Genomic DNA, 49,512 nt, shown 5'->3' with positions numbered 1-49,512 from the left:
CTTTCTTCAGCGCCTGCAGATCTTGTTTTTCAAACCGCTCTTTATACACATGCAAACATGCCTGCCTGATCTTGGCTGGGGTAGATTGAGCCAATAACAACGAGAGTTCGTTGTCTGCACGCCTCTTATAATAAGTTCGTTTCAGCAGTTTGGTATAATCGGCAAAATCCAGGGGCATAAGTAAAGTTGCTTCAGACTAAATATACAATTATTGGAATTATTGGAATTGTTTCCCTGTAAAAATACTTCAAGCCGGAATTTCAGGATACGGAAAACCGGAATCTTCGGAATGATAGGAATCTTCGGAATAACATGCTACCCAGGCTGTTAGCCGATGGTATGTTTACATTGTGATCGATCGGTAACAAAATAAAAAAACTGATTGATCTGCTGAGTGTGAAGGTAGCGGCAAAGTTAGCCAGCAAGGGAAGTTGTTAACCCACCCCGCTACCGACACTCTTTCTTCCCGCCAAAATGTAAGGAGCGCTACTTACAAAAACTGCCGCACCAGGCCCGCGAACCTGGCAGGCCAAACTATTTCCTTAACAATTAAAATCACGAAAAATGATAGAGATCATTATATGGTTGGCAGGACTCTTATGCCCTAACCCGACCCACACATTGCAAAATCACGGCAACTGTAACCTGATACATGTTGGCGGCACAGTAACCACCAACGGGGATACCGGAGGAGAGCTAGGTGGCACTCCAAAACCACCTGTTCCACCACCCCCACCCCCTCCTCCAGGAGGTGGCGGGAATTAATTCCTCCAAAGAAAGGCAGAGTAATCTCTGCCTTTCTTTTTATATTTAAGGAAAATCAAATTTCATGAAATCATCCTGCCCATTCTTGTTTATTATAATCCTCTCAATCTTTATGAGCTCTAGCTGCTTTTCACAAAGAAAGGCGGATAAGTACACAGATTACGACCGCGGTTATAACTATTGGTATTATGATAATTTTGATTCTGCCTTCTATTATTTCAACCGCTATGTTAATAATGCCGACGATACATTAAAAAAAGGCTCAGCATACAAATTTATGGGTGAGATACAATGGCAATTTGGAGATCTATATGGTGCTGAAGAAAACCTTGTAAATGCACTTAGAACATTAGATACAAATAATGAAAATCATCGTGTCGAATTGGGCTATACCTACACGTTATTAGGTAATGTTAAGTATAATTCCATCGAATATGACAAAGCAATTGAGTATTATGACAAGGCAATACCATACTTCAAAGGAAAGGATTACATAATGGAAATTATGAACGGAAAAGCCACTTCGTTCCAGAAAAAGAAAGTTTATAATACGGCTATTTCCATTTATGATTCAATACTTTCCCTTAAGCCTGCAGATGCGGGCCTCTTGGCAAGAACAATTGATAACAAGGCTAAAACTAAATGGTTGCGGGATACTGGCTATTATGCGCTGCCGGAGTTTTGGCAGGCTCTGAAAATTCGACGTGATGATAAAAATATTTTAGGATTAAATGCCAGCTACGCTCACCTTTCTGAATATTATACAAAATCAAATCGCGATTCCGCTTTATGGTATGCTGAAAAACTCTACTCTCAGGCAACCACCACCAAAAGCTTTGACGACCTCCTGGATGCGGTTGATAAGCTTGTAAGTTTCAATAACTCTTCCGAAGCTAAAGATCATTGGCACAAACGTTATAAAAAACTCAATGACAGTTTTCAGTTATCAAGAGATACATCAAAAATTCGATTTGCTTTAAGAAGATACGATCTTGAAAAAAGCACAGCTGAGAACAAAGAGTTAAAAAGATCCGTTTCCAATCAATGGGTTTGGATATATTCATTAATAATCGGTGCAGTGATCGTGATTGCAGGAATTATGTTCTGGAACGATAAACGCAAAAAGAGGATCAAACAAGACTCTGAGAATGCCATCCGCAACTCCAAACTAAAAACCTCCCAAAAAGTGCACGACGTAGTCGCCAACGGCCTTTACGGCATCATGAACGAGCTCGAGCATAAAACTACCATCGACAAAGAACCCCTCATCAACAAGATCGAAGACCTGTATGAAAAGTCGCGCAACATCTCTCATGAAGATACATCCTCTCACAACAACGATAAATCCTATGATGCGCAGATCCATGAACTGCTCAACGCTTTTTCCAATGACGATACCAGTATATTCATCGTAGGTAACCAACCGGAATTCTGGAGCAATATCTCCCCGGTTCAAAAGCAGGAGCTGCAGCTGGTGCTCAAAGAATTGATGGTAAACATGAAAAAACACAGCGGTGCAAAAAATGTGGTGGTACAGTTTAAAAAGCAGGATGGCACCGCCTATATTCATTATAAAGATGATGGAGTTGGTTTTCCTGCTACCGAAACCGGTTGGGGAAAAGGGTTGAAAAATACGGTTAGCCGTATTAATTCCCTGAACGGGAAAGTTACTTTTGGAAAAAATGACAAAGGCGGCGCATCCGTTGCCATCGATTTTCCTACCCAATCTTAAAAAATCATGATTGAAAAAGTTATTATCGCCGAAGACCACGAAAGCTCCAACCTATCCGTACAAAAAGTGATGGAAGACCTCCGCATCCTGCAAAGCGATTATTTTTATTATTGCGATGACGCACTCAACAGGATCAAAGTAGCCAAAAATGCCGACAAGCCGTATGAAGTGCTCATCACCGACCTCTACTTCGATGACGACGGAACATCTCAAACAATCAAAGATGGTTTTGAACTGATAAAGGCCGCCAGGGAAGTGCAGCCGGATATCAGGGTCATCGTATTTTCTTCGGAAAACAAACCGGCGAAAATAAAATCACTGTATGATGAAATGCACATCGATGGCTTTGTACGCAAAGCCCGCCATGATGTGAAAGAACTTAAACTTGCTTTTGAAGCGATCACCAAAGGCGACCGTTATTACTCCCGTGAAACTTCCCTGCTCCTGAAGCAAACCAAAGCCTACGAATTTACCGACTTTGATATCAGCATCATCCGGCTACTCGCCGAAGGGCATCGCCAGAAAGAAATTTCAGACCAACTCGAATGCAGTGCCAGCACTATTGAAAAAACACTGAAGAAGCTTCGGGATGAATTTGGTTTTTTGAAGAATGAGCAGCTGGTGCTGAAGTTGAAGGATGCAGGGTTGTTGTAGGATGCCTATTGTTAATAATTAAGTTTTTGCATGTTTTAAGAATTCTGAACTGTTTACGGTTTCCCGTAAGAATTCGGTTGAACTGGTTGTTAGTTTTGAATGAAAGCAAATACAATTCAAAACTTCAAAACTATGGATCTAAATTTCTTAAATGCAAACGGCAGGCCGAAAGAGGACACCGATGCTACAGCTTCAAATGAAATACCGACAGTTGATGGTGAATCGTCTAAAACTGCCTCTGCGGAAGGATCCAGATATGAAGGGCAATATACCTATAAAAAATACGGGTTTTTTCAGTCCAAAAATCATGGAGCAAATCCCATCTCACTTGAAATAGAACTAAATAAAATTTTCGAAACTTTTAAAGATAAATTAAGAAGAGATGAGGTTGAACAGGAAAGATTAAAAGTACCATTTCGAAAAAAAATCGATTCCTTAAAAATAGACATCGAAAGTTTCAAAATTAAAATTGATCAGATTAAGAATGACACCATTCCAACATTCACCAACAGAATTAAAGATCTTAAGGCTGAAATAGGTAGCATTCGGAGGGACCCTTCATTATATCAAAAGGAAAAACCAAATAAAATTTCTTTTGGATTCGGCATTCTCATAGGAATTCTTCTTACCGTCTATTTATGGATATTTTATACATCAGCTTCATATTCCGCATTTTTCAGAGAATTTAAACCAGATGATATAAATGTCGCAAATTCCATTTTTGATGCTACAGCCCTCACAAAGGCTTTTTACGCAGGTATTCCAGCTTTTGTATTAGTTGTTTCCATGCCATTTATTTTTCTGGCTCTCGGATATTTGATACATAAGTTCAACGAGCAAAAGACAAGATGGAAATATCTTTCACTTGCATGTCTTATAATTATCACCTTCGGTCTGGATTATATAATTGCTTACGAAATAGTAAAAAAAGTATATGACCTGGAAACAATTATGATTATAGATAATAATCGTCTGCCATATAGTTTTAGCCAGGCTGTCCACGACATAAATTTCTGGTTGATAATTTTTGCCGGATTCGTGACCTATTTAATCTGGGGTCTTCTTTTTGATAAATTAATGGCAGAATATGAAAAATTTGATGTCGTAAAGGTTCAAATTAAAATCCGTGAGGGTGAAATAAAAGAAATTGAAAAAGAATTGAAAGTGCATCAGGGTAAAGTTGATGAGCTTAATTCTAAAATGTCTGAAGCTGAAAAGGAAATTAAAGCGACCGAAAAAGATCTGGAAGCTACTTTTTTCAGAGCGAAAGACTTTGAACACATTGTCTATCAATTTTCGAGCGGTTGGTTCCAATATGTTGAAGGAGGCTTACTTACCACAGAAGAAAAAAAGAATCTGTTGCGCAGCGAACTAAGTAATGTTACTAAAAACTTCGTTCAAGTTAATAATAACCAAATCCAAAGTGTTTAATATGAAACTATTTATATTATTAACTTATAGCTTTCTGGCCTTTCTCACAAGTTGCAATCATGTTGATAAAATAAGGGACTCTGATGGGATGTCAGCAATACCTGATACCTCTCTTCAAATTTCAACATTAGAAGATGAAAGCAACCAATTGGCGAGCGAAAAAAAGAAGCAATTAAACATCAATATTTTACTTGATTTATCAGACAGAATTGATCTAAAAGTAAATCCGAAACAACCCGCTCAAAAGCAAAGAGACATTTCCGCCATTATGGTTTTATGCCAGGCATTTAAAAATAATGTGGCTGCCTTTAATGTCTTTAAAACTCAAGCTAAAATAAAAGTATTCTTTTATCCGGAGCCTAACGATGCTGAGATTGCCAGGATAGCAAAGGACCTGAATGTTTCGTGCCAGGCAGGCAACTCTGGCGAGGCGGCAAAAAAAAACAAAGTCCTTTATCAAAATCTGGACGTCGGGTTCTCAAGCGGTCTAAATAAAATTTATGACCTGGCAACTAAAAATGGTAAATACCCCGGTTCAAATATCTTTCGCTTTATGAAAGATGAAGTAAATAATTGTATGGAAGATACTTCTGTATTCCGAAATATCCTGGTTATTTTAACCGATGGTTATGTTTATGATGAGAATGAAAAATACAATAAAGGAAACCGGTATTCCTATATTGAGAAGTCATTTGAACACTTTAAAAGATTCCGAAACCGAAACTTATTGGAAAACGAATTTGATCAAAAAAACTATGGTCTGATTAAAGTGAATGATAACCTTAAAAACATTGAGATATTGGTACTGGAATTATCCCCTCCATTAGAAAGTCCGGTTGATGTAGATATCCTGAAAAAATACTGGACGAAATGGTTAAATGAAATGGGCGTTGGGAAATTTGCTTTATGGCCAACCGGACAGCCCGTTTATACTGAAAAACATATTGCAGACTTTTTGTCCTATTAAAAGAATAAAGAATTTTTTAGAATAAAAATTTATTGATTCTAATGAAGAAATTCCTTTTCATGATTGTCCTGGGTTTTTTCGGTTGTTCAAATAATAGCACCGTTTACCTCTGCAATGGCCCTCAATCCAAAGTCTACCACCGCACCAACCATTGCCAGGGCTTGAAAAGATGCACTACTGATATTGAAGCCGTAGATATTTCGACAGTAGCGGAAAAGCACAGAAGAGCATGCCGGTATTGTTATTAAAATTAATTAGATTACTAGATTGTAACAGTTTCAGAGGAAAAAGTAGGTTTTCGGAAAGCTTGCTTTTATGAAATGAAATTGGTAGTATTGCTGTACCGTAGCCTTATGTCCTTCACTGAGAATTATTTCATTTTCAACAAAGACAAATTTAGTATTTGAGAGGCAGCATTTCAGTTTTTGGATATTTATATGATTGAACTGACCATCAGGTTGATACAAAATATGAATAGGGTTTGCGACCTTTGTCATCGTAAATATCTAAGTCGTCTGCAATCCTCTAATAACTTAAAAATATAAAAATGGACAGACATCAAAATTATTATGAAGTTAGATGGAAAAACTTCAAAGGCTTCAAAGATTCGAAATGGATTAAAATAAAACCATTGACAATTCTCTTAGGCTCAAATAATACAGGAAAAACGAGTTTCTTAGCTCCATTTTTATTAATGAATCAAACCCTTGCATCAAGAGATTCAAATTCAGCATTAATTACAAAAGGTGGTGTATATGACGGTGGAAACATTCAAGAACTTGTAAACGATTATAATTTAGGAAAGAATATAAGTTTTGGTTTTAAATATCATATACATGAGACGGATGAAAAAATTGAGAAAGTAGGGAATTATCCTCCTGGTGGAATTGAAGTAACATTAGGTGTCTATGGAAAAAAAGAAGACGGTGAAATTCGAGTTAAAAAAGAATCAATTTACGATACTTATTTTCAAGAGTTTTTCAGTTTTACATTGAAGGAGAAAAAGAAATACGAATTTTCGGGTCCACTTGCAAGTAGTAAAATGAATGCTGAAGAAATTGATGCGATTGCAAATTGTAGCCCTCTAAATTTTGTTTTCAGTCCTGATTCTATTCTTTCCAATTTCTTTAGGAAGAAGTCAAAAGAAACACCCGATGAAACACCTGTAAAAAGAAAAAAAAGATTTACAGTTGAATTTGAGGAAGTAATTGATGCTCTTTCGTACAATTATTCCAGAGTGATGCGCTATATCGGCGAATTAAGTTATATAGGTCCGGTTAGAGAACATCCTCATAGAATTTACGAAATCAGTAACGAAAGCTTAAACACAGTTGGGCCAAAAGGGGAAAACATGGCTAATTTGATGAAACGTTATTTCGGAAATAAAGGACGTCATCCGAAAGTTGATGAGTGGATTAAAAGATTTGAATTCGGCGATTGGTTAGAATTGAAGCATCTATATGGTAATACATATTCGATTCGGTTTCGTAATGACGGGAGTGACATATATACAAGTATCGCAAATGCAGGTTTTGGTGCTTCTCAATTATTACCATTAATTATACAAGCTTTAGTCTCACCTAAAGGAAGTCTGACAATTGCGGAGCAACCAGAAATTCATTTAAATCCACGATTACAATGTGAGCTTGCTGACTTATTTGCTTTTATGGTAAATCAAAAACAACGGGCTATAATTGAAACACATAGTGAATATTTGTTATTAAGACTAAGAAAATTAATTGCCCAAAAAGTTATTTCTAATAACGATGTTGCCTTGTACTTTGTAGAAAAGAAAAATGGTCAATCTGCCATAAAAGAAATTCCTATAGAAAGCGATGGGCATATCGATTTTAAAGATTGGCCTTCAGATTTTTTTGAAGATACTTTAAGAGAGTCCATATCATTAGCAAACCAACAAGCTAAACTAAAAAATTAAGCCAGTATGCCATTAATAGACATTGTTGTTGACACTAATGTCTTGATGCATGCTAGTGATAGGAAGGAAGCAATGCACCAAGACTCAATTAATTTATTAAACTATTTAAGCAACTCAACAGAATTGCTTTGTGTTGATAAAGGGTTTACGTGGGATGATTCAAACAAAAGTCTTATTGGTGCAGAGTACCGAAAGCACATTAAGAACGGAATGCTTGCATATTCTCTTCTGGTCAAACTTTTTTCATCAAGGAGAACGAAAGAACTTACTTTGTCAACAGTTCCAGCATTAATTACAAGACGAGTGAATCAATGTATATCGCATAAAAAACCGAGAGACAAAACATTTTTAAAGGTTGCATATTTATCAGATTCAAAAACTCTGGTAACACATGACCAAGAAGATTTCAATTATAAAAAGCGAAAACATCTATTAGAAACCTTCGGTGTTAAAACTATCGATGCAGATGAAATATAAAAATAAAAAATAAAGTCAACATTTTTTTATAGAAGCCGCCTAGACCTTGTAACATCAGCCAATTTAATAATCCTATCTCACTCAATCAGGCCAATTGTTATCAGACTATGAGAGGTTAATTGGTAAAAATAATTCGTGCTTAGCATGGGGTTGCCTAAAATTCCTTCCAAACATTAGTACTTCTGAGAAATATCAGCACCAGCGTATTTTCAATTTTCCGCCCTAATAAACTGAAGAAACTTATATCCCAGTTCAGTTACTACCATGAGGTCAAATGGGGTGACGTTTAAATTACCCAAACCTTCATCATGGAATAATCCTCGGGAAAATAAGATTTGTTTGTAGTACAAGAATTGATTTTGCGTTAGTCCGTAATAATCGGCTTTTCGATATTGAGTGAGTCCGTAGTTCTGTCTTTCAAGAGCGGCTATAATCCTATTGGTTTCCATATCAATTCCATAAATATTTTTTTGAAAAACTTTGTCCGATTCAAGTTGATCAATTTTGCGTCTTCGTTCATAATATGCTTTATCAAACTTTTGATGACAAGTAAGAATAAAAATTGCTTTCTCATCAAGTGCGTTGACCAAATCCAGAAATAAGTCAGGGTTTTCAATATTTGGGTCAGCAGTTGATATATAGTTAATAACAATATCTCTGAATCAGTGCTGGACTTAGCCCGCTTTGCCGAACTATCCATCACCGCCGACCGCAAGCAATTAAATAAAGTGTTGAAACCAGGAACGATACAATTAATGGAACAACCTGTACTGCCCTCTTCCAGCGAGGGAGAAAGTGGCCTGGGATATCGGTTCATGAATTACGACGGGTTTCGAACGATGGGGCATACCGGAGAAAATATCGGATGGAGTGCTGCCCTCTTTTTGCACTTACCCACAAACAGTGGTTTGGTAGTGCTTTGCAATGGCTCAAATGGCGACCGTGTGTGGTATCCTGTTTATGAGCGTTGGGTGAATGCTGTAAAAGCACAACAGGCGATGGCGAATTCATCCACTCCTTAAATTTCCGCCCCCTGCAACCGCTTCAAAATAACCTCCCTCAACCGCCCCTCATTCTCATCCGCCCAATTTCCCAATGTAGCAATCACAGGGATCAGCGTTTTGCCAAACTTCGTTAAACTATACAGCGAAGCCTATTCCAATTGTTTTACCGACACCGCCATAGTGTTCGACTAAGGAAAAACGCACACCGGAAAAACAGCCATAAAAAACTGGATAGACGAAGCCAACAAAAAATACCGGGCGTTAATGAAACCCCTCGCCTGGTCAGAAATTGAACATACCTTAAAAACTGACGTATCAGGTACGTTTCCCGGAAGCCCGTTGGTAATGACTAATCATTATGAATTTAAAGATGGGTTGATCCAATATTTGAAGATCGTGTAAAACCAATATGACTGCCGATAGCAGGTGTCGGCAAAGGGCTGAAGTATAATGCTTCGGCTTTTTGCTTTGATGATGAGCATTCCTTTTCGAATTTATTTCAATTGTAGCTTTTTTGAAACGAAATAGCCGCATTGCTGTAACATTTAACCTTACATCTCGTAAATACTTTGAGTAGTACGTGATTTTACACCAACACTTGTCATAAAATTCAAAAAATAGTACATGAAAAATATAATTGCCATCTTTCTTTTTCTTTTCTCAACAAATGTATTTTCTCAAGAGCAAAATATCCAGTTTGCTACGGAAGCAAAAAGAGGTAAACCGAAATTAGGATCAGTGTATGTCGATGAAATTGATTCTTTAATGACAAAAGCTTATGAAAGAAGTTTATTCAATGGAAATGTGCTGATAGCTAAGAATAATAGAATTATTTATCAAAGATCATTTGGGTTTACAGATGAAACGAGACAAACTGCTTTAAACAAAAGATCAATATTCAACATTGGCTCCATAGCAAAGGAATTTAATGCTGTTGCCATCATGATCTTAGTTGAACGTGGCCGCCTTCATCTTGATGATACGATATCCAGGTTTAATTTAGGATTACCCAAATGGTCGGAAAAAGTTACCATAAGGCAGCTTATTAATTATGCGAGTGGTATTCCGCGAATCGACCCGTCAACACCCAAAAATGACGAGGAGGCCTGGAAGATCTTGAGAAACACTGATACCTTACTTTTTGAACCAGGCACCGGTTACAGGTATGATAATAGTAATGTCTTTTTGCAAAGACGAATAATTGAAAAGGTAACTGGTGAATCATACCAGGAATTTGTCACTAAAAATATAACGAAGCCTTTGAAAATGACAAATTCAGTATTTGATCCAAAATTTGGCACTAAAAATCGTACGTCGTGTTATGATCTTGACAATACCCGCTGCCCGGAAATGCAGTTTATTAGTGGATGGCTTTGGGTAGACATAAATGATCTATATAAATGGATTGAAGCGATGAATTCTAATCGATTAATTTCCAAAGAATCTTTTCAAACTATTTTAAAAAATCCATATGCAATTGACGAAGGCGGATCACTTGGCAGATATTTTGAAAAAGATGAACTCCAGAGGCATAATGGAGTATCGTATAAATTTGAATCCATTTTTTTGAACGATTTTAAAAATGATATTACGATAATTCTATTATCCAATAATCTGAATAGGGTTTGGGATCTGGGATATGCCATTCACAACTTAATGTCGGGAAAAAATTATGAAATTCCGAAAAAATCCATTTACCAGGAACTAAGAAAAGAAGCGCTCAACAACGTAAATAAAGCTATTGAGAGCTATTATTTACTCAAAGAAAATTATGAAAAAGAATACAGCTTCGGCAACCCAAACGAGCTGAATAAATTGGGATATGAATTATTAAGACTTGGAAAAATCAATGAATCAATAACAATATTCAAATTGGCTACAAAAGAGTTTCCTAAAGATGCAAATCTATTCGATAGTTTAGGAGAGGCCTATTTTACAGCTAAACAATATGACTTAGCATTAGATAGTTATAAAACAGCAATAGATCTTGGTGGAAGCAAGGGTAATGCAGAAGCGATGATAGATAAAATCGGGAAAATAATAGGTAAATAATAATTTTTTATTTTCCTGCCCTCGCGATGCGGATTACTTCTATACCAGCCTTCGACAAAATCAGGCTGACAGAGTAACTCTATGTGGTGTTTCCACTTTAAATAACAAATTTCTCTTAGAGCTATCCGTCAGCCGCGGCCTAAATGCCCCTTATCGCTTTTTATCAAACTCATCCTATTGCCTTGGTTCGTGGCACACGAACCATTCTGATTTCAGTTCATGTGCCACGAACCAAGGCGTGAGGTTTTACGCTACCCTCCTTTTCTCCAGGCCTGCGGGGTAAAGCATTCATCCTGCCCGTTTAACCACCACCTCCTCCTTTTCTTTAGGTCCATATTAATCACTTCTGTCCTTCCTGACCGGGGCCTCAAACCAACCTGCAAAACAGTCTTTTTTCCGCCCCAAAAAATATTTTCAAATTATTTTCCCTCCTAACCCCCTCACCCTCAACACCAATGGGGGTTGGCCAACCGGTTGGTCAACTGGTCTGGCATTCCGCGATTTTGTTCCTTTGTTCTCAGAAAGGAAATAACGGTTCGCAACAACTCATCGAACACATCAAAAGGATTAAAATAAAAAGCGAAAAAACTGTGACAGGCGGGGGAACCCATGATGAACCACTCACAATTTGTGAGTGATTGAAAAAGGCTTTTGAAGTTGCCACAAATTGTGAGTGGTTTGAAAATGGAAATAGAAACTGTCACACAAAAAAGCAGCAAATGAATAGCATAGCAGCCAGCAGAAAATTTATGGAGGATTACGACCTCAGCCATTCCGAGCTTGCTACCCTGCTCAATATAAGCCGCAGCATGGCTTCGATGGTAGTGAGTGGCAGACGGAGCCTGCCGATAGATGCCGAGATAAGGATCTTCGAACTGATCCACCTGACCAAGGGGAATGGTGCACCAACTGCACGAAAAATGGTACCGGTACAGAACAAGTCTGACGAGGAAATGCAAAAACTGAAAAAACGATTGCACCGGCAGTATGTAGATACCACCTTGAAGCTGATCAAAATGGATGAAACGATCCGGAATTATGAAGAAACCTACCGGCATGCCAGCAGCATACTGATGAATATTGAAGCACTATCGCCGGTACTGGCTCCCGGAAGTGCAGAAGCCTACCTGCTGGAAGCGAAACGAAAAGACAAACTGAACAAAATGAACCGGAGCAACGAGGCAGTACGTCTTGAGCTCCGGATAAAAAAAGAGTTGCTTTTGGCCGAAGCAAAAGTGATATCACAATACCTGGCAACCAACACATGACGATGCGAAGGTTGCCAAACCGGAAACGACGGTTTCCACGGCAGGTGGGGCGACGGCCCTGCACGCCAGACGGAATTTTATTTTTTAATTTTTAAATCTACAACCATGTTATATCAAGTAGAACTGCTAACCACAATAGCAGACTGTGACCAAAAACTGGCGGAAACCGCCAAGGAAAAACAAGATCTGGAAGTAAAAAAGATCCAGACGGAAAGAAAATACGAAACGGCAGGAGAAAACACGCCAAAGATAGAAACCGACATCATCGGCACCGAAGCCGAGATAAACGCTATCGCCCCGGCGATTGCCTCCCTGCCCGAAGGTGACCTTAAAAAGTCGTATGAAAACAAGCTGCGTACGCTGCAGAGCAAATTGTACACGCTCAACCTGCGCCTTGCCAACTATAGCACCATGGCATTGCTCGAGCAGGCCTTCCAGATCAACTGCCTCGAAAGGAGCATAGTGGAGGCAGATGCGTTGATAGCTGCTGTAACGGCACGGAAAGCGCAATTGTAGCTGTCTGCCGGCCGTCGTACTGGTATTTCGGCCAACTACGATTCAAAGGTCAACAAATGCCATCTTCTTATGCAGCACCAGGGTAATACCTGTAACAAAAGTGCTGTGAAGGGGTAAACATTTAGTAAATAGAAAGCTCCCGTTTGTTCGATCGTTGTATCGGGCGGCGGGGGCTTTTTATTTGGGGCTGGTGTGGATGGTACTGTTTGAAAAATGTTTCAGTATATAGTTCAGTTTAGTAAAATAACGCCCTAAAAATTGATGCGATCAGAATGTGGGATGGAAATGGCGATGCCCGTGTAGGGGGCCATGGGAGGGTAATGAAAGGGTCGTGAGGAAGAGGGGGATTATTATATGATGAAATAGTTTTGTTATTTGGAAATGCACTTATTCAAAAACAAAAAGTTATTTCGAAATATCTATCCAAAAATGTCTAACCTGAATTGTATCTCCAAATATTCTGGAAGATGAAGATAAATACTCGGAAATATTACCTTTTAGAGTACTGCGGATCAGGTTGTCGTGATTCATCCATTTTAACCTTGTATCACTTGGGCTTTTAACTTGTTCTTTTATCCATTCATTTACTTTTGCAAGCCAGTGCGTTGGAGAATCTGTTTGAACATAGCCTATAATTCCCGCATTTATCACATCTTTGCCGTGCCTCCCATTTTTAAACCGTTCAATACCACCGGAATTTTTCACACATTTGCCGCCTATATACTGCCCGCAAACATATTCCTTTTCTCTTATTGCCGGTAAAGAAGAATTCAATCGCTTTGCTTCAAACTTAATAAGTGAGGGCGAATCTTCATTATCATTTTCCTGCGCATAAGCGTAAGTGCCAAAGACAGCAAAGTCTGTAGAGGTGTTTTCTTTTTCGTTTTCTATATTCTGGTGATGAAAATAGAATGGATATTCTGATGGCTTTTTAAAACTTAATGTTTTACATAAACGATTAGTTATAGCATTTTCATTTTCATCATTCTTAGCGCTAAAGCCAGATAAAATGAAGGAGATATAGCCGTAAATAGTGTTGACTATAGCATTGTCGGGGGCACTGCTAAGCGTTCCAAAGATGTTATTCGTTTTTTCTCCCATTACTTGCCTTGTTTATATAAGTCAACAAATGTTTCGTCCGCATCTCTAACAGCAATGGAAGGAAGCCAGTATCTTTTTTGATTAGGTTTATATAAAAAAATGATATTCTTGTGGTAAACCTTTATAATTCGTTTAACCCAAAGGTTGTATCCTTGTTTTGTATTAATTAAGCCTCCTAATTGAGCCTCAACACCTTCAATCGAAGCCGGAATATCTAGTTCGGAAATATCACCTAGTACGAATGGATAGGCAATAAATTCATTGCTAATTATTGGCGCAAGTGGTTTGAAGTCTTTATACACGGAGTTGAGCACTCTGCAATATAGTTTTCCAAACGTTTCAAGATCCGTTGCATTTATAGGTTTAAAAACGACACTTTTTTCGCCAACTTTTCGAAAATCTGAATAGTAATTAAGGATATCGGCAAGTAGTTTTTTCTCAATTTCGTCAAAATTAGTTTGAGGATACGGTAAGTTTAGAATATCTCCTTTTAGTGGCACCCCCTCTCTGGATGTTAGCACTTGTCCGCTAAGCAGCCACATTAGCGGTACACAGGTATCACTTTTTAAGCATTTTTCCAGTTTCAGTAACAGTTCTAAGTCTTTTTTAGGTCCATGAATGCCCAGTACTTTGTCTTTAAAAGTTAGGTATTCTTTACTTAAAACAATTGGAATTTTTTTACCTGTTACGCTTTCCTTTATCAAAAGATGAGGTGGCTGAAAGATTTCTTTATTCTTCTTGGCTGATCTATAAAAATATTCTTTGTCACATTTCTTTATGGATCCAATACCACTTTCCGTGAACTTTTCAGTTTCAATGTAATTATGACCTGTAATCCAAGGAGCTTTATGTTTTTTTTGTAAGAAAGCCAACTCATTATTTTCTTTGACTGATCGAACCTCTTTTTTTAGCAAGTTTTGTATTCGAGCTATCGGTTTTGCTTCTAATGATTCAATCCACCCTTCCCCCACTTTCCATCCATTATTTTCAACCATGTCGTCTAAATATAGCCCTAAGGTTTTTTCTTCAGAAACCTTACTCATTAGTTGATGCAATCGCCCACCACCCATAAAATTTGCCTGCCAAACGTTAGCTTTGGCAATAGCCGTCTTATGCGTTACATTATGAATATCGTAGTGATCAATTTCAAAATCAATCTTTTCACCCGAGGCCTTTGTTCTTCTAAAAATGTAATGATGAATAACTCTATTTTCCGGCTTGGCTTTTTCAGCGAATACTGAAACTACTGCTGGCTTAGCGCTTGAACTACTACCAATAAAGAGCTTTGCCCTTAATGGGGTAAAGTCATATAACCCTTTAAAATAGTAAGTTTCAAAAAGGTGCTTTCTAAAGTTGTGTGCATTTGTATTATATAAAACAGGGCCTGATGGTAGCACCAGGCAACATTTACCACCTGTACTTAATAATTTGAATGATTGTTCTAAGAATAACAAAGCAATTTGATTATCTGGTATATCTGGACGCAGAAGGTTGCTTTCTTTTTCTTTTCTGTTTACAATATCCGCCCATTCTGTAAACACCGAATTAAAAGGTGGATTTCCGATAACAAGATCAAAGTCAATACTTAGCTTGTTTTCATCCAAAGTTTTGAAGAAATCACCTTGAAAAAGATTGGTGCCAACCAAATTGTCAAAATGTACATTTCGCCAAATCTCCTTTGGCGACAATGCATCTAATAATGCAAGGCCAAGGCTAAAATAGGATAAAGTAACCGCTTCATCTTCTAAATCGCATCCATAAATATTATTTTGTAGTAATTGCTTTAATGCTTCAATATTTTCTTTCTTAGGCTTTTGCCAGTTGTTTTTAACTCTCCACCATTGAATCATTCTTTTGAAAGCTCCGACGAGAAAGATCCCGGAACCACAAGCAGGATCTATAACTTTAAAGTTTTCCTTGGCTTTTTTTAAGGGCATACATTGGTCAATAAGAAACTGAACCAAGTAAGGGGGTGTATATACTACACCCTTCTTTTTTTGTCCATTTTCATCCGCCAAAAAATCTTCGTAGATATGGCTTATTAGTTCTATCGGAAGATAATTAAACTGATATAGGCGCCACAAACTCATTTGACCAATACCTTGGTTGACTTTTGAAAAAATAGATACATCTCCTTTTACGAAGTGTTGGAATAAAGTAAGGTCGATTTTTTTCAGTGTAACACACTCTTCTTTACTCAAAGAAAAAATTTGTCCGTTAAAATGTTCTTTACTTGAAAGTTCATTTAATACTTTAATAAAAATATCAGCATTAGTAAGAACCCCCTCAAGAGAAGGATTTTTAGGGCTAAACGCTTTGTAAAAATCATTAGGATTCAATGCGCCATTACCATCTTCATCTTTACGCTCTTCCAGATACTTAATTAGTATAAGCATCATTAAGACTCTCTTTACAAGTGCAGCTTTATCTTTACCCACACAAGAGATGATATTTTCCTTGACTTTTTTTAGTTGAGTTAATAACTGTTCGTAAGCTCCATCTTCATACTTAAAATCTTTAGCAGGAATTGAATCCCAAAATAAGCCGGAATCAAATTGACGAACATTGTATTCTGTTAATTTATTATTTACCTCGCTGAGCAGACCAATTACATCGTGGGGTAGTGTCGTAAACTCTTCGCCATCATCACCCCACTTTGGCTTTTTTGCGCAATTATAAACCAGTATTTCCCTAATATTGAAAATGAAGCAAAATGGAACTATTCCTGCATTCCAAAGTTTGTGATGAATGTCTGCACTGGTAATATTATCTGCTATAAAGTCGGAATTATCGTAAATATAAATTTGAGGTCGCGGTGGACGATCGTCATTGTAAAACCTAAAATAAACGGCTTTGGCCCCAAAGGCATTTGCCGATTCTAAAGCAAGGTATAAATCAGGATCTTTTTCTTTAATTCTATCAGTAACAAACCGAATACCAGAGGATGATTTATCACTCATCCCCAACTTTTCCAATGCCCCCTTAAAAATTATATCTTTAGTTTCCGCCATTCTATTTATTTAATCCATAAAACATTATTATTTCATATTTCATAAAATAATGGATTGAAAATTTAATCGCTAATATTTTTAGCACAAAGTAATGAAATAAAAGAGAATTGGTAGATATGAATTTCTTGTTTTTTGCACGATTAAAAAAGTATATTTAACTCTCCTACTGGCCCCTCCCTTGGGTATAAGCGCAAGATATGTAAATCATAGGACCGCCTGATAAGCAATAGTAGAACATACACAGCGCTCGCCTTCTAAAAAATTATTTCTTTTCGATAAGTTTCTCAAGTTTATCTATCATCTCCCTTTGCTGCTGTAACATTCGCTCATACAATTCAACCATCTTATCAATGGGATTGAATGTACAATGAAAGTTCGCTTGTGCGCCTTCGGTAAAATTATTAGCAACGGCACTATCGTGAAAAGTGCTTGCAATAATATTCACCGCCTGCTCCTCATCAAAATTCTGAAACGCCTCCACCGGTATCTTCAGCACGGCAGATATTTCCTGCAGCAGCCTGGCATCGATGCTTTCCTTCTGCTCCAGCAGCGATATCCTTTTCTGGGTCCAATCATCACCCAGCTCCAGTGCAAGGGCTTCCTGCTTGATGCCGAGCATTTCTCTGAAGCGTTTTACATTGCGGCCTTCGTGTATGGTGCGATGAGTATTGGTACCGGACATGGGGAAGTTTTAAGTTAACCCGAAAGTTACTAAAAATTATTTCTCAAAGTACGTGTAAAATACCCGTTGGCAGAAAACGGTTTCCCGTAAAGTTTAATGTTCTCAACTCATTACTTTCAGGAATCAATAAACTCAATAAAATGAAAATAGAAGTTCACACGGTAGTGACTACCACGCCTGAAAAGCTTTGGCTTAAGATAAAAAAACTTATACACGAAGAGAAAATAAAAACCTGGTTAGTAGTTAAAGAAGCTGAGGGCGAATTTCTAACTCATACTCCGGCTGGCGGACAATGGTACAAGAAAGCTTTATTAGAGCCCTCTGTTTCAACTTCTCCGGCACGTTTGGTTTTTACAGTTAATTGGTATAACACATCTGTTCCCAATGAGTATACAAAAGGCTTATACATAGGCAGGTTTACCGAAGAACTGTTGGAACATTTTAGAACGGATTTTAGTAAACTTGAAACCTTTGCGTGATAGCCATAAGTCAACTAACCAGCGATTTTAGAAACTTGTATAATATTTTATAAATAGGTGCATTTGATTAACAATGAGTTAGCCCGAAGGTTTCTAAAAAGTTATAAAAGTTTCTAAAAAGTTGTACATTTGTATCAAATATTTGGATTGGGGTGTCCCCGGTCGGTAAAAGGTCAAGAGTCAAATCTTGACTTTTTGCTTTTAAGGGTATATCCTCACTCCTTCAACCTCACCACCCGCTTTGAAAATCTTACTTTCAAACACCTCAAATGCAGGGTTTGCCCTGTTTGGCTCTATAATATATCTCGCAATAGGATAAGCTACCAGGTCTGCCAGTTGTAAGCCGTTAATATTCTCTTTCTTGTTCCTGAATGTAAAAGACAGATTGAACGGTTTTATCTGTTCAGCTGAAAGAATCCCTGTACCTGCGCCCTGAATTTTTTGAAAATGATCGTCCAATTGTTTGTCCTCTTTTTTGCCTCTTCGTTCTATAATAATTGCCAATTCAGATTGAGGGTTGATCTTTTGTAAAGCAACGATTGCCTGTTCAATAACAAACGATAAAGCAATTTCATAAATATCATCTTGCAGTTTCCCGAATTTTTGTACAAATTTTTCTTTTTGGATAGCTGATGCTATGATATTGTAATTTGAAGTAGCAACGATTGTATTTATTTCTTCGTAGAAAATTTTCTTTAACTCAAGGTTAAATAATTTTTGAAACTCCTTTTCGCATTTCCGGATATCCCTTGAATGAATAATAACTTCTTTATTGTCCCAAATGGAATGCTTTAGATTATTAATATTTTGCCGGATAATTTCATATTCATCTTCTTTTATGAGTACACCGCAAAGCAAAAAAACCGGAAAATCCGGGTCAAATTTTGCAAGGCCGTGATCGCCACTTTCGTCAAGGAATAAAAAATATTTCATTTGCTTTTTACTTCGCTATCTGGGAGTGGAATTGTATTTGGTGAATTCTGATTACCTATATCCTGCAAAGGTTTAAGTATAGCGATCATTCCTTTTGAAAGTGCTTCATATTGGTTTGCTTCAGCTTCTCCCGCACGGACTTTATGATTAATACTGAAATTCATTTTTTGAACGGCTTCGCCTTTTGTATTTGCTCCGGCGGAAAAGAGTTTAATATCAAGCTTTCCTTCGGTCGATTCTGTTGTAGTTACTGTTATTTCAAATTGTATGTTATGTTCCAATTCCCATCCTTACGGCATAGACTGGTTTAACTCTTCAATAGCTTGTTTCACGAATGAGCCAATAGTATTTGACATTTTATAATATTTAATTTTAAAAAGCTATTGGGCTAGCTTAGAGATAATGCCTCTTAATTTCGTCCTTCGTGTATGGTACGGGAGGTGTTGGTATCGGGAGACATACGGAAATTTTTAAGTTTAATGGACGGGGAAGGTACAAAAAATTATTGCGCAAAATACGGGAGAAATGCCCGTTATAGAAAACGGTTTTCCGTAAGGTAAATCAGGTGAAGCTTCCAAAAAACCAGCGTACATACCTCACCGCAGTACCTTTATATAAAAGGACTGATTGGGGGCAGAAGGTCTGGGAGCGGGTACTTCCTTTTTGCTTTTAAGGAAGCTGCTACTTCAGCTTTTTCATTGCTTTATTTTCCACCAGCGATCTCATTTGAGTAATGGCCACCTGATTGAGCTGGGTCAACCTTTCTTGTTGCGACAATCCATGTTTTATAAGTAATGCATTAATGCTTTCTATATTGCTTAATACTACCAGCTGCTCCAAAGTTGCATAGTCCCTTATATTTCCGGTTTTTCCGGGATTAACGTCCCGCCATTCTTTTGCTGTAATTCCAAAAAGGGCAACGTTTAGCAGATCAGCTTCGTTGGCATATACATAACCTGCCTGCTGCTTCGTAATTGCCTGTGGTACCAGGTTTTCTTTAATGGCATCAGTGTGTATCTGATAATTGATTTTTGAAATTGTCCTTTGCAGGTTCCACTCCAACTGCAGCCGGTTGCTTTCATCATTTTTCAGTCGTTGAAACTCTTTTATGAGATAAATCTTAAACTGGGGGCTTATCCACATTCCAAATTCAAAGGCAATGTCGGGATGGGCGTAAGTGCCGCCATATCGTCCTGCCGTAGCTTTCAGCCCGATTGCGTTAGTTTTTTCAACCCACTCCTTTACACTTAATTTGTAATTGTTCAACCCTGCCTGACTTTTAATTATGGCAAATTCGCCATAATTAAAAGCGGGGTTATAAACCGTTTCCCATATCCCAAGATATTCAACAGTGTTTCTGTTTCGCAGCCAATCGGAAATAAAAACTCTCCGTCTTTGGCTTTAAGCATATCAGTAAGTGATATATACTCTTTTCATTGTCAAAAAGTATAGTTATCTCCTTGCCATCAACCTGTATTTTCTTATTTTTTGCCATATAGTCTCATTTACTTTGCTCAATAAACTTCTCCATTTCTTTAATCATTTCCTGTTTTTTTCACAAACAGGAAATTACAAAAATTATCCATCAATATAAATGTAAGTTACCATGTGCTGCCGGTTAAATACAGGTTTACTTTGTTGGATACAAAACCACCTTGCCGTCAATTTATGTTGGGTTATAAACCCCTATTTAACCCCCACGCATTAACCATATAACCCCTTACGGTTTGCCGTAAGAAAACAAAATATCTACGTATTAGTTTTGAATGCAAATTATTCCCCTCATCCAAAACTATAAAAAATGGAACCCTCACAAACATCGAAAAAGAAAATGTCGACCGGAAAAAAGATCCTTATTGGAGTGGTTGTTTTATTTGTACTCGGACTTATCGGTTCGCAATTAGACAAAGACAAAAACAGCAACACCAATAACACATCTTCTGCAGGCAATTCATCTTCAGAAACTGCTACAGCCACTACTCCCGCTATCGGCATTGGACAGCCTTTAAAAACAGAATATTTTGAAGTAACTATTTCCAAAGCCGATCTCACAAAAAAAGTTAATACAGGAAACGAATACTCGGATGTAGCAGCAGAACCGGGAAATCAATTTTTAATCATGACTGCTACTTTCAAAAACATCGACAACGAAAGCCGGATGTTAATGGACGGTTCTGTCTTTATAAATTATAATGGAAAAGACTACGAGTTTGACAAATCGGAAGTAGTAGCGGCAGAAGGATTTGGATTGTTCTTAGACCAGATCAATCCGCTCACATCAAAAACTACCAAACTTGTTTACAAATTACCGGCAGAAATTAAGGGGCCTGCCTATTACAAGCCAGGCAGGGCAAGCGATGATGAAAAAATATTTTTGGGCGACCTTAAATAGAACTTTCAATTTAACCGATTTTAACCCGCACCCTATCCCCAAAAGGTTTTCCTTCCGAAAACCTTTTATCTTTTTAATATTACAGCATGGAAACAATCATCTACCTCATTATCGGCCTGGCAGCAGGCGCACTCCTCGGCTGGCTGCTCGGCAAATCAACCGGCCGCAGCGAACATGAAAAGAAAACAGCGCTGCTGCAACAGCAATACGCAGAGCTCGATAAAGAATTCAGCAGCTACCGGGCCACGCACACCCAGCAGCTGAGCAACGCAGAGCAACAACTACAGGCAAAGGCAAATGAGTTGACCACCCTGCAACAGTCGCTCAAAGAAAACCAGCTTCAGCTATCCGAAACCAGCACATTACTGGCCGGTGCAAAAGCCGAACTACGTGCCGCCAACCAAATGGCCCAGGATAAAAATAAAGACGCCGATATCCTCAGAGAAGAACTGCAAACATTAAAACAAGACCTCTCCACCTCTCATCGGCAACTGGCCACCCAAACCGCCAACAACGAAGCACTTCAGCAGAGGCTGAACACGCAGAAAGAAGAAATGGAAGCGCTCAATAAAAAATTCAACACCGAATTTGAAAACATTGCCAACCGCATCCTCGATACCAAAACCGAAAAATTTACCGAACTCAACAAAGCCAACCTCCACCTCATACTGGAACCACTGGGTAAAAACATTGCCGAGTTTAAAACCAAAGTGGAAGAAACCTACGATAAAGAATCAAAAGAGCGGTTCTCCCTCGGCGAACGCGTAAAAGAACTGGCCGAGCTCAACAAAAAGATCAGCGAAGAAGCGCACAACCTTACCCGTGCCTTAAAGTCGGAATCGAAAACCCAGGGCGGCTGGGGCGAAATGATCCTCGAAAATATACTTGAGCGCTCGGGCCTTGCCAGGGGCCGTGAATACTTTATGGAAGAGCAGCTGCTCGATGAGCAGGGCAACCCGCTGCGCTCCCACTCCGAAGATAAAAAGATGCGCCCCGATGCCATCATCAAATACCCCGACAACCGACACGTGATCATCGACTCCAAAGTATCGCTCAACGCTTTTGCCCGCTGCGTGGATGCTCCCGACGAAGCTACCCGCCTGAGCGAACTGGCCGAGCACGTGGGCTCCATCAAAAGGCATATCTGCACGCTCAGCGCCAAAGGCTACGACGACTACAACAAAAGCCTCGATTTTGTGATGCTGTTTGTGCCCAGCGAGCCGGCCTACATTGCCGCCCTGCAGGCAGACCCGGACCTGTGGAACTATGCCTACGACAAACGCATCCTGCTCTTGAGCCCCACCAACCTCATCACTTCGCTGAAGCTGATAGCCGACCTCTGGAAACGCGAATATCAAAACCTCAACGCCAACGAGATTGCAGAACGTGGCGCTAAACTGTACGATAAGTTTGTAGGCTTTGTAGCCAACCTGGAAGATGTAGGCGCCCATTTGGATAAAGCCCAAAGCAAATACGGCGATGCTTACAAGCAGCTGACCAGCGGAAATGATAACCTGGTGTTGCAGGCTACCAAGCTGAAGGACCTGGGCCTGAAAACGAAGAAGCACCTGCCGGAGGAATTGATCAACGGATCGGGCCAATGATCGATCGCACAACGCGGCCAGATCGCGCAACGCCACGCCGCGGCGTTCGAAGCGGAAAGTTCGGTGGACCGGTCAGTTCTTAATATTGTTATTTATTCGCTGTGGTTGATACACTACGCTCCTCCATCACAACGCCACGCCGCGGCGTTCGAAGCGGAAAGTTCGGTGGACCGGTCAGTTCTTAATATTGTTATTTATTCGCCGCGGTTGATGCACTACGCTCCTCCATCACAACGCCCCGGCGTGGCGTCCCCGCCAGCCGGTGAGCATTAAAAAAGCCGCCGAAATTTAAAAACAGAGGATCGTGGCAGGCGGGGACGCCACGCCACGGCGTTCGAAGTATTTTAGTTGAGTTAGATGATGACGTATGTTTTAGTAAGACACCGGCGCCCATAGATTATCGCGGCAGGCGGGGACGCCACGCCACGGCGTTCGAAGTATTTTAGTTGAGTTAGATGATGACGTATGTTTTAGTAAGACACCGGCGCCCATAGATTATCGCGGCAGGCGGGGACGCCACGCCGCGGCTTTCGAAGCGGGAAGTTCGGTGGACCGGTCAGTTCTTAATATTGTTATTTATTCGCCGTGGTTGATGCACTACGCTCCTCCATCACAACGCCCCGGCGTGGCGTCCCGCCAGCCGGTCCGCATTAAAAAAGCCACCCAGATTAAAAAAAGATCATCGGGGTACCCAACGATTACTGCAATGACAGACCCTGCTAAAAAATGCCCATATGAAATTTTTACCCATTTTACTTTTCGCCCTGCAGGCTGCCTGCCTTACTAACCCTCCGCCCACTTCCGGCGAGGTGTATTTATGTATGGGATCGTGGTCGTACAAATATCATCTTTATAAAGATTGCCAGGGCTTCAACAAGTGTACCACCCGTGTGTATTCCGTCACTTTAAAAGAAGCCATCAAGGGTAACAAAAGAACACTCTGCAGCTGGTGCAAAAAAAGAAGCAATAAATAATATATCTCAATCCTATATATCATGTACCGCAAATACAAACGCCAGATCTATCTATTACTCGACCCCGCCGATGGCGGCACCACCGCCGACAAAGCCATCAATAGTTTTATCGTAGGGCTTATTTTACTCAACACCATCGCCGTTATCCTCGAAACGGTACAAAGCATTTACACGCCGTACCGGCAGGTGTTTTATATCATCGAATTATTTTCTGTCGGCTTTTTTTCTATTGAATATCTCTTACGCATATGGTGCTGCACTTGTATAGAAAAATATAAACATCCGGTAAAAGGCCGGTTAAAATACATGCTGTCACCGGGCGCCATCATCGACCTGCTGGCTATCCTGCCCTTTTATCTTCCATTAATGGGCCCGGGCGATCTGCGGTTTGTAAGAAGCCTGCGGCTGCTTCGTTTTTTCAGGTTCTTTAAGCTGGGCCGTTACCTCAATGCTTCGCGGGTGATCAGCAATGTGTTTAAATCAAAAAAAGAAGAGCTGGTACTGAGTTTTGTGATCACGCTGTTCCTTATAGTGATTGCCTCCTGCGTGATGTATTACGCCGAGCACGATGCACAACCCGAAAAATTTTCGAGCATCCCCGAAACGATGTGGTGGAGCGTGGCCACCCTCACTACCGTGGGTTACGGCGACGAATACCCGATCACCGGGTTAGGCAAATTTTTAACCGCGTGCATCTCTATACTGGGCATCGGCATGTTTGCGTTGCCGGCGGGCATATTGGCCTCCGGCTTCTCCGATGAGTTTAAAAAACTGCGAAAAGAAAAGAACTGCTGTCCGCATTGCGGGAAGGAAATTTAACAGGAAGGATCGTTGCTGTGGCGCATGTATACGTAAAGAAAATTGCCAAAGGCAAATATCCCGCTTTATACATTTGCTATTTAAATCAATAACCTTTAGGTTTGACAAACCCTTCGCTCACATGCACCGGCGGCGGGCACTCAATAGCAGGTATGGAAACAACGGGCATAGCCATAGTAGACGATCAGCAGTTATTCCGCGAGGGGCTGGCAGCCCTCATTGGTACTGTGCCGGGTTTTCGATTGTTGCAGAATGCCGAAACCGGCCGGCAGCTCCTGGAGCAACTGGCAGCAGGCCCTGCATTGCCCGACATACTGCTGATGGATATGAAACTGCCCGATACCAACGGCATGGAATTGAATGCGCTTCTTCAAAAAACATATCCGGCCATCAGGGTCATCGTGGTATCGATGTATGAGCAGGAACGGCTGGTATACCGTATGATAGAAGCCGGAGCCTGCGGCTACCTGGCCAAGAACTGCGACAAACAGGAACTGATCGCCGCCATCAACACCACTATGCGATCGGGCTTTTATTTTAATTTCAATACCATGCAGGCCATGCGCAAAGCGGCCACCTATAAAAATCAAACCCTTCGTACCGTTAATAATATCCCCTTTGAGCTAACGGAAAGAGAAGAAGAGGTATTACAACTCATTTGCAAAGAATTTACCAATGCAGAAATTGCGGCGCAATTGTTTATCAGCGTACGCACGGTAGATGGCCACCGCAATAATTTATTGATGAAAACGGGCTGCAAGAATACCGCCGGGCTGGTAGTATTTGCCATACGGTATGGGTTATTTGAAGTGGATATATGATGTTTTTTCTCCCGCAGATGATCGCAGATAAATACACGCAGGGTTATCAGCGGATATGTGCGTGTTATCCATCTGCAATCATCTGCGGGAAACCTTCCAGGTAAAAAAGCCTGTTTTCACAACCAGTATAATAGCGCTGTTGTAAAATTTTGGGTTGTTGTTGTTTTGATCTGTCAAAAACAATATTTAAACTTTAAAACTTACAACAATGGGACAGTCAGCCTCTATCAAAGATCTTAAAGCGCAAAACACCGAATTCAGCGCCTACCTCGATCAGTGCACCGCCAACCTGATGACATCGGCAGCCAACGACCTTGCGGCCTTTACCGCAGGTACTGATAGCTTTTACACCAAAAACAACTGGGACCAGCAGGAACTGGGCAATGGCCTCAATAAGAACTACCAGCAGGTAGATGAATTTTCGCTGGACAACGTGGCCAAAATGGTGAACGCCATTGCCGTGGGTATCCTCGGTCAATCTGCAGATCCGTCTACACCGGCAGGATCGGATGTACCGGCCGGTACCAATATGACGCCCCTCCCCGACGTAGCAACGGCCATGCTGGGTTTTGAAGGCCTGGCAGCCAAAGCCGCGGTATCAATCATTACCGATATCCTGAGCCTCTTTACCACCAAAACAACTTCCTCTTACAGCAACAACATCGTGCGCCAGTCGCTGGCCCCGGGCCTTACGCTGCACCTGTTTGCCTTCGACGCCAGCTTTCAGCAAAAAGGTTTCTTCAACAACAACTCTATCATCGAATCGTTTTTTTCGTACAAACTCATCTATTCCTTCCAGGAAGGAAAAACCCAGGGGGATGTAAAATATATGCAGCAGCACGAACAGCTGATAGCCAAGCTTTCTGCTACCCAGCTTTCTGTGCAGGATAAATACGATACGGCCCTTGCAGACAGTGATGGCTCCACTGCCGCCACACTGAAGATCAACAACCTGAAATCTACGCTCGACCAGATCACTTCCGGTATTGAAGAATACCGGACGGAAATAGATACGGTTACTGCAAAATACCCGGCTAAAAGCTAAACCCATCCATGCTACGCGGCTTCGCTGCTGCACAACCCGGTGCTGCCTGTGCGGGCCGCGTAGCTTTTTTTTGCTGGTTTATTTATTCATCCTTAAAAAATTTATGTCATGGGACAAACAGCTTCTGTAGCACAGCTGCTCCGCCAGAACGGGCAGTTCAACACATTTCTTACACAGGCAAAAACCGCCCTGCTTGCCAAAGCAGGCACCGACCTGGCCACATTTGACGCAGGCACCGATAACTTTTACAGCTCCAACGGGTGGGACAGGCAGCCGATGAGTGTGGGACAGTTTACCAACCTGCAGTTTTCAAACGAATCTGCCGCCGATATCATTACCGCTATGGTGAAAGCCATTGCGGCCGGTATTTTTGGAGATGGTAACGTGCCGCAGGGCGCTACCGTGGATGCAAAGGGCCGGGCGGCAGCAGCACCCGCTTTTGCCGGGCTTGAAGAGCTTGCCACACAGGCTGCCCTCGCCAGCGTGGCCGGCATACTTAGTATGTTTGCCAGCAACGACGACACCGGCTATAAAACCGCTACCGTTCGCCAATCGCTGACGCCTGGCCTTACCCTCCATATTTTTGCCTGCACCCAAAGAGTGGATGTGCAAACTTTTGGCAAAAGCGAAGCGCTTATGCTTATCTATTTTAATTATGAGCTGATCTATTCCTTTAAAGAAGCGCAGGAGCAGCAGGATATGGAATTTATAGCACAGCACCAGCAGCTTATCGGCCAGCTGAAAACAACGCAGGCTACCCTTCAGCAAAAATATAATGCCGCTATTGCCGGCGGAAGCTTTGCGCAGAACGCGGCTATCCTGCTTGGAATGATAAATATGATCACTGCCAATATAGCCGCTTACCAGACCGAAATAGATGCCGTAAAAGCAAAGTATGCCGGCAGCAAATGAACTAATGCAAACAATTATTGACCTGGAACACTTGCGACAATTACCTCCACAATGAAGTGACTAACTGCACTTTTGGGTAGCTGCTTTAGTATGGATCCGGGCACCGGAAATTTTTAACTGCTCATTATTCACCTTAATTAAAAAAAACAGCCATGAATATTTTATATATGAACCAAGGCGGCGGCGGCAACTGGGGCGCCATCCCGTACAAAAATTTTGACATCATCTGCCTGGCGGAAGGTTCGGTAGAAAAAGAAGGTTTTATTACCAATTACCAGAGCCATACCAAACCCGCCATGACCGTGAGCACCCGCGAAAACGAAGGCCGGCTCATCACCGCTGCCAGGGACCTGGATGAAGCGGTACAGGAAGTGCGGCCGTTTGTAACCTTCCAGGTACCGCAGGTGAACATACGGGTGGTGTTCTTTCATTTGAAATCGGGCAACAAAAAATATGCTACAGAGGCGCTCGCACATGCGGTGGAAAGGTTCCTGGTATTAACGGGCAATAATGCCGATGTGCCAACACTGTGGATCGGCGATTTCAACCGATCAACTTATGAGCCACTGTTGAAGCTGGAAATAAACTTTAAAAATGACATCCTGTTCATGGGCGGGGGTGTTTCCAAATGGGACCTCGACTGGGCGGTAAAAACGGGCGACTGGACAAACCTGGACGTAAAAGCCCGGGAAGCATCGAGGTCAGGCGATAACCAGCACGTTGCCATCGGTGTCAGTATCAACAGAAGGGACTGATAAGCTGATGGCAAACCCCCTGGCATTTCCCGGGGGGATGGCCCAGCTGGCGCCAATCATGTTGAGCCGGCTTTCGATATTCTTGATGCCCATGCCGCTGGCAGAGGTGCCGTATTCAAACCCGGTACCATCATCGCGATAGCTGATCTGCATGCCCTCACCGGCAGCCACCACGCCGATGTGGATGCTGCCGGCTCTGGCATGCCTGATGGTATTGTTAATGAGTTCGGCCAGCACACGGTACAGCGCCATAGCCGTGTTGTTACCCATGCGGTGCGGTATATTTTTTTCTGAAAAATCAAGCGAAACGCTGATAGCGCCGGTACGGTTCACTGTATCACACAGTTCATGCACGGCATCGTGAAACCCGAAATTGCCGCTGATATGCGGCGAAAGGTTGTGTGCTATCTGCCGTACATTTTTTATCACCTGGTCGATCATATTTTTAGATTGCCGGGTAAAAATCCCTGCTGCTTCGGAAGTTTCCGCAGCTGCATGTTTTTCAATGAGCATACGCAGTGATGATAAAACGGCCCCTACTTCATCATGCAGGTCGCTGCCAATACGGTTGCGTTCCGTTTCCTGCGAAGTGATGACTGCCTGCAACAATGTTTTCTGATGCAGTATTTCCGCAGCGGCTAGCTGTTTTTGCTTTTGCAGCAACTTATTCTGGTGGCGTACCTGCAGCAATATGAAACCGGTGATGATCATACCGATACCGGCTACGCTGATAACGATGAGGAGATAAAAGCTGTCGTTCATTTTTTATATTTACTGAAACCGATGCTGATAAAAATAAACATCAGTATGCTTAATGCCGCATGAATGTTCCAGATGAGGATGAAGTTTTTTACAGACACATATTCGAGCGCCATATTGGAAAATGTGAACAATAAAAACGAACTGGAGAAATACAACAGCAGCCCGCTCACGAACCAGTTGAGCGGTATTTCCGGCCAGGTATGCTGTATATCCTCGTCCTTATGCCACCAGTATAAAAAGCAACAAAGTATGATCAGCAACGATTGCAGCGAAAGTGTATAGGAATTAAAGGTGAGTATGGGCTGAAAAAACAGGCTGTTGATCAGCCCTGCAACCGGGAACAATATGATACCCCACAGGATATATGTTGCAAAAATCTTCTGCCGGAAGAGCTCATAAAAAAAATACAGCATGAGCATCGTTTCTACTACCGTGCCGGCGTGGTACAGCGGCGTGTTGGGAAGATGATAAAAGGCCAGCGCCGATGATGCGATGCTGATGACCGCATTTGCCAGCAGGTACCACAGCAGTACCCTGGCTTCTTTTGGAAGGGCCGGGTACCGCACTGCCCCCATCGCCACCGGCAATAAGATACATGCGGGAGCGGCCACATTCATGAAAATGTATTCAGGTTTCATAGCCTTGCGGTATCAGTAAAGTGTTTTATCCGTATCGCATAGTTTGGGGCAGGGCTGGGTGATATCGTAGATGGAAGATTTCTCGTCAACGATTTCGGTGGATTTTGTTTTAGCTGTAACGGGTGCCACCAGGTCGTAGGTAAGTTCGTTCTTATCCCATACGCCGGGTACGCTGGTGTCTTTCTGATGCTGGTATACCGGCACGAGTATCAGGTCTACCGGGTAATCTTCCGCGTCAATTTTATTGCCGGGGCCCAGCACTTCCAGTTCGGGAAGCGGAAAGGTAAAATAAGCCCGTACACCCACGATGTTGATCGGCTGTACCAGGGTTGTACCCGCCTCGGTAATGCTGGTGATGGTTTTGGCCATGCTCACGATCTGCGACAGATCGTCCAGCGGGATAAACGTTCCCCGGGGTATCTTACCGCTTTCATCTTTATAAAAATTGAGCATCAGTTTTTTAAAGTTGACCATGCGTTGCTTTGCATCGGCAGTGGTGAGTACACCGGTTTGGGGAGGGAGTTTTAACGGATCTAATTTTGGAATTGACATGGGCAGGGTTTGAGTTGTTATAAAATCATATTGATACTAGTGATGATAGCGCCGGAAACCATCAGAGTTTTATTAATATACTTGCAAATTTTTGCTCAATAAGTTTTTTTCGTTCTTCAACAAATAACTCAAAGTTCTCAACCTTCCATAACTCTTTATTTTTGGGTATCAGATGTAAATCAAGATAAGTGTTTGATTTATCAGAAAACCAAACTTCGGGCAAGATATCTGTCTTTCCGCTTGCTCCATTTTCTTGAGCAGTTAACAACATACAATTCCCGATCTGATCTCTATCCCACCATTTATATTTAAGTAAATCAAATCTTCCTGTACTTGGATTCTCATCTTTGATTTTTTTTAACTGGCTTTGAGGAAAAATGTGATCGACTTGAGGTTTGTTTTGTGAATAGGAAGGTTGATAATTAAAATTATACCACAAATTAAAAAGAAGATGAATTTCCTTTGACCCATAATAAGTCTGGAAAATGGTGTTTTTTGAAATCTCAAGATTTCTTCCGGCTTCCCTTATAACCCCAAAAATTTCATTTAGGTCAAACCCATTGATCTCGTTAATTTTATTTGTGCATTTATCAATTAATACATCAGGGCTACCACTAAAGGCACTGGCTAAAAGTGTCCTTAATAAATAGTGTTGAATATTTATCGCTTTGTTCCATTTATCTTTATAATGATATCTAAAGTATATTAAAGGAATCAAAACTAAATAAGATGGTAATGTTGCATCGGTCTTTATGAATGTCTTTCCATAAATAAAATCTTTTACGTCTCGAATTGCATCTGCAATATTTGTCCAATTATCAATTATACTTTGTCGGGTTTTAATATCTCTAAATTTTTCTACTTTATAAGCAGCCCCTTTACCAAAAACAGATAGGCAAGTTTTTAGAACAAAATCCCGATTGAACGAATATCCTGTTTTGTTGAGATCTTCCAACAAATCCTCCATTTTTTCGTCAGCCTCTTCCCACGATGAAGTTAGTAGTGAGAATAACAAGTCGGATTTTCCCAGTGGAGTTCCCCCAGAATTTGCCCTAATAAAAATTTCAACGATATCCTCTTCGGTATAAAGATCTGAATTGTCAACGCTATCTACTACCTGGTAAACTAAATTTTCCTCTGTACCAAAAATGCGAGTCAATTTTGCGACAATCCTAATTATTTTTTTGTTTTCTAATTCTGTGAGAGGGGTGTCAAATTTTGACTTTAGTAATTCAGCGGTCTCATCATATTCTTTATTGCTAAATACAATGTCTTTTAGTTTAAACCAGGGAGCTTTAATATCTTGATCGGCAATAAATTTAAATTTATACCGAATATCTTCTGGGGCAACTAATTCACCACTTAAAATGTTTAAACAAAGTTCCTTTTTTTCGTAGCTTCCAAGTAGCCCAATATACAATGATTGAAGTCTTTGCTGCCCATCAAGTACAAGCATTTTTTGTTTTTCATCCTCCGGTATATAGAAATCAGTTAATTTAATATCAAGCTTATAATTATCTATAAATTTTCTACGCCTGATTTTGCTTTTTGTTTTCCAAACTAAAAGTGTTCCGATCGGATATTCTCTCAAAATACTATCGAAAAGTCTCTCGATTTGATCTTCTTTCCAAACAAAAGGACGTTGTATATTAGGTAGCCAATACCCCCCATCTTGATCTGTATTGTTTAAATAACTAACAAATTTTCTAAAACTTTCTTTTGAATTTTTCATTTTACGTATCGTTTATCAAAATGTTTAGAATAGGCTTCAGTCAAATTTCCTATTTACAAAATTTACATCTTTACCAACTTGCGTGTATTTTTTCTGAAAGCTGTGTCAAGGAGGCATACTCAAAAAATACAGCAAAACCATCAATAGTTTCGCAAATACCAACCATGTGTTATTGAAAATAAATTGCAGCTAAGTGGAAGACATAAGGTTACGGTATAACAATACTAACAATTCCTCTTGATACCTGCAAATATTAACCCTCTAACTTAAAAAAGTAGCACGGCTGTGTTTTGGGTTACCGTAAGTAGGAAGGATATTGGAATAGGAAATTACCATCCTCATAATCACTAACTTTATACTGCAGTTAACCTAATTACCCCACACGTGGATATCATTACCTACTTTCCGCAAAGCAAATTATTGCAGCCGTTCATCGACCGCTATTATTTTTTAAAAACTACGGATGCAGCTTTCAGCAGCCGCTATTACGTATTCCCTTCCATGATAACGCCGCTGAACATTCACAAAAATGTAGATGTTCACATGGGCGATCATCATATTGCCGTAAAAGGATCTGCAGCCCATAACTACCCGCTGATACTACAGGGCATGCGCAAAAAGCCCCTGGCTGTGGAACTTGCAGGTGAGCTGGATAAGATCACCATCCTTTTTAAACCGCTCGGGCTGAATCATTTTATTAAAAAACCGTTTAGTGATGTATCCACCAAAAGCTCCCAACTATTTACCGAATGGGAAGATGAGGAAGGCTTCGAAGAATTCATCACCTCTTTTTATGCTACTGATGATAACAACAACAGGATAGATATTTTAGAGAACTTCCTACTTGGCATCTTTGCACCGGTAAAAAACTTTGCGGCCTTCAGCAAAGCCGTGCAGCAACTGGCCGATTTCAATGAAGAGAAACCCATTACCGATATTACCGCGGGGCTTGGCTGGAGCGGCCGCACATTCGACCGGCATTTCAAATCGCTGATAGGCATTACGCCCGCAGGCTTCCGGAAGATCGCCCGATTTCGCCACTCGATGAATAATAAAGTGTTGAACGAACGCTTCACTTCATTGACCGCCCTGGGGTATGAAAGCAATTTTTACGACCAGGCGTATTTTATCAATGTGTACAAGGAGATCACCGGCCTCAACCCGGGAACCTTCTTCAAAAAAATAACCACACACCCGGAAGCCGGACTTTTTTTCCAGTATTATTAAATTTGGCTGAAATTTACAATTTCAGGATCTTCCATAGCTTTTACTTTGTAAAAAAAGTAACGTATGTTCAGATTATTATTGGCACTCCTCTTTGTTTCCAACCTGGCAACCGGCCAGCGGGTAGATACCATCTCCATTGCCTCGAAAGTATTTAATGAAGAAAGGAAAATAAAGATAGCCTTGCCGGATGAGTATTACGATAAGCCGGATAACCGGTACATGGTGGCCTATTTATTCGATGCACAGTCGGAAGATTTTTTTAATTTTTATACGGCTACGGTGCGGTACCTTTCGGCACAGGGATATATTCAACCGCTCATAGTGGTGGGCATTGCCTCTACCAACCGGCAGTACGAATTTACGCCCGCGCCGCAGACTGCCGCAGGCGTGAAATATTTTCAAAAGAGTGGCGGCGCTCCATTACTGGCGCAGCACCTGGGCAGCGAAGTGATGCCGCTCATCGCGAAAAAATACCGTACCATTCCGTATAACATCGGGCTGGGCCATTCGCTGGGGGGTACTTTTGTTACTTTCTGTATGCTCAACGATCCAAAATTGTTCAATGCCGCGATATCCATCAGCCCCAATTACCAGTTTGATAATTTGCAGCTCGTGCATAAATTCGACAGCCTGGCCACAAAAGAAAAAATGGACCATAAGTTCTTTTACCTGGCGCATGGCAACGGCGATAATTACGAAGACAATTTTAAAATCGGCGCAGGTAAAATAGACAGCCTGCTCGTACAAAAAAATATACCAGGACTGCGTTGGGAATACAAAAACATGGATAATCATAGCCATGGCACTACACCCATGGAAGGTTTTTTTAAAGGCCTCGTAGCGCTCGACAGCCAGCTCAACCTGCCTTACGAAACAATGATGTCATTTTTTAAAGATACACAGGCTGTATTTATCGAACAGGTAAAGGCGTATTATAAACCTGTAACCGCGTGGGCGGGCATCGCCCTGCCGCTGGCAGACCAGGTGAACACGATGGCTTATAACTGTTTTTACAGCAACCAAAAAGCAGCAGCGATAGCGCTGCTGAAATGGGGCACTACCCTGCACCCCGACAACATCAACCTATACGACAGCATGGGCGAAATAATGCAGGATGGCGGTGATAAAACCGGCGCCGAAGCTGCTTATAAAAAAGGCCTGGAAGTACTGGCCAAGCAAAAAGAAAGATACGATACGAAGCGGTACCAATCGTTGCAGGAAGGGTTTAAGAACCGGCTGAAGGGATTATCAACGGGCAGTTCAGGGCATTAGCCAGTTGTAATCCTAACGCTATCGCCCCGCACTTGTAAAGGCCGCAAAAGCTGTGCTACCTGCCTGCATCCTCTTCTTTGTCTTTGCCTGTACCATCGCTGGCAGGTGCCGGCTCGCCGGGGTTGGGTTCGCCCTTTGCCAGGTCGCCGTCTACTTCGGCATCGGCGGTAGTATCCCTGTCCATATCCGCATTTTCTTTACCGCTTTTTCCGGGGCCGGTGCCCGGGGCTGGTGGCTGGGGGTGCTGTTGTGGATTGGTCATAATGAGATGTTTAACGTGAAATCAATATGTATCCTAAAGTATGCCAGATTAAGATGTATGATCTATGATGTATGATCTATGATCTCTTTTGGTTTGAAGTATGTTGTTATCTCAGTAACTCCTTTCCAATCGTGACAAACCCAGATCATAGATCTTACATTATACATTTCTTCCGCTTTGAAGTATGTTATTATCTCAGTAACTCCTTTCCAGTCGTGACAAACCCAGATCATAGATCTTACATCATAGATCATACATTTCTTGAAGTATGCTGTTATCTCAGTAACTCCTCTCCAGTCGTGAGAAACCCAGATCATAGATCTTACATCATACATCATAGATTGTCCTTACCTTGCCGACATGATACACAGCGTTATTGGCAGAGAAAAAGTAAAGGGCGACATAAAGCCCCTTCATTACAACAAACGTACTGCTCCCGAACTGGTAGTGGGCGGCGAATATTTTGTGTGTTATGTAAACAACGATACTTACCCCTGCGTGGTAACGGCCATTACCCACAACCCCACCGGCAAGGATAAGGTAGACATTGAAATTCCGGTGAGGGCGGAGTCGAAAAAAGGGTTTATAGATGCCGATGGAAATATATCGCATCATTGGGTGGCGAAAAAAACAGTATATGCCGATGAGATAGGCCTCACCAGGGAACATGCCGTGGAAAACAGGGTGATGAGGAAATGATGCTGTTTGGTTGGGGGGACCTTATCAACCTGCTTTACTTTCTGTAATACTTCTGTACTTCATCCAGCAACTTTTGCAGCCTTGCCTGCCTGCTCATATCTTCCGGTAAGGGCGCCCCGATATGAAAATAGTCTGTCTTTTCGGTGGCCCTCAGCACGGTGCTGCCATTATTGGCCGTATACGTACTTACTTCCTTCCCATCAAATTCAAGTATCAGGTAAAGGTCGTAGGCCACCCGGCGGATCTTGTTTACCGGCGCTTCTGTACGGGTAATGGTTACCGCACCGTCTTCTTTGCGATAGCTGATGGTTACCGATAATATTCCTGCTTTGCTGATAGCATAGGCAGTATCTACCGTCATCTTTTCTCCTTCAAAAGCCCAGTGCTGTTGGGTGGAGTGCCGGATGATATCATTGAGTTCGGCCACAAATGCGGCTTCGGCTTTTTGTTTTGTCTGGGCTGTTAAGGCCAGCGAAAAAGATAAACATACCAGCAGCAGAAAGGGTCTCATAATTTTATATTGATAAATAAAGATGAATAATATTTTGTTAACTCCTGTGTTTAACCAGGTGCCGCCGGCAAAATTTTTCCAATTGTTCTCTATATTGTAGCATTTACCCGCATTGTATAAATCAACCTTATGCCCGCCAAACCCTGCCTGTTCTTTTGCCTCCTGGCCATTGTATGTCTCTTTTCGTGTACCACCACACCCGCCGAGCGGCAAATGAAAATTCATGGCAACATCCGGAATTTCCCTTTCAAAAAAGTATACCTCACCGATGCCCACTACTGGCAAAAGCTGCTGGACTCTGCCACGGTAGAAAACGGTGTGTTTGATTTTGCCCTGGATACTTCGGCTTTTCAAACCCCGTTCCAGGCCAGCATTTATTATTTTGATCAAACCAACAAACAGCATTCCCTGCACCTCATCAACTACCGCAGAACTACCGCGAAAGATACTTTTGGTAATGGCAGCTTCATGCTCAGTTACGACTCGCTGGAGATCTCCGGCGATTTCAACTCCAGGTTTCAGCGGTTGCACATTAAACCAACCCCGGAGAACGATCTGTTCTTTGAAGAAAAAGCCATCAAAGTGGTGCTCTCTAAAAACGCCCAAAGGGTGGATGAACTCATTAAAGACCATCCCTCTTCTTACTACCTCCTTTCGGAAATAAACAACTGGAAATCTTTTTACTCCCCAAAAGAACTCACCCGGTTTATCAGCCTCTTCAACAACAAGGTAGCAGCCTCACCAATGGCGAAACTCATAACAGACTTTGCCGGTAATATTCCCGAAGACGGGCAACTGCCTGCCGCCATTATTTTTGAAAATGATCATCTGCAACCTGTCAACCTGTTTGAAAACAACAACAGCCCCCTGAAAATGATCATCTTCTGGGCCAGCTGGTGTGGCCCCTGCCGCCAGGAAATACCACAACTGAAAGAGATCTACCACAGCGCCGATCCATCAAAACTTACCATGATCAACGTTTCCATCGATGAGGATCCTGCAGCCTGGAAAACAGCGATGCAGGAAGAGAAAATGCCCTGGGGCCAATTGCGGGTGCCTGCTGCCAGCCTGGCCAAAACGCGGGCACAGTTTGGGTTTACCTCCATACCGCATATTGTATTTACCAACAAGAACAATAAGATCGTAAAAGTATTCCGCGGGTTTTACGCCGATAATATAGAGAAGTACACCGCCTTCATTCAATCGTACCTGGCGGCCAGGCAGCCATTTTGATTTGCGCTGCGCAAAGCCTACATTGTATATCATTTGTTGTAAAATAAACTGTTATCAACCATGCTGTACCCGATCTCACTAACCATCGGCATCATCCTGCTGGGCATTTCGCTTTACCTTTTTAAAGGATCGCTGGCTTTCATTAAAATAACGAAAGAACTACAGCAACGGTAGTTGAACTGATTGAAAAAACGGACTCAGACGGTACCAGCTATACCCCCATCTTCCGGTTTAAAACAAACGCGAACAGGGAAGTCACTTTTCGGTACCCCTTTTCCACGGCACCATCCAGCTGGGAGGTAGGAGACGAAACTACCATAGTGTACGACATGAACAACCCATCATCGGCCAAAGTACTCACTTACTTCGGCGTCTTCAGCTGGACGGTAGCATTGATGGCTATAGCCATGCCACTGATTGTGATTGGCGGGGGATATTATGTGGCACAGCATTTTTTGAAATGAGGGGGGCATTTACCGGCATACAACCTTTCTTTTTCTTAAAATAGACTGCAAAAGCGGAGCAACAATTATTGTAGTCATCCATACCTAAAACGGGTAATATGTAAGTTTAAACTTTATCACTTGCATTGCCTGGGGAAAGGGCATAACCCTAATTCTTCCGGATGTCTTTGTTAATAAAAAATGGTGTTGAATGTTCTATCCGGTTTCCGCTGGAATCTATCTGATAGATGATCTTAGCATCGCTCTTTATTAATAGTTTATCAGAAATCAGAAGTTTGTCAATATTTGCCCGGTCGAGAAAAATGAAACTGTCTTTTATGGTATAAGTTCCATGAGTGCTGTGTGAACTTATTAATGCACCGCTAAAAAACTCGTAGGTGTTGTCTGTGCGTAATACCAGGCCAGATCCCCCAACGCCCGGACTATATCCCGCCTGAATAAGGACAGGTATGTCGCCTGGTTTATTCATATGGTTTAATGTATATAGAGTACTGCTGATTATTATTACTACAATAGCTGTAGGTACAAAACTCCGGATCGATTTTGTGGTGCTGACCTTTACCATATCGGATAGCAGGATGACAATGGGTATGATCAATCCTGCAACTAACAACAAAATAAAAAGCATGAAGCCGATCCCGTCATCGTTTTCATTGGAGTTCAGATAAATCAGGCCCCCGGCTACAATAGCGAGTATTAAGACTCCTGTTTTGCTTGTTTTTGCTATCATAAGATTTTTAAAGAGTGAATACAACCGGATAGGCTTCAAGCATTCCAAAAAGTGTGGTCGCCATAGTAATGATCGCTATGTTCCTGATCGTTTTATCTGTCATCATGAAGATTTTTGTCGATATCGGGTTTTTCCATAAAGAAGCACTCCCCAAACTCAATTATTCTAGTTCCTGCATTTGTTTGAATTTCTATTTTTGTCTTTGTGGCTTCAATACGATTTCGTTTTGTTCCCCAGCTTTTAGTTACCTGTCCCATATTGATAATCTCCGAAATTGCAGGTTGTCCAAAAAATGGTATTTCGTCAATACCATAAAATGTAACGTCGGTAAATCTCAACACTCTTTGTTCAAATATATTGTCTTCCCAATTTGTGGGAAAATCTAACACGAAGTCAAGATAATGGTCTTGCGTATTTTCGGTAACTCCCAAAATTAGTGAGTCGTGAAATGAATGATCATCTATGTTCATAGTGTGCAGGGTAAAATTGCGTTATCAGTCCAATTATTTCTATTCATTTTTTATTGACATGTCATTTTAGAATGCCGCATAACGTTGCCGGGCCGGAGATGTTTGTTAAGTGCCGAACCAATGCCCGGCTTTGCAATTGGCTGATACTAACTTCTCCGGCCCCGGTTTGCCGCAAAGCTGACATTTTGTAACATTCTTCATTCTATAATTTCACTTTTCAGGTCCCCATTTAAAAAGTCGCAATCTAGTTTTACTAACGCATCCAACAGTTTTGCAGGAATATTCACGTCACCGAAATTCAACGGTAGTACCGGCCGTGCAATCAGGTCATATTGGTTTTTTGCAGTCAGCCTGTGTACGTCCTCGAAGTCAAAAGCGAACAATCCTTTTTCTGCATAAGAGGTCCAGTGGGAAACATTACGGGGGTCAGCCGTTGTCAAAACAAAAGAGGTTGATTTTGGTAATGAATTGATCAGCTGTTTTAACCCGATATAATTATCATAAGATTGTTTCACTTTGGCTGGAATGGGTGCATTCATTATTGCCGAAAACATTCCTATGTGGCCTTTGTTGTCTATTGCATACCAATCTAACTCATGCGCATAGGCACCATCTCTAATGACTTCCTCCCAGATTTCTTTTGTCATAAAATTATTGGTGTTATAATATTTATTAATAGAATTCAACTTTTTTGAGTTCCAATGCTTTAATTGGTTTTTTACTAAATTCTCCTGGCCCGATCTGTTTGTAACCATAATAAAACATTCTTGTCCGGGTGATTTTCACAATATTTTCGACATAGCTTTTTGCGACACTATCATATTGAATCAGCGCATAGAATTTTCGGCTTTTCCTCGTCACTTTTCCTTGATATATCTTAGGGTCGGTATTCGATTTTAAGATATATGTTGAATCATTTTTAATCTCTATTTCAAACGCCCCTTTTTTAGAAACAGGTTCATATCTATAAGTTCCTTCGATCTTCTGCGAAAAAGAATTACTAAAAGAAAATATCATTAAGCATACAAATATTGATTTTATTTTTTTTAAGTTAAAACTAATGATTAAGTTAACTACTAACATCCAAACAGAATTTAGTTAAGCCCGGTATCGCATAGTAGTGGTACAGCTGCTGATAGATATTCGGTCACCGACCTCAACTTTTAGTTATTCTCGAAATAAACTTCCAGATTTCTCTTCCTTTCATTGGTCTACGTTTTCAGGCAATCGCTGTAAATCATTCCCCGCATTGAACCTCCTTCATATAGATCTGCAATAGCCTTACAATGTGCTTCTTTATATTTTATCCAATTTCTTTGGGTTTGTATCAACGCTTGCTTCTGCTTTGTATCAGTTAACTTTTTCAATACCTTTTTGTACACCATGATCATTTCAGAATCGGCTTTTTGATATGCCGCAAAAGCTTCAGAGTTCATTTCTAATTGAGTTTGTCCAAACGCAACTATCCCGGAAAAAGAAAGTGTTATAATCAGTATTATTTTTTTCAAGCTTTGATTATTTAAAGGTTTGAGAGATAAAGCATAATGGGCAGCTATTGCCTATGGTGGAAAATTATTTTTTCATTCGCTTAAATTTACTGACAATAAACAGTCCGCCAGTACCCGGTAAAGAAGCAAGGGTCAAAATTATGTTTAGAAACAGATCTCCAACTGCAAACAAAATCGTCATTGCCTGGCCTTCCTAAAAACCTCTTTGTTTAGAACTGAACCATATTGAATAAAAAAGCCCTGTCAGCAAAAGCGAAACCAGGAAAGTCAGAAATAAATTTTGTAATAGCTTTTTCGTCACTTTAAATTTTTAAGGTGTGTCTTTTCACATTGCCGCTAACGTCCGGTGGCGTTGCGATGCTGTGTGGCAATTGCGAAAGGTCAGTTGGGTTTTGTACTAAGTTAAATAGAAATATGGAAGTTGAGCATTTGTTCATCAGCCACCCTATTGCAAAACCTTTAGCTAACTGCCGCTCATTCGTCAGCATTTTTGAATTGCCTTATAACCCAATTAATGTTGTCTATTCTTTGATACTTTGAATAAATGTAACCTTTGCTGATCAGATGATTTTTGTGGTATGGTTGCAAGCATCCATAATTTTTACCCCCCGCTTCCTATCTTCGCACCCAATGAAACCACTCCTCTCCTTCTTAGCAGTACTGTGCATGCACATGGCTGCTGCACAAACAACCTCCTCCACCTCCCGCCTTGCGGGTTATATTAAAGTATGGGGATTTGCCAAATATTATCACCCGGCCATGGGGTCGGGAAAGGTGGATGCGGATAGCGTGTTCCTGGCCAATATTGATAAAGTCCTGAAAGCCCCTGATACCAAAACTTTCCAGGCGGTGCTGTCGGGCATGTGGCAACAACTTGGGGCCGTGCCTGCCGGTAAGGCGAAGTACAGTACCGCGGGTTTGTTTACCCGCAACCTGCATACCGGCTGGATCGATACCGACAAACTTTTACCAACCGATGTGCGCCTTCAACTGCGGCAGCTCCGCCTGCAGGGTTATGCCGATACGGTACACCGCTACCTGCCCGAGAATTTTCACGAAGGTGATATCCCGGCCGAAGCAGCTTATAAAAATATCAGCTACCCATCCGTGCCTTACCAGCTGCTGGCGCTTGCCCGCTACTGGAATGCCATCGAATATCTTTATCCGTATGCCTACATGCTGAAAAAGCCGTGGGATAAGGTGCTGGCCGAGCAGCTGCCCGCTTTTACACAACCGATGGCCCCCACTGTGTTTGAAAAGCACCTGCTGCAGCTCAACGCCGCCATCACCGATTCGCATGGCGGCATTGTATCGGTGAAGAAATCCTCGCTGCTGTATGGCAGTTATTTTCCGCCGTTTGCTTTCCGCTTCGCGGGCGATACCATGGTGGTGACCGACTATATCGATACGGCCAGCTGCATGCGGCAGGATATCCACATTGGCGACCGGATCCTTACCGTGCGCAACAAGCCGGTGGCAAAAGCCCTGCAGGACTACGATGCCCTGGTGTCAGCTTCCAACAACCATAAAAAAAGGGCACTGTTCAGTTCCATGCGGCTGCTGTTGCCCTTCCGCGGGTTCGACAGCCTGGTACAAACCGGCATCCTGCGTTATGGTAAGCTGGTACAACAGCCGCTGCTGATGCAACAGGCCAGCCCCGCCTACCTGGCCACGCTTACCCAGCTGTACCAGCGGGAGACCGGCAACGGCACTACCACCAAAAACGATTTTGTGCTAAAGTCCATCAGCAACGACATAGCCTGGTTAGACGCCGCCAACCTCTCTATCCTTTACAACAGCAGCAACGACGACCGGCCCGTAGACTCGGTACTACAGCTGATGCTGCAGCACAAAAAAGCCATTGTGCTCGACCTGCGCTGTTATGCCACGCAGGCGGTTTTTTATAATAAGTTTCTCCCGGCCCTGGGCCGCAAGCTGCAGCCGTTTGTAAGGTTGCTGGCGCATGCCCCTCATTACCCGGGTGCTTATTACGAGTATGATATTTTTAGCGGTGTCAATCAGCCGCCCTTACTGCCAGCATACACCGGCAAACTGATCCTGCTCGTGAACGAAAACACCCACAGCCAATCGGAGCTCATCAGCATGATCCTCCAGGCCAGCGGCCCCACGATTACCGTGGGGACCCAAACCTCCGGCGCCGATGGCGACATCATCAACATGCCCATACCCGGCGGTTACACCCTTACCTTTTCGGGCAGGCACGTGAGCTACCGCGATGGTACGCCTTCGCAGCAAATGGGGGTGAAACGCGATGTGAAGGTGGTGGAAACTACGCAGGGTATTGCGGAAGGGAAGGATGAAGTGCTGGAAGCGGCGATGGGATTGTTGAAGCGGTAATGCTTTACAATAGCTTATCTGCTGGTCGTAAAATCAGTCACATAATCATACGAGGGCCACAGGTAAAATACAGAGCTCATCAATGGGTGTATATCGATGCCTTCTACATACAAATTTTTTGTCTTAATAACACCGGCCGGCCGGTTCCATACCAGGTAGCGCATATTCTTTGATCATGCGTGTGGTTACGGTAAAATAATTAAACCCCCGATAAAAAAAATTGCATCTACAAGGTTTTAGTTAAACCTCATAGATGCAATCGTTCTTATTTTATACATCTCATTTCTATTTCACCACAGTAAACTTCGTCACCTGTATATTTTCTCCATTTTTATCCGAGATCTTCAGCACATACACACCAGCGGGTAACTGGTTCACCGGAATCTGCAGGCGGCCGTTGGTTATGGTGTTAGCCGTTAGCTTAGTGCTGTAGCAGCTTCTGCCGTTCATGTCCACTATGGCTACCTGGGCGGTCGTATTGCTGCCGGTTGGTTTTATGTAGAGGTAGTCGCCCGTTGCCGGGTTAGGATATACAAGAAATTTGCCGGAGGGTTTATTTGATACTGTAAAGGATACCACCGAAGAGTAGGTGAAGCTGCCATCCCTGTCACGCATTTTCAACCGGTAAAAATATTGCGTGCCTGCTCCCATGTTGTCATCTACAAAAGCGTATCTGTTGCCAGCCTGCGACGGCACATCGCCGATGGCAACAAAACCACTGCCATCTACAGATCGTTCCACGTCGAAGCCGGCAGTATTTATTTCATTGGCCGTGGACCACTGCAGTGAAATTCCCGCAGGTACTTCTTTTCCTGTAAAGCTCAGCAACCTTAGTGGCAGGGCACTGTTTGTATTGCCCACTCCAAAAGGAGAGAACGTGGTTACATTGCTTAATGAAGTACTGTATGGACCAACGCCTGTGGCCGCACTTACAGGTGCTGGCATCCACAAGTTGCCGGTGTAATGAGAAGCACGGCTACCCGATCTCATAAAGCCCGGCAGCTCATCGCCACTGTTCCACTGGAAGCCGAGCGTTACGTCCGATCCGCCTGCTACGGTTTCTTTCACTATCCATGTTTTGTCCACATTACTGGTCAGCTGTACCGTTCCTGTTGGAACATCATTTACATCATAGGCATCAAATACATGATCGATTACACGTACAGTAAACTCATCGGCTGTTCCGGTATTGTTGATGGAAATAGGGGTAAAGGAACTGGCCGATCCTACAGGGAAGCTGATGGCCCCTGTTCTGCCTGCGGCACCAATTCCCTGTTGTTTCAATGCACCCGTTCCGTTGATAACGATATAAGAAGATGCATTGGCCCCGGTGATACTACCGCTGGCGGCTACCTGCAGATCAAATGCTCCCAGCAATAAAGTTCCGCTGGTAAGGGTAAGTGTATTGGCAATGCTTACTGGCCCCAGCAATGTTTTTGCCGAAGCACCGTCTATTTCCAATTGTGCGTATGCCGCACCGGGAATGGTTTGTGTGGTGCCAGAGAATTTGGCTTTGCCCGGCACTGTAAAAGTACCTGCGTTGGTGGCGGCGCCTTTTATTTCCAGCATGTTGCCGGTGCCGATGGTTAATACGGCCCCTGCTGCAATGTCGATGTTATTACAGATGGCATCGGTAATATCTACCCATGGCATATGGGTTACCGCTGAAGGAATGTATACGTTGGAAGTAACCACCGGAATTATTCCACAACTCCAGTTGCCCGGCTTCGACCATAAGGTATCGATAGCGCCGGTCCATGTGCACCTTGTTTGTATATAAGCGTTGGCACCAATATCTGTAGGCGTTAAAGCAGACCGTAACTGTCCGTCAAAATCATCTGTTATCCCAACGTTGGTGCCTTTGCCATCAACCAGCGATGGTTCAATTTCTGCGCTGATCCGAAGATCAGCTACAGTGTTGGCGGGATCCTTAAAGTAAGGGTCGCCGGAGTTGCTGCCTGCATCCTGGGCTGTGACGGTTTTCCAACCATTAAGGTCGGTAATATCCGCATTATTAAAGCGGCCGAATATAGCGCCCGATTGTGCCGAATGATACAGGTTATAATCAATAGTAAGCCCGTTTGAACCGGCTAATGATATAGCGTAATGTTTACTGGTTGCGCCTGCCGCATTGTTTCTCACATTTTCAAAAATATTATTCTGAATGCTGCGGGTGTTGGCGGTAAGTGTACTTGAAAATGCTGCGCTGTAAATAGTGGCTGCTCCGGTGGCCGGGGCACCTCCTATATATACACTGTTGTGCAGGAAGCTGTTGGTGCCTGCCGTTTCGTTGAACCCTGTTATATTAACCGGGGTATTGACATTGGCTCCCACAGAGATCATATTATTTTTATACAGCCCCGTTCCGTTATCGATACGAATGCCTGTTAAGGTTGCTCCCTCTGAAGCAGCAGAAGAATTCAATCCGTACACGAGGGTACGCTCTATCGTATTGGTAGCTGAACTATTCACTTCTATCCCCAGCACTTCCGTAGTGGCAGTAGTGGTAGTGGAAAGATTGTATACCTGGTTTTGCGAAAGCGCCTGGCTACCGGCCCCTGAAAGATTTACACCTATCATAGCGGCATTTATACCTGTGCCTGTTCCGCCGGCGGTGGTCATATTGCGGATGATATTTCCGGTAAAAGAGCCGTTTCCGCCTGAATTGTATATACCATTCACTTTTGTTGCGGCAGCGGTAGCGGTAACCATGATAGAATTAGCGATGCTGCCCCCGATGATATTGTTGTCACACTGCCACGAAGTGGTAGTCCCGATCAACCTGATACCGTAAAAATTTCTTGCAAAAGTTGTGGATGTATTTACAGCAACCCCTCCCATCACATTATTATTCACTACCGGGTTGCCGGCAGTATTGTTTACCAATATGCCCGCCACATCAGCCACAGAGGTTGCTGAAGAAGTATAGGTTATACTACCTGTTGCCAGCGTATCGCCAATGATATTCCCCTTTATATGGCCGATGTTTACCAAACCGTTGGCTACATAAATACCCTTGAAAGGAGCGCCGGTACCTGAACCCGAGCTGTTACCACTTATAGTGATGCCTGCAATGGTATTTCCCTGCACGCTGCTGGCAGCAGTAGTGCCTACATTTAAATATATAGGAACAAAACTAGCTGTGGTTGAAGCAGTATTGCTGAAAGCAAATGTGTATTTGCCGGTTGGCAGGCTATCTGCATAACCAATGGTATTGTCTGTTACCTCGTAGCCATTACCTGCCAGCGCATCAATGCTGATGGCACGATGGAACAGGTTTACGGATGTAAATGTCCTGGTAGCTGTCTGGTAAAATTTATTATTCGATATCACTACTGCACTGCTGCCGGCGCTGATATCTACGGCTGCCGAGCTTAATGTTGTCCTGAAAAAATTATAGATATTATTGTGGTCGATGATCAACCCGTCATTTTCTTTCCCGGTGGTTCCGCCGGCATAAATATGGCGGGTGGCCATTGAAGTAGTGCTTGACGATGTGATGTTACAATATGAAATGGTATTGTTATCATTACCGGTTGTTGTTGCCCCGCCAAAAACAATGGTTCCGTTGTTGCCGGTAGAAGCGATCGTTGCCGCCGCATTACCCATGATGGTACAGTTGGTCACTGTGTTGTTGCTGGCATCATTGACAAAGCGGATGGTAGCTGTTCCTGCAGAGCTAGCTACACTGGTATTAATAAACGACAAGGCGTTTCCACCGGTATTCAACCCGTCGATGGTCACATTATCTGCGCCGTTGAGATCGATCAATGGTAAGTTCGACAAGCCGCAGGCGATACTGCGTGCTGCGCCACCCGAAGGCTGAATGGAAATAGCTGTATAAGAAGCCGATCCGGTGCCGGATGCATTCAAGGTACAGGTAGCTGTTTCGGTGCTGTTAGCTGTAATGCGGATATTGATACTTCCCGTATGTATGCCATTATTGATGGCATCAAATGCTGCTCTGAGGCTGGAGTAACAAGCCGCTGCACCTGCTGTAGAAGTTACCGTTATGGGATTGGACGTTATTACCTGCGAAGCCGACACGGTACAACCAATGCCATTGGTGATGCTCACCGTATAAGTACCAACGATACTGATAGGATTGCTGTTGGCTGTTGTACTACCATTGCTCCAGTTGTAAGTTAACGGCCCTGCTGTGCCCGCTGCATCGCTGGCGGCAAGGATAATGGAACTTCCTGCACAAAAATAATTACTGCCGGTAATGGTGGTGGCCGGCGAAGCGTTCACGGTAGTAATTACCTGCGATTCGGTGGAGGTATTTCCACAGCTGTTGGTAATGGTAACGGTATATGTACCGGGCGCAGTAACAGGATTACTATTAGGTCCTGTGCTGCCATCGCTCCAGCTATAAGATGAAATGAACTGCCCCACACCCGAAGTATCCGCTACTTTAAGAGTGTATCCGCTGCAGATGGCCTGCGAAACTGCACCGGTAATAGCCGCTTTGGGAGGAGCGCTTGTACAGGTAGCAAATATCCATGCAGCGCCAACGCTGCTGTTGTCGTAAGGGCCGCCCATGATAACGGTGCTGCCGTCGGCAGAAATAGCCGACCCGGCTCCAAGCTTACCTACACCTACCTGGTCCCCTGCCCGCATTTTACTGCCCGATTGCGTCCATACTCCACCTGTACGGGTATATAACCAGCCACAGCCAATGGCGGAATTGTCGTTCCAGCCGCTTACCAATGCCCTGTTACCATCGTACGAAAGAGACACCGTTGAACCTTGCTGTACAGTGCCTATATAATCGTTACTTACCAGTTTGCTGCCTTGTTGGGTCCAGTTGTTGCCAGAGCGGGTGTACACCCAGGCGGCACCCACATGGCTATTATCCAGGTATCCGCCTACAATGGCGGTATTTCCATCACCAGACATGCCGACTGAAATCCCCTGCCACGACTGACCTACTGCATCGTTGCCCGCCAGCTTACCGGCCGGCTGCGACCATACGCCGGAAGAGCGTATCAATACATATGCTGATCCTATATTACCATTGTCATTTTTTGCCCCTACAATAGCCGTATTGCCGTCGTATGAAAGTGAGACCGACTGGCCAAAAGCGGTGGTACCCACTCCTCCGGTAGCTGTTATCTTATTTCCCTGCTGCGTCCATACCCCACCTGTACGGGTAAATGCCCATACGGCGCCTGCATAATTATTGTCTCCCTGCCCACCTACCAGTATGGTATTGCCATCGCCCGAAATGCCGACAGACCAGCCTTGTATAGGGCCGGTGGTCGAGCCTGTACCAACTAATTTGGGGCCCTGCTGGCTCCATACCCCGGCGGTACGGGTAAACACGTATGCCGCCCCCATAGGGTTGCTATCAAGATAGCCACCCACTACAGCCGTATTGCCGTCGGCAGATATAGACACAGAATAGCCCTGGTGGGGTGCACCTACGGCATCTGTAGCAACCATTTTGGGGCCCTGCTGCGCCCAGTTTACACCCGTACGGGTATAAAACCATACTGCTCCTACATTGCCATTGTCCTGGTCGCTACCCACAATAGCCGTATTGCCATCGGCAGAAATTGCTACCGATGTCCCCTGTGGGCTATAACCTATGGGGTTGGTGCCTACTAATTTATTTCCCTGCTGGCCAAGCAGCTGGGCATTGCTGATGCCTGTAAAAATGAAAAGGAACATCGCCAGAAAAATAGCTTGCAACTGCCATTTGGCTTTCAAAAAACTGATCGGTTTTCTCATGGTGGTTAGTGGGTTAAGAGGTAACGTATAGTGATGATAGATAAGAGTGGGTTATGTTTCGGGCATTACGGGTATGCCCGTTTCGCCGGCCGCCGGCCGTGGTATTTGCAGAGTATGGTTTGCTTCATTGTTAGATTTTGGATGCGGCTACCGCCGCCCGGCATTTATTAAGGTATACTGAATAACGCTTTATAAAAGAAAATAGTATGCAGAAATCATTGATTACAAAAAATCGGCTATAAAGTGGATGAAAGTGCTTTTCAGGTAGATGAAAAACAGTATCAGGGGATAAGAATGTGCTCCTCTTTTCTTAAAACCAACACCCTATGGAGCACCCGGGTCAGGTATGATCATTGATCCATCCTTTTACCACCGGGCCAAAAAGCTGGAAGTGAACGGTACTGTAAAAGCCAATACCATTGCCGTAGCAAGGGGCAACCAATATAATGTGCTGAAAACAGGGGCAGGCTGGAATTACTCTTGACGAAATTTTAAAACAACTGACAAATACTTTTTCTTTACAGTAAGAATAATGGATAAAAAAGACAACTTTGGGATTGACTCTTCTTCCCCCTCTGAGTTAATTCGGCCATTTATTTCTCCGAAAAATCCCATTGCCTTCCGTTGTTTTTCCCCATGCCACACCACCCCCATTCCATAGTTTTGAAAAAAACTGGTTATGTCAACATACAATTCCAATAAAGCAAGGTTCATATATTTTATTATAGAAAAAATGATACGCCGGATGGGCGATCATGATATTGTGACATTGAACGATATACAAAAGATCATAACCAACTCGGGCGAACTGGATGACAGCACAATAAATGACCTGGCCGAAAAAGCAGTTTTGTTGTTTCTCCCCGATACGCCTTTCAGCGAAAGGGTTAACTGACCGATCAACAAAATCGCGAGGGATACCGACAAAAAAACAAACATTGTTTCATTTAAAAAGTTTTCTATTAGAAAACTTTTTATTTACCTTTACAAAAAGTGTTTAATATCATTACAAGGCAAACATTACTGGAGTA

The 49,512-nt window shown here is 42.4% G+C and carries 48 protein-coding genes; 28 read left to right on the top strand and 20 right to left on the bottom strand.

Features of this window, described 5'->3' with window-relative positions:
* Positions 1–564 precede the first annotated feature (564 nt).
* The 7 genes from EGI32_RS15200 (at position 565) to EGI32_RS15170 (ending at position 7,962) form a co-directional block, all read left to right on the top strand.
* Positions 565–765 carry a hypothetical protein gene (locus EGI32_RS15200; protein WP_255156109.1) on the top strand — a complete coding sequence of 67 codons (201 nt, stop codon included), beginning with the start codon at positions 565–567 and terminating at the stop codon, positions 763–765.
* A 64-nt stretch (positions 766–829) separates the two neighbouring features.
* Positions 830–2,497: an ATP-binding protein gene (locus EGI32_RS15195; RefSeq protein WP_255156209.1), complete on the top strand. Its 1,668-nt coding sequence runs from the start codon at positions 830–832 to the stop codon at positions 2,495–2,497.
* 6 nt (positions 2,498–2,503) lie between these two features.
* Positions 2,504–3,151 (top strand): helix-turn-helix domain-containing protein, encoded by a 648-nt coding sequence (locus EGI32_RS15190; protein ID WP_255156208.1) that lies wholly within the window; start codon positions 2,504–2,506, stop codon positions 3,149–3,151.
* A gap of 132 nt (positions 3,152–3,283) precedes the next feature.
* Positions 3,284–4,582, top strand: a complete 1,299-nt coding sequence (locus EGI32_RS15185; protein WP_255156207.1) for a hypothetical protein — start codon at positions 3,284–3,286, stop codon at positions 4,580–4,582.
* A 1-nt stretch (position 4,583) separates the two neighbouring features.
* A complete protein-coding gene (locus EGI32_RS15180; protein WP_255156206.1) occupies positions 4,584–5,549 on the top strand; it encodes a hypothetical protein in 966 nt (321 codons plus the stop codon).
* Positions 5,550–6,096: 547 nt separating this feature from the next.
* Positions 6,097–7,485 (top strand): DUF3696 domain-containing protein, encoded by a 1,389-nt coding sequence (locus EGI32_RS15175; protein ID WP_255156205.1) that lies wholly within the window; start codon positions 6,097–6,099, stop codon positions 7,483–7,485.
* Positions 7,486–7,491: 6 nt separating this feature from the next.
* Positions 7,492–7,962, top strand: coding sequence for a hypothetical protein (locus EGI32_RS15170; protein ID WP_255156204.1), 471 nt, complete (start codon positions 7,492–7,494; stop codon positions 7,960–7,962).
* Positions 7,963–8,171: 209 nt separating this feature from the next.
* Here the strand turns inward: EGI32_RS15170 and EGI32_RS15165 are convergent, their stop codons facing one another.
* Complete coding sequence (locus EGI32_RS15165) at positions 8,172–8,552, bottom strand: hypothetical protein (protein ID WP_255156203.1); 381 nt, start codon at positions 8,550–8,552, stop codon at positions 8,172–8,174.
* 75 nt (positions 8,553–8,627) lie between these two features.
* Between EGI32_RS15165 and EGI32_RS15160 the strand changes: the two genes are divergently transcribed.
* Positions 8,628–8,984 (top strand): serine hydrolase, encoded by a 357-nt coding sequence (locus tag EGI32_RS15160; RefSeq protein ID WP_255156202.1) that lies wholly within the window; start codon positions 8,628–8,630, stop codon positions 8,982–8,984.
* Here EGI32_RS15160 and EGI32_RS15155 read toward each other — a convergent pair.
* Positions 8,981–9,109: a winged helix-turn-helix transcriptional regulator gene (locus EGI32_RS15155; RefSeq protein ID WP_255156211.1), complete on the bottom strand. Its 129-nt coding sequence runs from the start codon at positions 9,107–9,109 to the stop codon at positions 8,981–8,983. The genes EGI32_RS15160 and EGI32_RS15155 overlap by 4 nt on opposite strands.
* Before the next feature lie 481 nt (positions 9,110–9,590).
* Between EGI32_RS15155 and EGI32_RS15150 the strand changes: the two genes are divergently transcribed.
* From EGI32_RS15150 to EGI32_RS15140, 3 genes are all read left to right on the top strand, one after another.
* Entirely contained in the window at positions 9,591–11,018 is a 1,428-nt protein-coding gene (locus EGI32_RS15150) for a serine hydrolase (protein ID WP_255156201.1), read from the top strand.
* Positions 11,019–11,737: 719 nt separating this feature from the next.
* On the top strand, positions 11,738–12,286 hold the full coding sequence (locus EGI32_RS15145; RefSeq protein WP_255156200.1) for a hypothetical protein: 549 nt from the start codon (positions 11,738–11,740) through the stop codon (positions 12,284–12,286).
* 105 nt (positions 12,287–12,391) lie between these two features.
* The gene (locus tag EGI32_RS15140; protein WP_255156199.1) at positions 12,392–12,802 is read left to right on the top strand and encodes a hypothetical protein; all 411 of its coding nucleotides are present in this window, start codon (positions 12,392–12,394) and stop codon (positions 12,800–12,802) included.
* Positions 12,803–13,207: 405 nt separating this feature from the next.
* On the opposite strand, the gene EGI32_RS15135 is transcribed toward EGI32_RS15140, so the two are convergent.
* The 3 genes from EGI32_RS15135 to EGI32_RS15125 form a co-directional block, all read right to left on the bottom strand.
* Positions 13,208–13,903: a hypothetical protein gene (locus EGI32_RS15135; protein ID WP_255156198.1), complete on the bottom strand. Its 696-nt coding sequence runs from the start codon at positions 13,901–13,903 to the stop codon at positions 13,208–13,210.
* Complete coding sequence (locus EGI32_RS15130) at positions 13,903–16,914, bottom strand: class I SAM-dependent DNA methyltransferase (protein ID WP_255156197.1); 3,012 nt, start codon at positions 16,912–16,914, stop codon at positions 13,903–13,905. The genes EGI32_RS15135 and EGI32_RS15130 overlap by 1 nt, the downstream gene beginning before the upstream one ends.
* Positions 16,915–17,176: 262 nt before the next feature.
* Positions 17,177–17,596: a helix-turn-helix transcriptional regulator gene (locus EGI32_RS15125; RefSeq protein WP_255156196.1), complete on the bottom strand. Its 420-nt coding sequence runs from the start codon at positions 17,594–17,596 to the stop codon at positions 17,177–17,179.
* Positions 17,597–17,736: 140 nt separating this feature from the next.
* Here EGI32_RS15125 and EGI32_RS15120 point away from each other — a divergent pair, with 140 nt between their 5' ends.
* A complete protein-coding gene (locus tag EGI32_RS15120) occupies positions 17,737–18,075 on the top strand; it encodes a hypothetical protein (protein ID WP_255156195.1) in 339 nt (112 codons plus the stop codon).
* A gap of 201 nt (positions 18,076–18,276) precedes the next feature.
* Here the strand turns inward: EGI32_RS15120 and EGI32_RS15115 are convergent, their stop codons facing one another.
* The 3 genes from EGI32_RS15115 to EGI32_RS15105 all read right to left on the bottom strand — a co-directional run bounded on the left by EGI32_RS15115 (position 18,277) and on the right by EGI32_RS15105 (position 20,343).
* On the bottom strand, positions 18,277–19,008 hold the full coding sequence (locus tag EGI32_RS15115) for a DUF3800 domain-containing protein (protein WP_255156194.1): 732 nt from the start codon (positions 19,006–19,008) through the stop codon (positions 18,277–18,279).
* Positions 19,005–19,289, bottom strand: coding sequence for a hypothetical protein (locus EGI32_RS15110; protein WP_255156193.1), 285 nt, complete (start codon positions 19,287–19,289; stop codon positions 19,005–19,007). Before EGI32_RS15110 ends, EGI32_RS15115 begins: the two co-directional genes overlap by 4 nt.
* Before the next feature lie 400 nt (positions 19,290–19,689).
* On the bottom strand, positions 19,690–20,343 hold the full coding sequence (locus EGI32_RS15105; RefSeq protein WP_255156210.1) for a KilA-N domain-containing protein: 654 nt from the start codon (positions 20,341–20,343) through the stop codon (positions 19,690–19,692).
* A gap of 466 nt (positions 20,344–20,809) precedes the next feature.
* Between EGI32_RS15105 and EGI32_RS15100 the strand changes: the two genes are divergently transcribed.
* From EGI32_RS15100 to EGI32_RS15065, 8 genes are all read left to right on the top strand, one after another.
* A complete protein-coding gene (locus EGI32_RS15100; protein WP_255156192.1) occupies positions 20,810–21,400 on the top strand; it encodes a DUF4352 domain-containing protein in 591 nt (196 codons plus the stop codon).
* Between the two features lie 86 nt (positions 21,401–21,486).
* A complete protein-coding gene (gene rmuC / locus EGI32_RS15095) occupies positions 21,487–23,004 on the top strand; it encodes a DNA recombination protein RmuC (protein WP_255156191.1) in 1,518 nt (505 codons plus the stop codon).
* Positions 23,005–23,738: 734 nt separating this feature from the next.
* On the top strand, positions 23,739–23,978 hold the full coding sequence (locus tag EGI32_RS15090) for a hypothetical protein (protein WP_255156190.1): 240 nt from the start codon (positions 23,739–23,741) through the stop codon (positions 23,976–23,978).
* A gap of 21 nt (positions 23,979–23,999) precedes the next feature.
* Entirely contained in the window at positions 24,000–24,797 is a 798-nt protein-coding gene (locus EGI32_RS15085; protein WP_255156189.1) for an ion transporter, read from the top strand.
* Between the two features lie 101 nt (positions 24,798–24,898).
* Entirely contained in the window at positions 24,899–25,618 is a 720-nt protein-coding gene (locus tag EGI32_RS15080) for a response regulator transcription factor (RefSeq protein ID WP_255156188.1), read from the top strand.
* Positions 25,619–25,826: 208 nt separating this feature from the next.
* A complete protein-coding gene (locus EGI32_RS15075; protein WP_255156187.1) occupies positions 25,827–26,663 on the top strand; it encodes a hypothetical protein in 837 nt (278 codons plus the stop codon).
* A 108-nt stretch (positions 26,664–26,771) separates the two neighbouring features.
* Entirely contained in the window at positions 26,772–27,575 is an 804-nt protein-coding gene (locus EGI32_RS15070) for a hypothetical protein (RefSeq protein ID WP_255156186.1), read from the top strand.
* A 152-nt stretch (positions 27,576–27,727) separates the two neighbouring features.
* Positions 27,728–28,330 (top strand): hypothetical protein, encoded by a 603-nt coding sequence (locus tag EGI32_RS15065; RefSeq protein ID WP_255156185.1) that lies wholly within the window; start codon positions 27,728–27,730, stop codon positions 28,328–28,330.
* On the opposite strand, the gene EGI32_RS15060 is transcribed toward EGI32_RS15065, so the two are convergent.
* The 4 genes from EGI32_RS15060 to EGI32_RS15045 all read right to left on the bottom strand — a co-directional run bounded on the left by EGI32_RS15060 (position 28,277) and on the right by EGI32_RS15045 (position 32,014).
* A complete protein-coding gene (locus EGI32_RS15060; RefSeq protein ID WP_255156184.1) occupies positions 28,277–29,092 on the bottom strand; it encodes a sensor histidine kinase in 816 nt (271 codons plus the stop codon). The genes EGI32_RS15065 and EGI32_RS15060 overlap by 54 nt on opposite strands.
* Entirely contained in the window at positions 29,089–29,730 is a 642-nt protein-coding gene (locus EGI32_RS15055; protein ID WP_255156183.1) for a hypothetical protein, read from the bottom strand. The genes EGI32_RS15060 and EGI32_RS15055 overlap by 4 nt, the downstream gene beginning before the upstream one ends.
* A gap of 12 nt (positions 29,731–29,742) precedes the next feature.
* Positions 29,743–30,282 (bottom strand): hypothetical protein, encoded by a 540-nt coding sequence (locus EGI32_RS15050; RefSeq protein ID WP_255156182.1) that lies wholly within the window; start codon positions 30,280–30,282, stop codon positions 29,743–29,745.
* Between the two features lie 61 nt (positions 30,283–30,343).
* A complete protein-coding gene (locus EGI32_RS15045) occupies positions 30,344–32,014 on the bottom strand; it encodes a DUF262 domain-containing protein (RefSeq protein WP_255156181.1) in 1,671 nt (556 codons plus the stop codon).
* A gap of 384 nt (positions 32,015–32,398) precedes the next feature.
* Between EGI32_RS15045 and EGI32_RS15040 the strand changes: the two genes are divergently transcribed.
* Together EGI32_RS15040 and EGI32_RS15035 are read left to right on the top strand one after the other, a co-directional pair.
* Positions 32,399–33,241 (top strand): helix-turn-helix domain-containing protein, encoded by an 843-nt coding sequence (locus tag EGI32_RS15040; protein WP_255156180.1) that lies wholly within the window; start codon positions 32,399–32,401, stop codon positions 33,239–33,241.
* Positions 33,242–33,304: 63 nt separating this feature from the next.
* Positions 33,305–34,513: an alpha/beta hydrolase-fold protein gene (locus EGI32_RS15035; RefSeq protein ID WP_255156179.1), complete on the top strand. Its 1,209-nt coding sequence runs from the start codon at positions 33,305–33,307 to the stop codon at positions 34,511–34,513.
* A 55-nt stretch (positions 34,514–34,568) separates the two neighbouring features.
* Here the strand turns inward: EGI32_RS15035 and EGI32_RS15030 are convergent, their stop codons facing one another.
* Positions 34,569–34,775: a hypothetical protein gene (locus tag EGI32_RS15030; RefSeq protein WP_255156178.1), complete on the bottom strand. Its 207-nt coding sequence runs from the start codon at positions 34,773–34,775 to the stop codon at positions 34,569–34,571.
* A 360-nt stretch (positions 34,776–35,135) separates the two neighbouring features.
* Here EGI32_RS15030 and EGI32_RS15025 point away from each other — a divergent pair, with 360 nt between their 5' ends.
* Positions 35,136–35,474, top strand: coding sequence for a hypothetical protein (locus EGI32_RS15025; RefSeq protein ID WP_255156177.1), 339 nt, complete (start codon positions 35,136–35,138; stop codon positions 35,472–35,474).
* A 34-nt stretch (positions 35,475–35,508) separates the two neighbouring features.
* Here EGI32_RS15025 and EGI32_RS15020 read toward each other — a convergent pair whose 3' ends face one another.
* Positions 35,509–35,985 (bottom strand): hypothetical protein, encoded by a 477-nt coding sequence (locus tag EGI32_RS15020; protein WP_255156176.1) that lies wholly within the window; start codon positions 35,983–35,985, stop codon positions 35,509–35,511.
* 129 nt (positions 35,986–36,114) lie between these two features.
* Between EGI32_RS15020 and EGI32_RS15015 the strand changes: the two genes are divergently transcribed.
* Positions 36,115–37,218 carry a TlpA disulfide reductase family protein gene (locus tag EGI32_RS15015; protein ID WP_255156175.1) on the top strand — a complete coding sequence of 368 codons (1,104 nt, stop codon included), beginning with the start codon at positions 36,115–36,117 and terminating at the stop codon, positions 37,216–37,218.
* 179 nt (positions 37,219–37,397) lie between these two features.
* Positions 37,398–37,682, top strand: coding sequence for a DUF3592 domain-containing protein (locus tag EGI32_RS21415; protein WP_369681672.1), 285 nt, complete (start codon positions 37,398–37,400; stop codon positions 37,680–37,682).
* A 148-nt stretch (positions 37,683–37,830) separates the two neighbouring features.
* Here EGI32_RS21415 and EGI32_RS15005 read toward each other — a convergent pair whose 3' ends face one another.
* The 5 genes from EGI32_RS15005 to EGI32_RS14985 form a co-directional block, all read right to left on the bottom strand.
* On the bottom strand, positions 37,831–38,412 hold the full coding sequence (locus EGI32_RS15005) for a hypothetical protein (RefSeq protein WP_255156173.1): 582 nt from the start codon (positions 38,410–38,412) through the stop codon (positions 37,831–37,833).
* Between the two features lie 92 nt (positions 38,413–38,504).
* Entirely contained in the window at positions 38,505–38,882 is a 378-nt protein-coding gene (locus EGI32_RS15000) for a hypothetical protein (RefSeq protein ID WP_255156172.1), read from the bottom strand.
* A 197-nt stretch (positions 38,883–39,079) separates the two neighbouring features.
* Positions 39,080–39,529: a hypothetical protein gene (locus EGI32_RS14995; protein WP_255156171.1), complete on the bottom strand. Its 450-nt coding sequence runs from the start codon at positions 39,527–39,529 to the stop codon at positions 39,080–39,082.
* 25 nt (positions 39,530–39,554) lie between these two features.
* Positions 39,555–39,965 carry a hypothetical protein gene (locus tag EGI32_RS14990; RefSeq protein WP_255156170.1) on the bottom strand — a complete coding sequence of 137 codons (411 nt, stop codon included), beginning with the start codon at positions 39,963–39,965 and terminating at the stop codon, positions 39,555–39,557.
* Between the two features lie 128 nt (positions 39,966–40,093).
* On the bottom strand, positions 40,094–40,390 hold the full coding sequence (locus EGI32_RS14985; protein ID WP_255156169.1) for a lysozyme inhibitor LprI family protein: 297 nt from the start codon (positions 40,388–40,390) through the stop codon (positions 40,094–40,096).
* Positions 40,391–41,020: 630 nt separating this feature from the next.
* On the opposite strand from EGI32_RS14985, the gene EGI32_RS14980 reads away from it, so the two are divergent.
* Positions 41,021–42,748: a S41 family peptidase gene (locus EGI32_RS14980; protein WP_255156168.1), complete on the top strand. Its 1,728-nt coding sequence runs from the start codon at positions 41,021–41,023 to the stop codon at positions 42,746–42,748.
* A gap of 285 nt (positions 42,749–43,033) precedes the next feature.
* Here the strand turns inward: EGI32_RS14980 and EGI32_RS14975 are convergent, their stop codons facing one another.
* Positions 43,034–48,481: a T9SS type A sorting domain-containing protein gene (locus tag EGI32_RS14975; protein ID WP_255156167.1), complete on the bottom strand. Its 5,448-nt coding sequence runs from the start codon at positions 48,479–48,481 to the stop codon at positions 43,034–43,036.
* Positions 48,482–48,827: 346 nt separating this feature from the next.
* Between EGI32_RS14975 and EGI32_RS14970 the strand changes: the two genes are divergently transcribed.
* A complete protein-coding gene (locus tag EGI32_RS14970) occupies positions 48,828–48,965 on the top strand; it encodes a hypothetical protein (RefSeq protein ID WP_255154962.1) in 138 nt (45 codons plus the stop codon).
* Between the two features lie 195 nt (positions 48,966–49,160).
* Positions 49,161–49,376 carry a hypothetical protein gene (locus EGI32_RS14965; RefSeq protein ID WP_255154961.1) on the top strand — a complete coding sequence of 72 codons (216 nt, stop codon included), beginning with the start codon at positions 49,161–49,163 and terminating at the stop codon, positions 49,374–49,376.
* Positions 49,377–49,512 lie beyond the last annotated feature (136 nt).

The sequence above is a fragment of the Ferruginibacter sp. HRS2-29 genome (assembly GCF_024343615.1).
Lineage (GTDB): Bacteria > Bacteroidota > Bacteroidia > Chitinophagales > Chitinophagaceae > Ferruginibacter.
This window is presented reverse-complemented; position numbering and strand designations above follow the sequence as displayed.

Excerpts from the sequence above, each read along its gene's own strand:
- EGI32_RS15185 (WP_255156207.1), top strand. The coding sequence starts at position 3,284 with ATGGATCTAAATTTCTTAAATGCAAACGGCAGGCCGAAAGAGGACACC.
- EGI32_RS15045 (WP_255156181.1), bottom strand. The coding sequence starts at position 32,014 with ATGAAAAATTCAAAAGAAAGTTTTAGAAAATTTGTTAGTTATTTAAAC.
- EGI32_RS15075 (WP_255156187.1), top strand. The coding sequence starts at position 25,827 with ATGGGACAGTCAGCCTCTATCAAAGATCTTAAAGCGCAAAACACCGAA.
- EGI32_RS14970 (WP_255154962.1), top strand. The coding sequence starts at position 48,828 with ATGATCATTGATCCATCCTTTTACCACCGGGCCAAAAAGCTGGAAGTG.
- EGI32_RS14975 (WP_255156167.1), bottom strand. The coding sequence starts at position 48,481 with ATGAGAAAACCGATCAGTTTTTTGAAAGCCAAATGGCAGTTGCAAGCT.
- EGI32_RS15020 (WP_255156176.1), bottom strand. The coding sequence starts at position 35,985 with ATGAGACCCTTTCTGCTGCTGGTATGTTTATCTTTTTCGCTGGCCTTA.
- EGI32_RS15200 (WP_255156109.1), top strand. The coding sequence starts at position 565 with ATGATAGAGATCATTATATGGTTGGCAGGACTCTTATGCCCTAACCCG.
- EGI32_RS15175 (WP_255156205.1), top strand. The coding sequence starts at position 6,097 with ATGGACAGACATCAAAATTATTATGAAGTTAGATGGAAAAACTTCAAA.
- EGI32_RS15065 (WP_255156185.1), top strand. The coding sequence starts at position 27,728 with ATGAATATTTTATATATGAACCAAGGCGGCGGCGGCAACTGGGGCGCC.
- EGI32_RS15025 (WP_255156177.1), top strand. The coding sequence starts at position 35,136 with ATGATACACAGCGTTATTGGCAGAGAAAAAGTAAAGGGCGACATAAAG.
- EGI32_RS15035 (WP_255156179.1), top strand. The coding sequence starts at position 33,305 with ATGTTCAGATTATTATTGGCACTCCTCTTTGTTTCCAACCTGGCAACC.
- EGI32_RS14990 (WP_255156170.1), bottom strand. The coding sequence starts at position 39,965 with ATGTTAGTAGTTAACTTAATCATTAGTTTTAACTTAAAAAAAATAAAA.
- EGI32_RS15120 (WP_255156195.1), top strand. The coding sequence starts at position 17,737 with ATGAAAATAGAAGTTCACACGGTAGTGACTACCACGCCTGAAAAGCTT.
- EGI32_RS15135 (WP_255156198.1), bottom strand. The coding sequence starts at position 13,903 with ATGGGAGAAAAAACGAATAACATCTTTGGAACGCTTAGCAGTGCCCCC.
- EGI32_RS15125 (WP_255156196.1), bottom strand. The coding sequence starts at position 17,596 with ATGTCCGGTACCAATACTCATCGCACCATACACGAAGGCCGCAATGTA.
- EGI32_RS15090 (WP_255156190.1), top strand. The coding sequence starts at position 23,739 with ATGAAATTTTTACCCATTTTACTTTTCGCCCTGCAGGCTGCCTGCCTT.
- EGI32_RS15140 (WP_255156199.1), top strand. The coding sequence starts at position 12,392 with ATGTTATATCAAGTAGAACTGCTAACCACAATAGCAGACTGTGACCAA.
- EGI32_RS15190 (WP_255156208.1), top strand. The coding sequence starts at position 2,504 with ATGATTGAAAAAGTTATTATCGCCGAAGACCACGAAAGCTCCAACCTA.
- EGI32_RS15130 (WP_255156197.1), bottom strand. The coding sequence starts at position 16,914 with ATGGCGGAAACTAAAGATATAATTTTTAAGGGGGCATTGGAAAAGTTG.
- EGI32_RS15060 (WP_255156184.1), bottom strand. The coding sequence starts at position 29,092 with ATGAACGACAGCTTTTATCTCCTCATCGTTATCAGCGTAGCCGGTATC.
- EGI32_RS15170 (WP_255156204.1), top strand. The coding sequence starts at position 7,492 with ATGCCATTAATAGACATTGTTGTTGACACTAATGTCTTGATGCATGCT.
- EGI32_RS15050 (WP_255156182.1), bottom strand. The coding sequence starts at position 30,282 with ATGTCAATTCCAAAATTAGATCCGTTAAAACTCCCTCCCCAAACCGGT.
- EGI32_RS15145 (WP_255156200.1), top strand. The coding sequence starts at position 11,738 with ATGAATAGCATAGCAGCCAGCAGAAAATTTATGGAGGATTACGACCTC.
- EGI32_RS15070 (WP_255156186.1), top strand. The coding sequence starts at position 26,772 with ATGGGACAAACAGCTTCTGTAGCACAGCTGCTCCGCCAGAACGGGCAG.
- EGI32_RS15180 (WP_255156206.1), top strand. The coding sequence starts at position 4,584 with ATGAAACTATTTATATTATTAACTTATAGCTTTCTGGCCTTTCTCACA.
- EGI32_RS14980 (WP_255156168.1), top strand. The coding sequence starts at position 41,021 with ATGAAACCACTCCTCTCCTTCTTAGCAGTACTGTGCATGCACATGGCT.
- EGI32_RS15150 (WP_255156201.1), top strand. The coding sequence starts at position 9,591 with ATGAAAAATATAATTGCCATCTTTCTTTTTCTTTTCTCAACAAATGTA.
- EGI32_RS15115 (WP_255156194.1), bottom strand. The coding sequence starts at position 19,008 with ATGAAATATTTTTTATTCCTTGACGAAAGTGGCGATCACGGCCTTGCA.
- EGI32_RS15015 (WP_255156175.1), top strand. The coding sequence starts at position 36,115 with ATGCCCGCCAAACCCTGCCTGTTCTTTTGCCTCCTGGCCATTGTATGT.
- EGI32_RS15000 (WP_255156172.1), bottom strand. The coding sequence starts at position 38,882 with ATGAACATAGATGATCATTCATTTCACGACTCACTAATTTTGGGAGTT.
- EGI32_RS15195 (WP_255156209.1), top strand. The coding sequence starts at position 830 with ATGAAATCATCCTGCCCATTCTTGTTTATTATAATCCTCTCAATCTTT.
- EGI32_RS15085 (WP_255156189.1), top strand. The coding sequence starts at position 24,000 with ATGTACCGCAAATACAAACGCCAGATCTATCTATTACTCGACCCCGCC.
- EGI32_RS14995 (WP_255156171.1), bottom strand. The coding sequence starts at position 39,529 with ATGACAAAAGAAATCTGGGAGGAAGTCATTAGAGATGGTGCCTATGCG.
- rmuC (WP_255156191.1), top strand. The coding sequence starts at position 21,487 with ATGGAAACAATCATCTACCTCATTATCGGCCTGGCAGCAGGCGCACTC.
- EGI32_RS15055 (WP_255156183.1), bottom strand. The coding sequence starts at position 29,730 with ATGAAACCTGAATACATTTTCATGAATGTGGCCGCTCCCGCATGTATC.
- EGI32_RS15100 (WP_255156192.1), top strand. The coding sequence starts at position 20,810 with ATGGAACCCTCACAAACATCGAAAAAGAAAATGTCGACCGGAAAAAAG.
- EGI32_RS14965 (WP_255154961.1), top strand. The coding sequence starts at position 49,161 with ATGTCAACATACAATTCCAATAAAGCAAGGTTCATATATTTTATTATA.
- EGI32_RS15030 (WP_255156178.1), bottom strand. The coding sequence starts at position 34,775 with ATGACCAATCCACAACAGCACCCCCAGCCACCAGCCCCGGGCACCGGC.
- EGI32_RS15005 (WP_255156173.1), bottom strand. The coding sequence starts at position 38,412 with ATGATAGCAAAAACAAGCAAAACAGGAGTCTTAATACTCGCTATTGTA.